The sequence below is a fragment of the Pseudoxanthomonas taiwanensis genome, from assembly GCF_010093135.1.
Taxonomy (GTDB): Bacteria; Pseudomonadota; Gammaproteobacteria; order Xanthomonadales; family Xanthomonadaceae; genus Pseudoxanthomonas; species Pseudoxanthomonas taiwanensis.
Map to the genome: position 1 here is coordinate 1 of NZ_PDWK01000018.1, position 48,042 is coordinate 48,042.

The window sequence follows — 48,042 nt, forward strand, 5'->3', positions numbered from 1 at the left end:
TCAAGCAGCGCGGCCTTACGAAGGTCGAGGCGCTGTTTCAGCTGGCGATGGCGGCGAGCAACCTCGTCCGCCTGCCGAAGCTGATCGCCGCGGGGGCCGCGTGATGGCGGCCCCGGCGGGGAAGGTGTGCCTGGAAGTCCGAAAGCGGGCTTGTTTCAGAGCGCGGGACGCGCTTGCGGAGCGCTTGAGCAGCGGGAAATCCGCGCTGCCGACCGAGTCGGGGGCTTCGCCGGGTCGAATTTCAACAGGCTGCTAGCGGGCCGGCATCTGCTCCTTCACGGTCATCCAGGCGCCGGCGCCCCCCGCCGCCGGCACGGGGTGATCCGGACCGGCGCCGTCGGGGAGGTACAGGTCGCCGGCCAGGCGCTCCCCGCCGGAGGTGAACTCCACCTCCTCGACGCGGACCTCGGCCGCGGCGGGCAGGGCGAAGGCAAGGGCCAGGATGCCGCCAAACGGGCTTTCATCGGCATGTTCCTCCTTCTGTCGTGGGGGGCGGGAAGAAGGTGGAAAGCGGGGACCGGGCCTGCCCGGCCGGGCAACGGGGGCGCCGGCAGCGCGGCGCGCATCCGCCGGGGCGGGGCAGGGAACCGGCGCGGAGCCGAATCTAGCGCCGGCCGGGTGGCCGTGGCCTTGACCGGAGTTGCGTTTTCACGTGGCGTGCCGGCGGGACTCAGCCGGGCAGGATGAAGGCGGCCACCACCTTGCGGCCCTCGCTGGCCAGGACGTTGTAGGTGCGCGCAGCAGCGGGGTTGTCCATGACCTCGATGCCGACGCCGCGGGTCAGGCAGGCGGCCAGCACCGCCGGCGGCGGGAACACCTGGGTGGCGCCGGTGCCGAGCAGCACCACGTCCGGCTCCAGGGCCAGCAGCGGTTCCAGCGCGGCCGGGGACAGTGCGGCCACCGATGCCACCGGCCAGTCCTCGACCAGGGCCGAAGGCGCCAGGAAGAAGCTGGCGGCCAGCACCCGGTCGTTGACCCGGGCGCTGCGGCCGTCGGCGGCACGCAGCACGTACTGGTAGTCGGGGATTTCCTGGTTCAGGAACATGGGCGTGTTCAGGCCCGGGGCAGGACGATCCCGGGCTTCTCCCGCGACGGACGGTACAGGGTGGCGGTGTGGCCGATGCGCTGGACCAGGGCCGCGCCGGTCTGCGCGGCCAGCTCGGCGATCATGGCGTCGCGCGCCTCGCGGTCCTCGGCGGCGACCTTCACCTTGACCAGCTCGTGGCGTTCCAGCACCGCGTCCAGCTCGGCCAGCAGGGCGGGGGTGACGCCCTTGCCGCCCACCTGCATCAGGGCCTTGAGCCCGTGCGCCTGGCTGCGCAGGAAGCGGGTCTGGGCGGCGGTGAGGACGGCGGACATGGGGACAAACCGGGGGAAGGGGGGCGGATCAGGGTATCATGGCCTTCCATGTCCCCGCGGGCCCGGCCCGCTCTTCCGCATGTCCCGCAGCTCACGCAGCAAGAGCAGCCCCCGCTGGCCCCGCGAGCATTTCGCCGACCCCTACGTGAAAAAGGCCCAGGCCGAGGGCATGCGCTCGCGCGCGGCCTACAAGCTGGAGGAACTGATCGAGCGCGACCGCCTGCTCCGGCCGGGCATGGTCGTGGTCGACCTGGGCGCGGCCCCCGGTGGCTGGTCCCAGTACGTGCGCCAGGCCCTGGGCGACACCGGCCGGGTCATCGCCCTGGACATCCTGGAGATGCCGCCGCTGGCCGGGGTCGAGTTCCTTCATGGGGATTTCAGGGAGGATGCCGTCTTATCCGAACTGGAATCGCGCCTGGGCGGCCAGCCCGTGGACCTTGTGCTCTCGGACATGGCCCCCAATATGAGTGGCGTGGACGCGGTGGACCAGCCGCGGGCCATGTACCTGGCGGAGCTGGCGATGGACTTCGCCGACACCCACCTGCGCCCCGATGGCGCCTTCCTGATCAAGCTGTTCCAGGGGGTGGGGTTCGACGAATACGTGCGCGAGCTGCGCCGGCGCTACCAGAAGGTGGCGATCCGGAAGCCGGCGGCCTCGCGCAAGCGTTCGCCGGAAGTCTATGCCCTCGGCCAGGGCAAGCTGGCCCAGATGAAGTAAGCTGGCCCAGGCCAGTCCCCCCCACACGCAGTACCCGCGGAGCGTCACACCGGAGCCATGAGGATGAACGACTTGACCAAGAATCTGCTGCTCTGGGTGGTCGTCGCCGTCGTACTGATGGTGGTGTTCCAGAGCTTCTCGCCGCGTGGCGCGGGCAGCGTGGCCGCCGGCGAGTCCCCCAGCTACACCCGCTTCGTGCAGGAGGTGGACGCCGGGCGCATCCGCTCGGTGGTGTTCACCGACGAGAGCACCTTCAGCACCAACGTGATCCGGTACCGGCGCACCGACGGGACCGAGGGCCAGGTGGTCGGCCCCACCGACCAGAAGCTGCTGGACCAGCTGATCAGCAAGAACATCGACGTGGTCCGCGAGAAGCCGCAGACCGGCCCTGGCTTCTGGACCATCTTCCTGCAGTTCTCGCCGATCCTGCTGCTGATCGGCTTCTGGATCTTCATGATGCGGCAGATGCAGGGCGGCGCGGGCGGCGCCAAGGGCGCCATGTCCTTCGGCAAGTCGCGCGCCAAGCTGCAGGGCGGGGACCAGGTCAAGGTCACCTTCGCCGACGTGGCCGGCTGCGACGAGGCCAAGGAGGAGGTCGCCGAGCTGGTGGAGTTCCTGCGCGATCCGACCAAGTTCCAGCGCCTGGGCGGCAAGATCCCGCGCGGCGTGCTGATGGTCGGCCCGCCGGGCACCGGCAAGACGCTGCTGGCCAAGGCCATCGCCGGCGAGGCCAAGGTGCCGTTCTTCTCCATTTCCGGCTCGGACTTCGTGGAGATGTTCGTGGGCGTGGGCGCCAGCCGCGTGCGTGACATGTTCGAGCAGGCCAAGAAGCACGCCCCCTGCATCATCTTCATCGACGAGATCGACGCGGTCGGCCGGCACCGCGGCGCCGGCCTGGGCGGCGGCCACGACGAGCGCGAGCAGACCCTCAACCAGCTGCTGGTGGAGATGGACGGCTTCGAGGGCGGCGAGGGCGTGATCGTCATCGCCGCGACCAACCGCCCGGACGTGCTCGACCCGGCGCTGCTGCGCCCGGGGCGCTTCGACCGCCAGGTGGTGGTCGGCCTGCCGGACGTGAAGGGCCGCGAGCAGATCCTCAAGGTGCACATGCGCAAGCTGGCCCTGGCCGACGACGTCGAGCCGATGGTCATCGCCCGCGGCACCCCGGGCTTCTCCGGCGCCGACCTGGCCAACCTGTGCAACGAGGCGGCGCTGTTCGCCGCGCGCGAGAACGCCAAGGAAGTGCGCATGGAGCACTTCGACCGCGCCCGCGACAAGATCCTCATGGGCGCCGAGCGCCGCTCGATGGCCATGAGCGAGGAGGAGAAGCGGCTGACCGCCTACCACGAGGCCGGCCACGCCATCGTCGGCCGCCTGATGCCCGAGCACGACCCGGTCTACAAGGTCACCATCATCCCGCGCGGCCGCGCCCTGGGCGTGACCATGTACCTGCCCGAGGGCGACCGCTACTCGATGAGCCGCGCGGCCATCGAGTCGCAGCTGTGCTCGCTGTACGGCGGCCGCGTGGCCGAGGAGCTGATCTTCGGCGAGGACAAGGTCACCACCGGCGCCTCCAACGACATCGAGCGCGCGACCAAGCTGGCGCGCAACATGGTCACCAAGTGGGGTCTGTCGGAGGAGATGGGCCCGATCGCCTACGGCGAGCAGGAGGACGAGGTGTTCCTCGGCCGCTCGGTGACCCAGCACAAGAACGTCTCCGACGAGACCGCGCGCAAGATCGACGAGGTCGTGCGCTCGATCCTGGAGAAGGCCTATGCGCGCACCCGGCAGATCCTGACCGAGAACATCGACAAGCTGCACGCCATGTCGGCGGCGCTGCTGCAGTACGAGACCATCGACGGGCCGCAGATCGACGCCATCATGGAAGGCCGCGAGCCGCCCCCGCCGGCCGGCTGGGGCCGCACGCCGGGCGCCGGCGACGGCGGCGACAGCAAGGGCGGCGGCGAACGCCCGGTGCCGTCGGTGGGCGGGCCGGTCGCCACCCAGCCCTGAGCGGAGCCCCAGGTGTCCGCTCCCGGGTCCGGGCCGCGCCGCAGCTACTACGTCCGCAACCCGTGGCGTCCATGGGTGGCGGGCGGCATGGCCGGCGCCTCCACCATCCTGACCACCACCACGCTGTTCTACGCGCTGGGCCGGCTGCCGCTGGCCCTGGTCGGGATCAGCGTGGGGCTGGCGGCCGCCGCCGCCGGCCTGGCCCTGTACGCGCGGCACCGCGCCGCGCGCTTCGACGCCGAGCACCTGGGCCGCTGAGCGGCCCGCCGGGGGAACTGCCGTGTTCGACATCTCGCCGCAACTGGATTGCGCCGGGCGCGTGCTGGTCCTGGACCGCACCCGCGTCATGGGCATCGTCAACGTCACTCCGGACTCCTTTTCCGACGGCGGCCTGCACGCCAGCGTGGACGCGGCCGTGGCCCACGGCCTGCGCCTGGCCGAGGAGGGCGCGGACATCCTCGACGTGGGCGGGGAGTCCACCCGCCCCGGCGCGGCCGAGGTGCCGGTGGAGGAGGAGCTGCGCCGGGTGGTGCCGGTCATCGAGCGCCTGGCGCGCCAGACCTCCGTGCCGATCAGCGTGGACACCTGCAAGCCGGAGGTGATGCGCGCGGCGGTGGAGGCGGGCGCCGGCATGATCAACGACGTGTGTGCGCTGCGCCGCGAGGGCGCGCTGGACACCGCCGCAGCGCTGGGCGTGCCGGTGGTGCTGATGCACATGCGGGGCGAGCCGCGCACCATGCAGGACGACCCGCGCTACGACGACGTGGTCGCCGAGGTGCACCGCTTCCTGGCCGAGCGGGTGTTCGCCGCCGAGCTGGCCGGCATTCCGAAGAAGCGCCTGGTGGTGGACCCGGGTTTCGGCTTCGGCAAGACCACCGCGCACAACCTGGCCCTGCTGGCGCAGCTGGAGCGCTTCACCGGGCTGGGCGTGCCGGTGCTGGCCGGGCTGTCGCGCAAGCGCAGCATCGGCGAGCTGACCGGGCGCGAGGTGCCGGCCGAACGCGTGGCCGGCTCGGTGGCCGCGCACCTGGTCGCCGCCCAGCGCGGTGCGCGCATCGTGCGCGTGCACGACGTGGCCGCCACGGTGGACGCGCTGAGGGTGTGGGAGGCGGTGGCCGCGGTGCCGGCGCCGCGGCGCGCCGCCGCACCGGGGATCGCCTGGCCGGAGGACTGACCGGCCGTCCTGCGGCTGCGCGGCCCGGCGGGCAGACGGTAAGCTGCGCGCTCCTGCCGGAGAGGGGAGCGCATGACCGCCAGCACGCCACTGCTTGCCACCTTCGTCGCCTACCTGCTGCTGATGGTGGGCATCGGCCTGTGGGCCTGGTTCCGCACCCACAGCTTCGACGACTACATCCTCGGCGGGCGTTCCCTGGGCAGCGTGGTCACCGCACTGTCGGCCGGCGCCTCGGACATGAGCGGCTGGCTGCTGATGGGCCTGCCCGGCGCGCTGTACCTGTCCGGCCTGGCCGAGGCCTGGATCGCCATCGGCCTGACCCTCGGCGCCTGGCTGAACTGGCGCTTCGTCGCCGGGCCGCTGCGCCTGTACACCGAGCGCACCCACAACGCGCTGACCCTGCCGGACTACTTCACCCACCGCTTCGAGGACCGCAGCCGGGTGCTGCGCATCCTCTCGGCGCTGGTGATCCTGGTGTTCTTCGCCGTGTACTGCGCCTCCGGCATCGTCGCCGGCGCGCGCCTGTTCGAGAGCGTGTTCGGCCTGCCCTACGCCCAGGCGCTGTGGTGGGGTGCGGCGGCGACCATCGCCTACACCTTCCTCGGCGGCTTCCTGGCGGTGAGCTGGACCGACGCGGTGCAGGCCACGCTGATGATCTTCGCCCTGCTGCTGACCCCGGTGGTGGCGTTGCTGCAGCTGGGCGGCCCGGCGCAGGCGCTGGCCCTGGTGGAGCAGGTGGACCTGGCGCGACTGCAGTGGATCGGCGCCGGCGGCCTGGTCGCAGTGGTGTCGGCCGCGGCCTGGGGCCTGGGCTACTTCGGCCAGCCGCACATCCTGGCCCGCTTCATGGCCGCGCAGGACCTGGCCACGCTGCCGCGCGCGCGCCGCATCGGCATGGCTTGGATGGTGCTGTGCCTGGCCGGCGCGATCGCGGTCGGCCTGGCCGGCCTGGCGTACTTCACCCGCTTCCCGGAGCAGGGCGCCCTGGTCCACGGCAACCCGGAACGGGTGTTTATCGCCCTGGCTGGCGCGCTGTTCAACCCCTGGGTGGCCGGCGTGCTGCTGTCGGCGATCCTGGCGGCGATCATGAGCACCCTGTCCTGCCAGCTGCTGGTCTGTTCCAGCGCCCTGACCGAGGACTTCTACCGCGGCCTGTTGCGCCCGCACGCCGGCCAGCGCGAGCTGGTCTGGGTGGGCCGGACGGCGGTGCTGGTGGTGGCACTGCTGGCGATCTGGCTGGCGCGCGACCCGGACAGCCGCGTGCTGGGCCTGGTCAGCTACGCCTGGGCCGGGTTCGGCGCGGCCTTCGGCCCGGTGGTGCTGTTCTCGCTGTGCTGGGGGCGGATGACCCGCAACGGCGCCCTCGCCGGCATGCTGGCCGGTGCCCTGACCGTGATCCTGTGGAAGCACACCGGCAGCGCCCTGTACGAGATGGTGCCCGGCTTCCTGGCCGCCAGCCTGGCCATCGTCGTGGCCAGCCTGGCCGACCGCGCGCCGTCGGTGCAGGTCCAGGCCACCCATGCCCAGGTCCGCGCCAGCCTGCGCGAGCACGGCTACTGAGGCGGCGATGGCGGAGGACTCACGCCCGTCGGCGATCGCCATCATGGGCCCGACCGCGTCGGGCAAGACCGCCTTCGCCGTGGAGCTGGCCCGGGCGCTGGGCGGGGAGATCGTCAGCGTGGACTCGGCCCTGGTCTACCGCGGCCTGGACATCGGCGCGGCCAAGCCGGACGCGGCCGAGCGCGCCGGCGTGCCGCACCACCTGCTGGACGTGCGCGAGCCATGGGAGCCGTACTCGGCCGCCGAGTTCGCCGCCGACGCGCGCGCGGCCATCGACGCCATCCTGGCCCGGGGCCGCCTGCCGGTGCTGGCCGGCGGCACCGGCCTGTACTTCCACGCCCTGCTGCATGGCCTGGCGCCGATGCCCGAGGCCGACCCGGAGCTGCGCCGGCGCATCGCCGACGAGGCGCGGGAGCGCGGCTGGCCGGCCCTGCACGCCGAACTGGCCCGCGTCGACCCGGAGGCGGCCGCGCGCATCCGCCCGGGCGACGCCCAGCGCATCCAGCGCGCGCTGGAGGTGTACCGGCTCAGCGGCCGGCCGATCAGCGCCTGGCAGCGCGACCCGCCGCCGCCGCGGCCGCCGCTGCGGGTGCTCAAGCTGGTGCTGGCCCCGCGCGAGCGCGCCGAGCTGCACGCGCGCATCGCCACCCGCTTCGACCGCATGCTGGAGGCCGGCTTCCTCGACGAGGTGCGCCGGCTGCGCGCGCTGCCGCAGCTGCGCGACCACCCGCGGCCGCTGGACCTGCCGGCGCTGCGCGCGGTGGGCTACCGCCAGGCCTGGGAGCACCTGGACGGGCGGTACGACGCGGCCGGGTTCCGTGACCGGGCGGTCTTCGCCACCCGTCAGCTGGCCAAGCGCCAGCTGACCTGGCTGCGCGGGCAGCTGGACGCCCGCTGGTTCGACCCGCAACGTGAACGGGACGGGCTTTGCGACGCGGTGGGCCGTTTCCTGCCGGCGCAGGCGGTGCGGGCGCGCCGGCTTGTGTAACATGCCTTCACGGGCCCGGGGGGAGGCCCGCCAGGACCAGAACAATAAATAATACAGAACAAGAAAGGGGACCTACCTATGTCCAAGGGGCAATCGCTGCAGGATCCGTTCCTGAACGCTCTGCGACGCGAGCGCGTGCCGGTGTCGGTGTACCTGGTCAACGGCATCAAGCTGCAGGGTACGATCGAGTCCTTCGACCAGTTCGTGGTGCTGTTGCGCAGCACCGTGAGCCAGATGGTCTACAAGCACGCCATCTCCACCGTCGTGCCGTCGCGTAATGTCCGGGTCGGACCCGGCGGCGGTTACGTCCAGCACGCCGACCAGGCCGAGCCGGCCGGCGAGACCCGCGCGGAGGGCGAGCGCAACACCGAGGAGTCCTGATTGTTCGAACGTTCCCGCAAGGGTGAACATGCGTTGCTGATCCAGCCCCACGCGGGCGGGGCCGTTGCGGAGGACGTGCTCGAGGAATTCGCCGACCTGGCCCGCTCGGCCGGCGCCAGCATCGCCGCCACCATCACCGCGCGCATCGACCGGCCCAACCCGGCCACGCTGATCGGCAGCGGCAAGCTGGAGGAGGTGAAGGCCGCCGCCGAGGCCACCGGCGCAGACCTGGTGCTGGTCAACCACGCGCTGACGCCGGTGCAGGAGCGCAACCTGGAGAAGGCACTGCAGCGCCGGGTGGTGGACCGCACCGGCCTGATCCTGGACATCTTCGCCCAGCGCGCGCGCAGCCACGAGGGCAAGCTGCAGGTCGAGCTGGCCCAGCTCAAGCACATGGCCACCCGCCTGGTGCGCGGCTGGACCCACCTGGAGCGCCAGCGCGGCGGCTCCATCGGCCTGCGCGGCCCCGGCGAGACCCAGCTGGAAACCGACCGCCGCCTGCTGCAGAAGCGGGTGGAGCAGCTGCAGCGGCGGCTGGAGAAGGTCGAGGTGCAGCACGCGCAGATGCGCCGCGCCCGCGTGCGCAGCGAGCTGCCGCGGGTGGCCCTGGTCGGCTACACCAACGCCGGCAAGTCCACCCTGTTCAACGCCCTCACCGGCGCCGACGCCTACGCCGCCGACCAGCTGTTCGCCACCCTGGACCCGACCGTGCGCCGGGTCGCCCTGCCCGGCGGCACCATCGTCCTGGCCGACACCGTGGGCTTCGTGCGCGACCTGCCGCACGAGCTGGTGGCGGCGTTCCGCTCGACCCTGGCCGAGGCGCGCGAGGCCGACCTGCTGCTGCACGTGGTCGATGCCGCCGATCCGCACCGCGAGGAACGCATCGCCCAGGTGGACGCGGTCCTGGCCGAGATCGGCGCCGGCGGGATCCCGCAGCTGCTGGTGATGAACAAGATCGACCGCATCGAGGGTGCGGTGCCGCGCCACGACCACGACGGCGGCGCGCCCGGCGAGCCGGGCCACCGCGAGCGGGTGTGGCTGTCGGCGCGCGACGGCCGCGGCATGGAGCTGCTGCAGGGCGCGCTGGCGCGGCGCCTGGACCTGCAGCGCGTGGCCGGCGAGCTGCGCCTGCCGCCGCAGGCCGGGCGCCTGCGCGCGCGCCTGCACCAGCTGGGCGCGGTGCGCGCCGAGGAGGCCGACGAGCACGGCTGGCGCCTGCGCCTGGACCTGCCGCGCGGCGAGGCCGAGCGCTTGGCCGCGCGTGCCGACGGCGAGCCGCTGCGCGCGCTGCTGCCGCCGCGCCAGGCCGAAGAAGTGGAATGAGCCCGCGGCCGGGGCGCTGGCTCCGGTCTTGCTAGAATCGGGCAGCCCCCGGGCGGCTCCGGGCCGCGCCGGATCCCATCACTACGGAGCATTCATGGTCTGGAACACGCCAGGCAAGGGCGGGGACTCCCCCGACAACAACCGCCAGTCGCCTTGGCCGCCGCGGCGCCCGTCGCGCGGCGGGGGCGGCTTCGACGACGTCCTGGGCAGGCTGCGTGGCGCCTTCGGTGGCGGCGGCACCGGCCGCTGGATCGTGCTGGCCGTGGGCCTGCTGGTGCTGCTGAGCAGCTTCCAGCTGGTCGGCGAGCAGCAGCGCAGCGTGGTCCTGCGCTTCGGCCAGTTCGCCCGGGTCATGCAGCCGGGCCCGAACCTGAAGTGGCCGTGGCCGATCGAGCGCGTGATCACGGTCAATGCCACCCAGATCAAGACCTTCAGCAACACCGTGCCGGTGCTGACCCGCGACGAGAACATCGTCAACGTGGCCATGAACGTGCAGTACCGCGTGGGCGACCCGCGCCTGTACCTGTTCGGCTCGCGCGACGCCGACCGGGTGCTGGAGCAGGTGGCGCAGAGCGTGGTGCGCGAACAGGTCGGCCGCTCGACCCTGGACACCGTGCTCGGCGCCCGCGGCCCGCTGTCGGTCAGCGCCGCCGAGCAGCTTCAGGCCTCCCTGGACGCCTACCGCACCGGTCTGGTGGTCACCGAGCTGAACCTGCAGGACGCGCGCCCGCCGGAGGAGGTCAAGCCGGCCTTCGACGAGGTCAACAGTGCCCAGCAGATCAAGGACCAGCTGATCAACGAGGCCCGTGCCTACGCCGCCAAGGTGGTGCCGGAGGCGCGCGGCGAGGCGGCGCGCCGGCGCACCGTGGCCGAGGGCTACAAGGCCGCCAAGATCGCCCAGGCGCAGGGTGACGTGGCCCGCTTCACCCTGCTGCGCGAGCAGTACCGCGCCGCGCCGGAGGTCACCCGCAAGCGCCTGTGGCTGGAGACCGTCCAGGAGGTGCTGGCGCAGAACCGCAAGGTGGTCGGCGGCGACGGCCGCCAGCTGATCTACGTGCCCATGCCTTCCGGCAGCGGCATGCCGGCGCCCGGGCAGCAGGCCGCGCCGGTGGTGCCGGCCGAGGCCCTGCTGCCGGGCATCGAAAGCAACCCCGAACCGCTGCGCGACGGCACGCGTAATCCGCAGCGCACCGGCCGTGACGAGGTGAGGCGATGAAGTACCCGTTCTGGATCGCCCTGGCGGTGGCCGCCGGGCTGGGCCTGCGGGGCTCGGTCTTCGTGGTGCGCGAGGACCAGGTCGGCCTGGTGCTGAACCTGGGCCGGGTCAGCCGCACCGACATCGGCCCGGGCCTGCACTTCAAGTGGCCGCTGGTGGAGACGGCGCGCGTGTTCGACCGCCGCTTCGCCCTGATCGACTTCTCGCCCGAGCGCTACCTGACCTCCGAGCGCAAGGACGTGGCGGTGGACTTCGTGGCCATCGGCTACATCGACGACGTGCGTGCGTTCTACCGCGCCACCGGCGGCGACGAGTCGGCCGCGGCCGACCGTCTGGCGCCGATCATCAAGGACTCGCTGCGCAACGAGATCAACGCCCGCACCCTGACCCAGCTGGTCTCCGGCGACCGCAGCGACGTGATCGCCAGGCAGCTGGAGGGCATCAACCGCGGCGCCTCCACCCTGGGCATGCGCATCGTCGACATCCGCCTGAAGCAGATCGACCTGCCCACCGACTCGGACGTGATCAAGCAGGTCTACGACCGCATGCGCGCCGAGCGCAAGCAGGTGGCCAGTGCGCTGCGCGCCGAGGGCGAGGAGCAGGCCCGCTCGATCCGCGCCCAGGCCGACCGCGACCAGTCGGTGATCGTGGCCGAGGCCGAGCGCGACGCCCAGCGCCTGCGCGGCGAGGGCGACGCCGAGGCCGCGCGCCTGTACGCCGAGGCCGCCGCCGCCGATCCGGGCTTCTACCACTTCTACCGCAGCCTGGAGGCCTACCGCGCGGCCTTCGCCGACGGCCAGGGCGTGATCGTGCTGGACCGCAACGATCCGTTCCTGCAGTACCTGAAGAACGACCGCTGATGCCGGCCGAGCTGGTCTCGGCCCTCTGCCTGGTCGCGGTGCTGGAGGGCCTGGTCCTGTTCGTGGCGCCGCAGGCCTGGCGCCAGGCGATGGCGCAGCTGCTCGCGCTGCCGCCCTCGCGCCTGCGCCGCATCGGCGGCGTGGTGCTGGCCGCCGGCCTGGCGGCGCTGTGGTGGACCCGCAACGGCTGAACCCGGCCGCGCCGGCCCGGCGCGGCCGTCCTACGGCCAGTCGAGCCGGCCGCTCACCACACTGACCACCTGGCCGCCGGCCCAGACTTCGCCGGCGGCATCCACGTACATGTCCAGGCGCGCGTCGTGGCCCACCTCGCGGCCTTGACTGACGCGGTAGCGCCCGCCGGCGCCGGGCAGGGCGTCGCGCAGCGCCAGCCATGCCGCCAGGGTGGCGTTGGCCGCGCCGGAGGCAGCGTCCTCGAACACGGCCGGGCCGCCGACGAAGGCGCGCGCGGCCACCTGGTAGTCGCCGCCGCGGCAGCGGGCGAAGGCCAGCACGCCCATGCTGGAGGTGGACCGGGCCAGCCCGGCGATGGCCTGCCAGTCCGGGCGGGCGTTGCGCAGCGCCGCCTCGTCCTTGGCCTCGGCCACCCACCAGCGCCGGCCGCCGTCCATCAGCGCCGGCGGCAGCGCGCCCGGCGGCAGCCAGTCCAGCGCCTCCAGCAGGCGCGAGCTGCGCGCGTCGGCCACCTCCACCAGCCGCGCGCGCGGGGTGCGGATGGCGATACGGCGGGTGCCGTCCACCTGCTCCACGCGCAGCGGCAGCAGTCCGGCCACGCCTTCCTGGCGCAGCAGGCCGTCGGCGTCGGGTGCGGCCAGTCCCGCCTCCAGCACCGCGTGCGCGGTGCCCACGCTCGGATGGCCGGCGAAGGGCACCTCGCGCCTGGGGCTGAACATGCGGATGGCATAGCTGGCGCCCGGTTGCGTGGGCGGGAACACGAAGGTGGTCTCCGGCAGCCGCGTCCAGCGGGCGATGGCCTGCATCGCGGCCTCGTCCAGGCCGGTGGCGTCCAGCACCACGGCCAGCGGGTTGCCGGCGCCGGGCCGGTCGGCGAACACGTCCACCAGGACGTAGGGGCGCGGGGCCATGGGCGGTCTCCTGAAGGCGGACACCCGAGGTTACCAGTCGACCGTGCCGCGGATCACCGCGTGCACCGGTCCACCGACCCAGACCTCGCCCGCGCCGTCCACCTCCAGCTGCAGCACCGCGTCGCGGCCCAGCTCGCGGCCCTGGCTGGCGCGGTAGCGGCCGTCGCGGCCGGGCAGGCGCCCGGCCTGGTGCAGGGCGGCGGCGCTGGACGCATTGACGCTGCCGGTGGCCGGGTCCTCGGCGATGCCGGCGCCAGGTGCGAAGGCGCGCACCACCAGGTCGGCCGCACCGTCGCCCGGCGCGAACACCGCCAGCTTGCCCTGGCCGGGCAGGGCGGCGATCGCGCCCAGGTCCGGGCGCAGGCCGCGCACTGCGGCGGCGTCGGCCAGTTCCAGCAGCCACCAGTCCGGGCCGTTGTTCCACAGCGCCGGGGGCAGGGCGCCGCGACGGGCGCCGAGCACCTCCGGCGCCAGCAGCCAGTCCGGCGCGGCCGTCTCGCGGCGCTGCGCGCGCGGGCTGCGCACGGTGGGCACGATCCGCCCGTCCTGGCGGGCGATCCGCACCGGCAGCAGGCCGGCCGCGCATCCCTGCACCAGGCCGCCGCCGCCCCCGCGGGCCAGTCCCGCCTCCAGCGCCGCCCAGGCCGCGCCCACGCTGGGGTGGCCGGCGAAGGGCAGCTCCATGCGCAGGGTGAAGATGCGGATGCGGTAGTCGGCCTCCGGCGCGGTCGGCGGCAGGAAGAAGACCGTCTCCGAAAGGTTGCTCCAGGCGGCGAAGGCCTGCATGCGCGCCGTGTCCAGGTCCGCGGCGTCCAGCACCACGGCCAGCGGGGTGCCTGCGCCGGCGTACGGCGCGAACACGTCGAGCTGGAGGAAACGGCGGACGGTCATGGCGGTCTCCGGAGGACGGGCAGCGCGCAGGGTAAGCGCCGCCGCGCCGCGGCGCGAGTGCCGCGCGCGCGGGTCACGGGTTGCGGGTGCACGTGCGCCACGGCGGCGCGGGAAAAGCGCTTAGAATCGGCAGCTCAGTGCCCGCTGCCCGGGTGAATCCAACGCACTCCATGTCCGCAGCCGCATCCGCGCCCGAATCCGCTTCCGGCGGATGGATCGTCCTCAAGTTCGGCGGCACCTCGGTGTCGCGTCGCCACCGCTGGGACACGATCGGCCGGCTGGCGAAACGGCGCGCGGAGGAGACCGGCGGGCGCGTGCTGGTGGTGGTCTCGGCGCTGTCCGGGGTGACCAACGAGCTGGCCGCCATCGCCGACGGCGCGGCCGACGCCGCCGGCCGCGTGGAGGCGCTGGAGCGGCGCCACCGCGACTTCGCCGCCGAGCTCGGGCTGGACGCCGAGGCCGTGCTCGGCCGGCGCCTGGCGGCGCTGCGCGGCCTGCTGGAGGACCCGCGCGCGGCCGCGCGCCCGCTGGACTGGCAGGCCGAGGTGCTGGCCCAGGGCGAGCTGCTGTCCTCGACCCTGGGCGTGGCCTACCTGCAGGCGCAGGGCCTGGACTTCGCCTGGATGGACGCGCGCGACTGGCTCGCCGCGCTGCCGCGCCAGCCCAACCAGAGCGAGTGGTCGCAGCGGCTGTCGGTGACCTGCCAGGCCCAGGCCGATGACGGCTGGCGCGCGCGCTTCGCCGCCCAGCCCGGGCGCATGCTGCTGACCCAGGGCTTCATCGCCCGCCACGCCGACGGCGGCACGGCGATCCTCGGCCGCGGCGGCTCGGACACCTCGGCCGCGTACTTCGGCGCGCTGCTGGGCGCGGTGCGGGTGGAGATCTGGACCGACGTGCCGGGCATGTTCAGCGCCAACCCGCGCGAGGTGCCGGACGCGCGCCTGCTGACCCGGCTGGACTACTACGAGGCGCAGGAGATCGCCACCACCGGCGCCAAGGTGCTGCATCCGCGCTCGATCAAGCCCTGCCGCGACTCGGGCGTGCCCATGGCCATCCTCGACACCGAGCGGCCCGAACTGCCGGGCACCAGCATCGACGGCAGCGCCGAGCCGGTGCCGGGCGTGAAGGCCATCAGCCGCCGCAACGGCATCGTGCTGGTGTCGATGGAAGGCATCGGCATGTGGCAGCAGGTGGGCTTCCTGGCCGACGTGTTCGAGCGCTTCAGGCGCCACGGCCTGTCGGTGGACTTGATCGGCACCGCGGAGACCAACGTCACCGTGTCGCTGGACCCGAGCGAGAACCTGGTCAACACCGACGTGCTGGCCGCACTGTCGGCCGACCTGGCCGAGATCTGCCGGGTCAAGGTGATCGCGCCGTGCGCCGCCATCACCCTGGTGGGCCGCGGCATGCGCTCGCTGCTGCACAAGCTCTCGGACGTGTGGGCGGCGTTCGGCCGCGAGCGCGTGCACATGATCTCGCAGTCGTCCAACGACCTGAACCTGACCTTCGTGATCGACGAGGCCGACGCCGACGGCCTGCTCCCCGAGCTGCACGCCGCGCTGATCGACAGCGGCGCCATGCCGGTGGCGGAGGCGGCGGTGTTCGGCCCGCGCTGGCGCGAGCTGGAGGGCCGCTTCCGCCCGCGCCCGGTGCCGTGGTGGCACGCCCCGGCCATGCGTGCACGCCTGCGCGAGCTGGCCGCCGCCGGCACCCCGCGCTACGTCTACCACCTGCCCACGGTGCGCGAGCGTGCGCGCCAGCTCAAGGCGGTGGCGGCGGTGGACCGGCGCTTCTATGCGATCAAGGCCAACCCGCACCCGGCCATCCTGCGCACCGTGGTGGAGGAGGGCTTCGGCCTGGAATGCGTGTCCCTGGCCGAGCTGCGCCACGTGTTCGCGGTGCTGCCGGAACTGGATCCGGGACGGGTGCTGTTCACCCCCAGCTTCGCCCCGCGCCAGGAGTACGCCGAGGCCTTCGCCCTGGGCGTCAACGTCACCCTGGACAACGTCGAGGCGCTGCAGCGCTGGCCGGAGATCTTCCGCGGCCGCCGCGTCTGGCTGCGCATCGACCTGGGCCACGGCGCCGGCCACCACCAGAAGGTGGTCACCGGCGGCAAGGCCTCCAAGTTCGGCCTGTCGCTGGCGCGCGTGGACGAGTTCGTGGACGCGGCGCGCGCGCTGGGCATGGTCATCACCGGGCTGCACGCGCACATGGGCAGCGGCGTGGACGATCCGGGCCACTGGCGCCTGATGGGCGACGAGCTGGCCGGCTTCGCCCGCCGCATCGGCACCGTGGCCATCCTGGACATCGGTGGTGGCCTGCCGATCGCCTACAGCGACGACGAGGAGCCGTTCGACCTGGACGCCTGGGCCGCCAGCCTGGCCGAGGTGCGCGCGGTGCATCCGGCCTTCGACCTGGTGGTCGAGCCGGGCCGCTTCCTGGTGGCCGAGTGCGGCGTGCTGCTGGCGCGCGCCACCCAGGTGGTCGAGAAGGACGGCGTGCGCCGCGTGGGCCTGGACGCCGGCATGAACGCGCTGGTCCGCCCGGCCCTGTACGACGCCTGGCACGACATCGCCAACCTGGACCGCCTGGACGAGCCGGCCGACGCCGTGTTCGACGTGGTCGGCCCGATCTGCGAGTCCTCCGACGTGTTCGGCAGGCGCCGGCACCTGCCGGCTGCCACCGCACCGGACGACCTGATGCTGATCGCCGACGCGGGCGCCTACGGCCACGCCATGGCCAGCACCTACAACCTGCGCGCGCTGCCGGCCGAGGACGTGATCGATGGTCCCGCGGACTGAGCGGCCGCCGGCCTCGGCGCCGGCCGGTGCGGCCACGGCCCCGCCCGGGCCGGCGCCGTGGTTGCCTTCCATCGTGCCCGGCGCCACCCTCGTGGCCGTGCCGGTCGGCACTTGGCTCGCGCCGCTTTCCGCTTTCGTGCTGTGCCGGCGCCACCTGCGCCGCCGCGGCGGTTCCACCACGGACTTTGCATGACCACTTTCGACCGCGACGCCATCCAGACCTTCCGCTTCGTCCGCTGCGGCCTTGATCCGGCCACCGGCGTGGCCGAGCTGGCCTATGCCTTCGGCGACGGTCCGGAGCTGGTGGAGACCGTGACCTTCCCCGGCGCGCCGTTCGCCCTGGAGGGCGCGCGCGCCGAGGCGGCCACGCGCGCGCTGCGCCTGCTGCACCTGGTCGCCGGCGTGAGCTACTACAAGGCCGCGGTGCCGCCTGTCATCCGCATCGACGGCTATGCCATCGACGCGGCCACCGCCGCGCTGATGGACCAGGTCTACCTCAACGGCCTGGGCGAATTCGCCTACCGCAACGGTCTGGACCTGCGCGGCCGCATCCGCTTCCCGGCCGAGGCCGCGGCGCCCGCGCCCGCGCCCGCGCTGGGCCTGGACGGGCCGGCGCTGGTGGCCATCGGCGGCGGCAAGGACTCGCTGGTGACCATCGAGGCGCTGCGCGCGGCCGGGGTGGCGCAGACCGTGGCCTGGATCGGCGGCTCGCAGCTGATCCGCGCCTGCGCCGAGCGCACCGGCCTGCCCATGCTCAACATCGGTCGCGCGCTGGCCCCGGCCCTGTTCGAGATCAACCGCCAGGGCGCGTACAACGGCCACATCCCGGTGACCGCGATCAACTCGGCCATCCTCGTGCTGGCGGCGGTGCTCACCGGCCACGGCCAGGTGGTGTTCTCCAACGAGCGCTCGGCCAGCTACGGCAGCCTCATCCCGGGCACCGGCGAGGTCAACCACCAGTGGTCCAAGGGCTGGGCCTTCGAGCAGGCCTTCGGCACGCACGTGGAGCGCACGGTGGCCGCGGACCTGCACTACTACTCGCTGCTGCGGCCGCTGTCGGAGCTGGCGGTGGCGCGCCAGTTCGCCAGGAACGACCGCTACGACGCGTACTTCTCCAGCTGCAACCGCAACTTCCACATCCTCGGCGAGAAACCGGCGCAGCGCTGGTGCGGGCTGTGCCCGAAATGCCACTTCGTGTTCCTGGCCTTGGCGCCGTTCATGCCCAAGCCGCGCCTGGTGGCCATCTTCGGCCGCAACCTGCTGGACGATCCGGGGCTGGCCCCGGGCTTCGACGCACTGCTGGAGTACCAGGACCATAAGCCGTTCGAGTGCGTGGGCGAGGGCCGCGAATCGCGCGCGGCCATGGCTCTGCTGGCCGGGCGCGCCGAGTGGCGGGAGGACGCGCTGGTCAGGCGTTTCGCGCACGAGATCCGGCCCCAGCTGGATCCGGCCGAGCTGGAGGTGGCGCCGCTGCTGGCCGCGAGCGGCGAGCACCGGGTGCCGGCGCCGGTATGGGAGCGCGTGGGTGCGTATTTCGCAGCTTGAGGGCCGGCGCGTCGCACTGTGGGGCTGGGGCCGCGAGGGCCGCGCGGCCTGGCGCGCCATCCGCGCGCGCCTGCCGCACCAGCCGTTGACCCTGTTCTGCAGCGCGGCAGAGGCCGAAAGCGCCGCGGCGCTGGGCGACCCGCTGCTGCTGCCGCGCACCACCGTGGATGGCGGCGCGCTGGCCGGCTTCGAGGTCGTGGTCAAGTCGCCGGGGATCAGCCCCTACCGGCCCGAGGCGCTGGCCGCGGCCTCCCGCGGCACCGTGTTCATCGGCGGCACCACGCTGTGGTTCGCCGAGCATCCGCAGGCGCGCACCGTGTGCGTGACCGGCACCAAGGGCAAGAGCACCACCACCGCGCTGGTGGTGCACCTGCTGCGCACGGCAGGACACCGCACCGCGCTGGCTGGCAACATCGGCCTGCCGCTGCTGGAGCTGCTGGACCCGCAGCCGGCGCCGGAGTTCTGGGCCATCGAGCTGTCCAGCTACCAGACCGGCGACGTGGCCGCCAGCGGCACGCGGCCGGAGGTGGCGGTGGTGCTCAACCTGTTCCCCGAACACCTGGACTGGCACGGCAGCCACGAACGCTACATGGCCGACAAGCTCCGCCTGGTGACCCAGGCGCGGCCGCGTACCGCGGTGCTCAACGCCGCCGATCCGCGCCTGGCCGCGCTGGAACTGCCGGATTCGCGCATCGTCTGGTTCAACCGCGAGGACGGCTGGCACCTGCGCGGCGAAGTGCTTTACCGCGGCGACGTGCGGGTGTTCGACACCGGCGGCGCACCGCTGCCGGGCCCCCACAACCGCGGCAACCTGTGCGCGGTGCTGGCCGCGCTGGAGGCCCTGGGCCTGGACGCGGCGCCGCTGGCGCCGGCGGTGCAGGATTTCCGCCCGCTGCCGCACCGCCTGCAGTGGCTGGGCGAGCGCGAGGGCATCGGCTACGTCAACGATTCGATCAGCACCACCCCGCACGCCAGCCTGGCCGCATTGGACTGCCACCGCGGCCGGCCGGTGGCGATCCTGGTCGGCGGCCATGACCGCGGGCTGGACTGGAGCGCCTTCGCCGAGCGCATGCGCACCGAGCCGCCGAAGGCGGTGGTGACCATGGGTGCCAACGGCCCGCGCATCCACGCCCTGCTGGCGCCGCTGGCCGCGGCGGGCGGCTTCGCCCTGGAGCAGGCCGACGGCCTGGCCGACGCGGTGGCGCGCGCGCGCCGGCTGCTGGGCGGGGAGGGCGTGGTGCTGCTGTCGCCGGGTGCGCCCAGCTTCGGCGCCTATCGCGACTACACCGAGCGCGGCCGCCACTTCGCCGCGCTGGCCGGCTTCGACCCGGACGGCATCAGCGCCATCCCGGGTCTGGGCATCGCCTGAACCGCGACAACGGCCCCGCGCACCCGGCGCCGTCTCACCTCCCGCAGGAGCCGCGTATGCGGCGACCCCGCCGCGTGCATCCGGCGCCTGCGTTCGATCGCCGGGTCCCGGGTGCTTCCGGCGCAGGCGCGCCTGCCGCCCTCAGTGCGTGCGCTCGACCGCGTAGCGGGCCAGGCCGCGCAGGGCGGCCACCGCCTCGCTCTCCGGCAGGATGGACAGGGCGGCCTCGGCGGCGCGGGCGTAGTCCATCGCGCGCTGGCGGCTGTACTCCAGGCCGCCGGTGGCGTGGATCGCGGCCAGCACCTCGGCCATGGCCGAGGTGTCGCCCTCCTGCACGATCCGGCGCAGGCGCTCCCGTGTGGCCGCATCCGAACGGTCCATGGCGCGGATCAGGGGCAGGGTGGCCTTGCCCTCGGCCAGGTCGTCGCCCAGGTTCTTGCCCAGCTCGGCGGCGTCGGCGGTGTAATCGAGCACGTCGTCGGCGATCTGGAAGGCGTAGCCCAGGTTCATGCCGTAGTCGTACAGGGCCTGCTGCACCGCCTCGTCGGCGCCGGAGGCCAGCGCGCCCAGGCGCGTGCCGGCGGCGAACAGCACCGCGGTCTTGCGCTCGATCACGCGCAGGTAGGCCGCCTCGTCGGTGTCCGGGTTGCGCACGTGCAGCAGCTGCAGCACCTCGCCCTCGGCGATGCGGTTGGTGGTGTCGGCCAGGATCCGCATCACCTCCATGCGGTCCAGTTCCACCATGAGCTGGAAGCTGCGCGAGTAGAGGAAATCGCCCACCAGCACGCTGGCCGCGTTGCCCCAGATGGCGTTGGCGGTGCTGCGGCCGCGGCGCAGGTCGGACTCGTCCACCACGTCGTCGTGCAGCAGGGTGGAGGTGTGGATGAACTCGATGATCGCCGCCAGCTGGTGGTGGTCCGGGCCCGCGCCGCCGGTGGCCTGGCCGGCCAGCACCACGAGCATCGGCCGCAGGCGCTTGCCGCCGGCGTTGATGATGTGTTCGGCGATCTGGTTGATCAGCACCACGTCCGAGGCCAGGCGGCGGCGGATCAGCGCGTCGACCGCGGCCATGTCGGCCGCCGCCAGCGCCTGGATCCGGGGCAGCGGAGCGTGGGTGAGGGTGAGGGAATCATCTGCCATTGTGGGGCCCGGGCAAAGTTCCTGAATTATAAGGGCACGGGCCCTGTCCGTCCCGGCCGCGGCTCGGAAAACACCTACCGCGCGGCGCGGATTCCGGCGCTGGCCGGTTGCGGGCGTCTATACTGGAATCCTGCTGCCCGGGATCCGCCGGGCTCCACCAGACGGAAACAGGACTATGGCGCGCGGCATCAACAAGGTCATCCTCATCGGCAACCTCGGCGACGATCCCGAGGTCAAGTACACCCAGTCCGGAATGGCGGTGACCACGATCCGCCTGGCCACCACCAGCGTGCGCAAGGACCGCGACGGCAACACCCAGGAGCGCACCGAGTGGCACCGGGTGAAGCTGTTCGGCAAGCTCGGCGAGATCGCCGGCGAGTACCTGCGCAAGGGCTCGCAGTGCTACATCGAGGGCAGCATCCGCTACGACAAGTTCACCGGCCAGGACGGGCAGGAGCGCTACATCACCGAGATCATCGCCGACGAGATGCAGATGCTCGGCGGCCGTGGCGGCGGTGGTGGCGAGGGCTTCGGCGAGCGCCCGCAGCGCAGCGCGCCGCCGCGCCGCGAGTTCGCCCCGCGCAACGCCCCGGCCCCGGCCGCGGCGCCGCCGGCCTCCAGTGGCGGCTTCGACGACTTCGCCGACGACGACATTCCCTTCTGACCGCCGGGCGTCCGCGCGGCGGGCGTCCACGTGCCATCCCGGGCCCGGCCCCGCAAGGGGCCGGGCCTTTTTTGCGCCTGCGGGCCAATATCCGCGTCGCCGTCCAGGTCGCCGCTGACGCGGCCCCCCTGCAGGGAGGAAACGTGCGCGGTGCGCCCTACACACGCCGCTGATGCCGGGCGCGGGAAAGTCGGCAGGGCGGCAGTCCCGCCGCGCGGGAGCGATGCCCTGTGGACGTGACGCGATGAGCCTGGCCGACTACCGCCGCAAGCGCAGCTTCACCCGCACCGGTGAACCGGAACCGGGCAGGCCGGCGCCGCGCGGCCGCCGTCCGCTGTTCGTGGTGCAGCTGCACCACGCCAGCCGCCGCCACTACGACTTCCGCCTGCAGGTGGGCGATGCGCTGCGCAGCTGGGCCGTGCCCAAGGGACCCAGCTACGACCCGAAGGTCAAGCGCATGGCCGTGGAGGTCGAGGACCATCCGCTGGAATACGCCGATTTCGAGGGGCAGATCCCGCGGGGCGAATACGGCGGCGGCCACGTGGCCCGCTTCGACCAGGGCGTGTGGAGCACCGACGGCGATCCGGAGGCGCAGCTGGCCAAGGGCCATCTGCGCTTCGAGCTGTTCGGCCGCAAGCTCAAGGGCGGCTGGCACCTGGTGCGCTCGGGCAAGCCGGCGCGGCAGCCGCAGTGGCTGCTGTTCAAGGACGAGGACGCCTACGCCGGGCCGCTGGAGGCCGACGACCTGCTGGCCGGCGTCACCCCGCCGCCGGCGCAGGACCGGCGGCGCGCCGGCAGCGGCAAGGCCACGCGCAGGAGGAAGACGGAGGTGAAGGCACCGGCCACGCGCCGGCGCGACTGGGCGAAGGCCGCGCTGGCCCTGCCCGGCGCGCGCAAGGGCGCGGCGCCGGATGGCGCGTTCGCACCGCAGCTGGCGCGGCTGGTGCAGGCACCACCGGAGGGCGCGGACTGGCTGCACGAGCTTAAATGGGACGGTTACCGCCTGCTGGCGACCATCGCCGACGGGCAGGTGCGGCTGTGGTCGCGCAACGGCCTGGATTGGACCGGGCGCGTGCCCGAGGTGCGTGACGCACTGGGCGCGCTGGGGCTGCGCTCGGCGGTGCTGGACGGCGAGCTGGTCGCCGGCCGCGGTGCGCGCACCGACTTCAACCTGCTGCAGGCCGTGCTGTCCGGCGAACGGCAGGCCAGGCTGGTGCTGGTCCTGTTCGACCTGCTGCACCTGGACGGCGTGGATCTGGCCGGGGTGCCGCTGCGCGAACGCAAGGCGCTGCTGCGGCGCGTGCTGGACGCAGGCCACGGCGGCCACCTGGCCTACAGCAGCCATGCCGAGGGCGAGGGCGGTGAGGCCTTCCGCGTGGCCGGCATGCAGGGATTCGAAGGCATCGTCTCCAAGCGTGGCGACCGGCCGTACCGTCCTGGGCGCAGCGACGACTGGCGCAAGACCAAGCTGCTGGAAGGCGACGAGTTCGCGGTGGTGGGCTTCACCGCACCCAGGGGCACGCGCACCGGCTTCGGCTCGCTGCTGCTGGCCCGCCCCGACCCGGAGCACGGCTGGCGCTACGCCGGCAAGGTCGGCTCCGGCTTCAGCGAGGCGCAGCTGCGGGAGCTGGCCGGACGCCTGGGCAAGGGTTCGCGCGCGCCGAGCGTGTTCGTGGACGTGGACGATCCGGAGCTGCGGCGCGCGGCCTGGATCGAGCCGGAGCTGGTGGTGGAGGTGTTTTACCGCGGCATCGGCGCGCAGCAGGTGCTGCGGCAGCCGTCGCTGAAGGCGCTGCGCCCGGACAAGCGTGCCGCGGACCTGTCCGATCCGGATCGCGGGCCGCCGGGCCCGGGGAGCACCAGGATGGGCGGAACGAAGCGCGCCACGGCGGGGCGGGCGGCCAAGGTGGCAAGCCCTGGAAAGCGTGCCGGCGCCGTGAAGAAGGCCGGCGCGGCCAGGGCGAAGAAGGCGGGCGCGGACAAGACCGCCGCGCCGCGCACGCGCAGGCGCGCGGCCGGGGCGGGCGCGCCGCCGGAGCTGTCCAGCCCCGGCAAGGTGCTCTATCCCGGCGACGGCTACACCAAGGCCGACGTGTGGAACTACTACCAGACGGTGATGGACCAGCTGCTGCCGCAGATCGCCGGCCGGCCGCTGTCGGTCATCCGCTGCCCGGGCGGCATCGCCCGCGCCTGCTTCTTCCAGAAGCACCGCACGGCCGGGCTGGAACGGGTGGCCACGGTGCGGCTGAAGGAGGAAAGCGGCGGCTCGGGCGATTACCTGGTGGTCGAGGATGCGGCCGGGCTGATGGAGCTGGTGCAGTTCAACACCCTGGAGTTCCATCCGTGGGGTGCGCACGCGGACGCACCGGATACGGCCGACCGGGTGGTGTTCGACCTGGACCCTGGGCCGGACGTGCCCTTCGCCGAGGTCAAGCGCGCGGCGCAGGACCTGCGCCGGCTGCTGGCGCGGCTGGAGCTGGAGTCGTTCCTGCGCGTGTCCGGCGGCAAGGGCCTGCACGTGGTGGTGCCGCTCAATCCGGGCTGCGACTGGGCGCTGACCCGGCGCTTCGCGCGCGGCTTCGCCGAGGCGCTGACCCAGGCCGAACCGGACCGCTTCCTGGCCGTGGCCAGCAAGCGCCTGCGCAACCGCCGCATCTTCATCGACTGCCTGCGCAACGGCCGGGGCGCCACCGCGGTGGCCTCGTACTCGCTGCGCGCACGGCCGCGCGCGCCGGTGGCCATGCCGATCGGCTGGAACGAGCTGGCGCGGCTCGCCAGGCCGGACGCCTTCACCCTCGCCAGCGTGCCGGAGAAGCTGCGCCGCCGCCGGCGTGATCCGTGGGAGGGCATGGACCGGATCCGCCAGGACCTGGCGCGCTGGGCCGACGCCGGCGCGTGACGGCATCCGGCGGCACGCGGCGCGCAAGGCGCGTGGCGGGTATGGTCTAAGATTCCCGCGCTCCCCGGCGCCGACCGGGCGTTCAGGTCCGGGTGCGCCGCCACAGGTCATGCTGGAGCCCGCTTTGCGGGCGCCGGGACGCAGTGCCTGGCCCGCCCCCACCATCTTTCAGTCTTTCAGAAGGACTCCTGATCCGTGTCTACCTGGCTCGTTACCGGCGGCGCCGGTTTCATCGGCGGCAACTTCGTGCTCGAGGCCGTGGCCCGCGGCGTTCGCGTGGTCAACCTCGACAAGCTCACCTACGCCGGCAACCTCGACACCCTGGCCTCGCTGGAGGGCAACCCCGACCACGTGTTCGTGCAGGGCGACATCGGCGACCAGGCGCTGGTGCGCCGGCTGCTGGAGGAGCACCGCCCGGACGCGGTGGTGAACTTCGCTGCCGAGAGTCACGTGGACCGCTCCATCGACGGGCCGGCCGCCTTCATCCATACCAACGTGGTCGGCACCCTGGGCCTGCTGGAGGCGGTGCGCGACCACTGGAAGGGCCTTCAGGGCGAGGCGAGGGACGCCTTCCGTTTCCTGCACGTGTCCACCGACGAGGTGTACGGCTCGCTGGGCGAGACCGGCAAGTTCACCGAGACCACGCCGTACGCGCCCAACTCGCCGTACTCGGCCAGCAAGGCGGCCTCGGACCACCTGGTGCGGGCCTTCCACCACACCTACGGTCTGCCCACGCTCACCACCAACTGCTCCAACAACTACGGGCCGTACCACTTCCCGGAGAAGCTGATCCCGCTGGTGATCCAGCGCGCCCTGGCCGGCCAGCCGCTGCCGGTGTACGGCGACGGCCAGCAGGTGCGCGACTGGCTGTACGTGTCCGACCACTGCGAGGCCATCCGCACCGTCCTGGCCAAGGGCCGGGTGGGGCAGACCTACAACGTCGGCGGCAACGCCGAGCGCCGCAACATCGAGGTGGTGCGCACCATCTGCCGCCTGCTGGACGAGCGCCGGCCGCGTCCGGACGGCAGCCCGCACGAGAGCCTGATCACCTTCGTCGCCGACCGGCCCGGGCACGATCGCCGCTACGCCATCGACGCGTCCAAGATCCGCAACGAGCTGGGCTGGGAGCCGCGCTACACCTTCGAGGAAGGCATCGCGGCCACCGTGGACTGGTACCTGGCCAACCAGGACTGGGTGCAGCGGGTGCTGGACGGCAGCTACCGGCTCGAACGCATCGGCACCGCGGCCTGAGGGCGGGGGGAGGATTCCATGACGCAACGCAAGGGCATCATCCTGGCCGGCGGTTCCGGTACCCGCCTGTACCCGATCACGCGCGGGGTCAGCAAGCAGCTGCTGCCCGTGTACGACAAGCCGATGATCTACTACCCGCTCAGCGTGCTGATGCTGGCGGGCATCCGCGAGGTGCTGGTCATCAACACCCCGCACGAACAGGCCCTGTTCCAGGCCCTGCTGGGCGACGGTTCGCAGTGGGGCATCGACATCCGGTACGCGGTGCAGCCCAGCCCCGACGGGCTGGCCCAGGCCTACCTGATCGGCCGCGATTTCGTCGGCGGCAAGCCCAGCTGCCTGGTGCTGGGCGACAACATCTTCTACGGCCACGGCCTGACCGACCTGCTGCGCCGCGCCGACGCGCGCCAGGACGGGGCCACCGTGTTCGGCTACTGGGTGCGCGATCCGGAGCGCTACGGTGTGGCCGAATTCGACGCCCAGGGGCGGGTGGTCGGCATCGAGGAGAAGCCGGCGCAGCCGCGCTCCAACTACGCGGTCACCGGCCTGTACTTCTACGACGGCCGGGCCAGCGACTTCGCCGCCGAGCTCAAGCCCTCGGCGCGCGGCGAGCTGGAGATCACCGACCTCAACCGGCGCTACCTGGAGGAGGGCGCGCTGTACCTGGAGCAGCTGGGCCGCGGCTACGCCTGGCTGGACACCGGGACCCACCAGTCGCTGCACGACGCCTCCAACTTCATCCAGGCCATCCAGGACCGCCAGGGCCTGCAGGTGTGCTGCCCGGAGGAGATCGCCTACGGCAACGGCTGGATCGACGCGGCACAGCTGGAGAAGCTGGCCGCGCCGCTGGCCAAGAACGAGTACGGCCGCTACCTGATGAACCTGGCCAAGCGCGGCAGGGTGGTGAGATGAAGGTGATCGAGACGGATCTGCCCGGGTGCGTGGTGATCGAGCCGGCCGTGTACGGCGACGCCCGCGGCTTCTTCTACGAGGCCTGGAACGCCGAGCGCTTCCGCGCCCACGGCCTGCCGGACCGCTTCGTGCAGAGCAATGTGTCCTCGTCCACGCGCGGCGTGCTGCGCGGCCTGCACTACCAGTGGCCCAACCCGCAGGGCAAGCTGGTCAGCGTGCTGGAGGGCGAGGTGTACGACGTGGCGGTGGACATCCGCCGCGGCTCGCCGCACTTCGGACGCTGGACCGCGGTGGTGCTCACCGCCGCGAACAAGCGACACTTCTGGATCCCGGAGGGCTTCGCCCACGGCTTCCTGGTGCTGTCCGAGCGCGCACTGTTCAGCTACCTCTGCACCGCCCCCTACGACAAGGCCGCCGACGCCGGCGTGCGCTGGAACGACGCCGCCCTGGCGGTGGACTGGCCCGAGGCCGCGCCGCTGCTGTCGGACAAGGACGCCAACGCGCCGTTCCTGGAGCAGATCCCGGCCGAGCGGCTGCCGGTGTACCCGGCATGAGGCTGCTGGTCGTCGGCGCCAACGGCCAGGTCGGCCGCGAACTGCGGCGCAGTCTGGCCGAGCTGGGCCAGGTGCTGCCGGCCACCCGCGACGGCCGCCTGGACGACGGCACCGCCTGCGCGGTCGCCGACCTGGGCGATCCGGACGGGCTGGCGCGGCTGGTGCGTGACACCACCCCCGACACGGTGGTCAATGCCGCCGCCTACACCGCGGTGGACCAGGCCGAGGACGAACCGGACGTGGCCTGGCGGATCAACGCGCAGGCCCCCGGCGTGCTGGCCCGTGCCTGCGCCGGGGCCGGCATCCCGCTGGTGCACTATTCCACCGACTACGTGTTCGACGGCCGCGGCACGCGCCCGTACCGGGAGGACGATCCGACCGCGCCGCTGGGCGCGTACGGCGCCAGCAAGCGCGCCGGCGAGGAGGCGGCGCTGGCCGCCGGCGGGCGGCCGCTGGGGTTCCGCACCGCCTGGGTCTACGCCGCGCACGGGCACAACTTCCTGCGCACCATGCTGCGCCTGGGCGCCGAGCGCGAGGAGCTGCGGGTGGTGGCCGACCAGGTCGGCACGCCGACCCCGGCCGCGCTGATCGCCGACGTCCCCGCCGTGGCCCTGCGCCGTGCCCTGGCCGGGCCCGCGGTGGCCGGCCTGTGGCACCTGGTGGCGGCCGGGCAGACCAGCTGGCACGGTTTCGCCGAGGCGATCTTCGCCGAAGCGGTGGCCGCCGGCCTGCTGCCGCGCGCCCCGCGTGTGCTGCCGATCACCACCGCCGGGTACCCGACCCGGACCCGCCGCCCGGCCTATTCGTGCCTGGACACCACCCGCCTGCGGCGCGACTTCGGCGTGGAACTGCCGGACTGGCGCGAGGGCCTGCGCGGCGTGGTCACGGAGCTGGCCCGGGCCGGCTGAGCCGCCCGTTCCCGCGCGGGACGGGCCGTCCGGGCCTGCCCGCGGGCGCGGGCGGGCCCTCCGTCACTGGACTTGCCGCCCCCGGCCCGATAGCGTGTCGGCCTTCGCATCCGCAGGGAACCATGCATGGCCGGTCCAGCCACGCCCCAGTTGACCTTCCGCGCCGTCGTCCTCGCCATCGTCCTGGCGGTGGTGCTGTCGGCGGCCAACGCCTACCTCGGCCTGTTCGCGGGCCTGACCGTGGCCACCGCCATCCCGGCGGCGGTCGTCTCCATGGGCGTGCTGCGCCTGCTCGGCGGCGGCACCATCCTGGAGAACAACATCGTCCAGACCGGTGCCTCGGCCGGTTCCTCCATCGCCGCCGGCGTGATCTTCACCATCCCGGCGCTGGTGCTGATGGGCTACTGGCCCGACTTCGACTACTGGTGGGTGCTGGGCATCGCCGGCCTGGGCGGCCTGCTGGGCGTGCTGTTCTCGGTGCCGCTGCGGCGCACGATGATCGTCGAGGATCCGCTGCCTTTCCCCGAGGGCAAGGCCGCGGCCGAGGTGCTCAAGGCCGGCGAGAACCCCGGCCCGGGCCTGAAGATCCTGGGCCTGTCGGCGGCCATCGGTGGCGTGGTCAAGCTGGCCGCGGCCAACGGCCTGCGCCTGATCCCGGACAGCTGGGCGGTGGCCGGCTACTTCGCCAACAACCGGATCATCGGCTACCTCGGCACCGGCCTGTCGCCGGCGCTGCTGGGCGTGGGCTACATCGTCGGCCTGAACGTGGGCATCGTGGTGCTGTCCGGCGCCATCCTGTCCTGGCACATCGCCATCCCGCTGTACCACGCCGCGTTCCTGGACAGCGACCCGGCCCTGGCCGCCTCGGTTGCCGGCGCCTCGGCCACCGACGCGGCCTTCGCCATCTGGTCGGCCAAGATCCGCTTCCTGGGCGTGGGCGCCATGCTGGTCGGCGGCGTGTGGACCCTGTTCTCGCTGCGCAAGTCGCTGGTGGCCGGCATCAGGAGCGGCCTGGCCGCCGCGCGCAAGGGCGCGGCGCAGGGCGCGGCCATCGCCGAGACCGACCGCGACCTGCCGATGAAGTGGATGCTGGTGGCGCTGGTGGCCTTCGTCGTGCCGCTGTGGCTGCTGTACCACGCCATCGTCGGCTTCTGGGTGGCCAGCCTGGCCATGACCCTGATCATGATCGTGGCCGGCTTCCTGTTCGTGTCGGTGTCCGGCTACCTGGCCGGCCTGGTGGGCTCGTCCAACAACCCGGTCTCGGGCATCACCATCGCCACCATCCTGTTCGCCTCGGTGGTGCTGCTGGTGCTGCTGGGCGCCGACGGCCAGAACCAGGTCGGCGGCGCGCCGCTGGGCGCGGTGGCGGCGATCATGATCGGCGCGGTGGTGTGCTGCGCCGCCGCCGTGGGTGGCGACAACCTGCAGGACCTGAAGACCGGCTACCTGGTCGGCGCCACCCCGTGGAAGCAGCAGCTGATGCTGGGCATCGGCGCCTTCTCCTGCGCGCTGATCATGGCCCCGGTGCTGAACCTGCTGCAGGAGGCCTACGGCATCGGCTCCAAGACCCTGCCGGCGCCGCAGGCCAACCTGATGGCCTCGGTGGCCAAGGGCCTGTTCGGCGGCGAGCTGCCGTGGACCATGATCGCCATCGGCGGCGTGATCGGCGCGGTGGTCATCGCCATCGACGGCTGGCTGAAGAAGACCGGCAAGCGCTTCCGCGTGCCGGTGCTGGCCGCGGCCATCGGCATCTACCTGCCGCTGGAGCTGATGGTGCCGATCTTCCTCGGCGGCCTGCTGGCGCACCTGGTCGAACGCTTCCACCAGGTGTCCCCGGACGACCATGCCGCGCTGGACCGCGTGCACCGTCCGGGCGTGCTGTTCTCCGCCGGCCTGATCACCGGCGAGGCGCTGATGGGCATCGGCATCGCCCTGCCGATCGTGATCGCCCAGGACGCCGAGGTGCTGGCCCTGCCGGTGGACCTGGGGGCCGCCGGCCAGTGGGTCGGCCTGGCGGTGCTGGCCCTGGTCGGCTGGCTGCTGTACCGCACCGGCAAGCGCGGGGAGCAGGCGGCCTGAGCGCCGCCTCCGGCGGAAGGCCGTGACCTTCCGCCGTTGCGCCGGCCCGGCGGCGCCGCCTAGCATCCGGGACCGCCTCACACCAAGGAGTTCCGGATGTCCGCACGCATGCCCCTCGCCCTGGCCCTGGCCGGCCTGCTCGGCGCCGCCGCGGCCGGCGACGTCGAAGCCGCCCGCGGCTTCGACGTCCGCGACCTGCACAGGCTGGACCGCGTTTCCTCCCCGGTGCTGTCCCCGGACGGCGCGCGGGTGGTGTTCGTCAAGCGCGAGATCACCGAGGACTTCGCCAGGACCAGCACCGGCCTGTGGATGCGCGACCTGCGCACCCGCGACCTCCGCCCGCCGGTGCGGATCAGCCCGGAGGGCTGGAATGTCAGCGCGCCGGCGTTCTCGCCGGACGGCCAGTGGGTATACTTCCTCAGCGCCAGGTCCGGCACCCAGCAGGTGTACCGGATGCCCGCCACCGGTGGTACCCCGCAGCAGGTGACCCGCTATCCGCTGGACGTGGGCAGCTTCAAGCTCTCGCCCGACGGCAGCCGCCTGGCGGTGAGCATGGAGGTGTTCCCCGACTGCGGCGCGGACCTGGACTGCACGGTCAAGCGCCTGGACGGGCGCAAGCAGTCCCGCGCCAGTGGCGTGCTCTACGACAAGCTGTTCGTGCGCCACTGGGACACCTGGGAGGACGGCCGCCTCAACCAGCTGTTCATCGCCCCGGTGGCCACCGGCAAGGAGCAGGCCGCGCCCACGCTGGCGAGCGTGCCGGCGGGCGCGCCGGCGCCGGGCAACGTGCCGTCCAGGCCGTTCGGTGGCGACGACGAGTACACCTGGTCGCCGGATGGCCGGTCCATCGTCTTCGCCATGCGCCCGGCCGACCGCCAGGAGCCGTGGTCCACCAACTTCGACCTGTTCCGCTACCGCGCCGGCGCCCAGGCGGTGGAGAACCTCACCGTCTCCAACCCGGCCTGGGACACCGGCCCGGTGTTCAACGCCGACGGCAGCAAGCTGTACTACCGGGCGATGAAGCGCCCGGGTTTCGAGGCCGACCGCTTCGCCCTGATGGAGCTGGACCTGGCCACCGGCGCCACCCGCGAGATCGCCCCGGACTGGGACCGCAGCGCCGACGGCATCGTCCTGTCGGCCGACGGCCGCACGATCTACACCACCGCCCAGGACATGGGCGAGCACCCGCTGTTCGCCGTGGACATCGCCACCGGCAAGGTGGAGAAGGTCGTGGGCGGCGGCAGCATCTCGTCCTTCGCCATCGCCGGCGACACCCTGGTGTTCACCCGCAACAGCCTGCACAGCGGCGACCAGGTGTTCGTGGCGTCGCTGTCCAACCCGCAGGCCGAGCGCGCGCTCACCCCCAGCGCCGGCGAGGTGCTGCCGGAGGTGGCCTTCGGCCAGTTCGAGCAGTTCAGCTTCAAGGGCTGGAACGACGAGACCGTGTACGGCTACGTGGTCAAGCCGTGGAACTACGAGGAGGGCAAGCGCTACCCGGTGGCCTTCCTGATCCACGGCGGCCCGCAGGGCAGCTTCGGCAACAGCTGGAGCTACCGCTGGAACCCGCAGACCTACGCCGGCCAGGGCTACGCCGTGGTGATGATCGACTTCCACGGTTCCACCGGCTACGGCCAGGCCTTCACCGACTCCATCAGCGGCGACTGGGGCGGCAAGCCGCTGGTCGACCTGCAGAAGGGCTGGGAGGCGGCGCAGCAGAAGTACCCGTTCCTGGACGGCGAGCGCGCCTGCGCGCTGGGCGCCAGCTACGGCGGCTACATGATCAACTGGATCGCCGGCAACTGGAACGAGCCGTGGAAGTGCCTGGTCAACCACGACGGCGTGTTCGACACCCGGTCGATGGGCTACGTGACCGAGGAGCTGTGGTTCACCGAGTGGGAGAACGGCGGCACCCCGTACGACAAGCCGGAGAATTTCGAGAAGTTCAACCCGGTCAACCACGTGGCCAAGTGGCGCGTGCCGATGCTGGTGGTGCAGGGCGAGAAGGACTACCGCGTGCCGGTGGACCAGGGCCTGTCCACCTTCACCGCGCTGCAGCGCCGCGGCATCGAGTCGCAGCTGCTGTACTTCCCGGACGAGAACCACTGGGTGCTCAAGCCGGCCAACAGCGTGCTCTGGCACGACACCGTCAACGCCTGGTTGAAGAAGCACATCGGCCAGTGATCCCCCCCGATGGCCGGCATCCGCCGGCTATCGCCTTTCGAGGTTCCGCAGGAGTGACCAGATGGCGATCGAAGCCGCCGCCCCGTCCACCGCGCTGATCCAGAACGACATCGTCGTCTTCGGCCTGATCGCCGCCACGCTGGGCCTGATCTTCTGGCTGGCCAGCGGCCCGACACCATTCTGGAGGAAGTTCTTCGCCTGGGTGCCGGCGCTGCTGCTGTGCTACTTCGTTCCTGCCATCTACAACACGGTCGGCCTGATCGACGGCACCCAGGGCGCGGTCTACAACCCCATCGGCAGCCGCGTGCTGCTGCCGGTGGCCCTGGTCCTGCTGACCATGACCATCGACCTGAAGGGCGTGCTGAAGCTGGGTCCGCGCCTGCTGTTCGTGTTCTGCGCGGGCACCTTCGGCCTGTTCCTGGGCGCGATCGTGGCCTTCCAGCTGTTCAAGTGGTTCATGCCCTCGGTGGTGGCCGGCGAGGTGTGGAAGGGCATGGCCGCACTGGCCGGCAGCTGGATCGGCGGCGGCGCCAACATGGTGGCCATCCGCGAGGTGTACCAGGTGGACGCCACCCTGTTCGGCCAGTTCGCGGTGGTGGACGTGGCCATCGCCAACACCTGGATGGCCGTGCTGCTGTTCCTGGCCGGGCGCGCGGCCAGCATCGACGCGCGCAGCGGCGCCGACACCAGCGCCATCGACGAGATGAAGGCGCGCCTGGAGGCCTACGAGGCGGCCAACGCGCGCATTCCGACCCTGACCGACCTGATGGTGATCCTGGGCATCGGCTTCGGCATCGTCGGCGCGGCACACGCCGTGTCCGCCCCGGTGGCCGCCTGGTTCGCCGCGCACGTGCCCAATGCCGGCCAGTACAGCCTGGACTCGGCCTTCGTCTGGGTGGTGCTGCTGGCCACCTTCGCCGGCCTGGCGCTGAGCTTCACCCCGGCGCGCCGGCTGGAGAACGCGGGCATGGCCAAGGTCGGCAGCGCCTGCCTGTACTTCCTGATCGCCAGCATCGGCATGCAGATGGACTTCACCCGCCTGGCCGAGCGCCCGGGCCTGCTGGCCCTGGGCGTGGTGTGGATGGCCGTGCACGTGCTGGTGCTGTGGGGCGCGGCCAGACTGGTGCGCGCGCCGCTGTTCTATTTCGCCATCGGCTCGCAGGGCAACATCGGCGCCGCGGCTTCGGCACCGGTGGTGGCCGCGGCCTTCCATCCCACCCTCGCCCCGGTGGGCGGGCTGCTGGGCACGGTGGGTTACGCCACCGGCACGGTGATCGCCTACTGGCTCGGCCAGATCCTGAGGGTGATGGCGGGGCAGTAGGCCGCCGCAGCCGCAGCCCGAAGGAAACGCCGCTGCCGGAGCGCGTACGTGGTGCCCCGGCCGGCCGGGGCCGACGTCCAGACGGGGTGCTTCGGTGCCTGCCGCGGGCACGCTGGCATGCGCCAGACGCCTTCGGCGCCGGCGCCCCCGCCGCGACCGGAGGCCAGCGGACCACCTCCTGTAGGAGCCGCGTACGCGGCGACCCGTCCGGGGCGGCATTCAACGCCACGCCTCTGGTGCCGGCCCTGGACATGCCCCGTGCCCCAGGCACTTCGGCGCCGGCGCACCCGCCGCGACCGGGAGGTGGCCTCAGCAGCAGCGGAACCCCGACCTGCCGCCGTAGCGCGCCGCCTGGCGCTCGCGGAAGAAGGTCGGGTAGTCCATCGGTTCCTGGTCCGGGTGCTTTTCCAGCATGTGCCGGACGTAGTTGTCGTAGTCGGGGATGCCGCAGCACAGGCGGGCGGCCTGCACCAGCCGGCGCCACACGCGCCGGTGGGTGGTGTAGTACTGCGCGGGAACGAGGGCGGTACCCATGGCGTCGCCTCCCTACAGGCCGGCCTGCGCCGCCTGCTGCTCCGGGGTCAGGGGCACGTACGGCGTCTCGCAGTCACTGCGCTCCGGGCGCGCACGGGCGGCCAGGATGGAGCGCACCGAGTAGACCAGGATGGCGAACACCACCAGCAGGAACAGTACGGTCAGGCCGGTGTTGACGTAGGCGTTGGTCACGACCTGGTGCATCTGGTCCATGGTCCTGGCCGGGGCCAGCAACTGGCCGGCGGCGATGCCGTCCTGGAACTTGCGCGCCTGGGCCAGAAAGCCCTGCGCCGGGTTGCCGTCGAAGATCTTGATCAGGCCCGCGGCGGTGGTGCACACCAGCAGCCAGGCGGCCGGCAGCGCGGTGACCCAGGCGTAGCGGTCGCGCTTGAGCTTGAACAGCACCACGGTGCCCAGCATCAGGGCGATGCCGGCAAGCATCTGGTTGGAAATGCCGAACAGCGGCCACAGGGTCTGGATGCCGCCGAACGGGTCCACCACGCCGGTGTAGAGCAGGTAGCCCCAGAGCGCCACGCAGCCGGCGGTGGCGATGATGTTGGCCGCCCACGACTCGGTACGGCGCAGCGCCGGCACGAAGGTGCCCAGCAGGTCCTGCAGCATGAAGCGGCCGGCGCGGGTGCCGGCGTCCACCGCCGTGAGGATGAACAGCGCCTCGAACAGGATGGCGAAGTGGTACCAGAACGCCATGGTGTCCTCGCCGGGCAGCAGCGAGTGCAGGATCTGGGCGATGCCCACCGCCAGGGTCGGCGCGCCGCCGGCGCGGGCGAGGATGGTGCTTTCGCCGATGTCGCGCGCGGTGGCCTCCAGCACGTCGGGAGAGATGCTGAAGCCCCAGTGGCTGATGGTGGCCGCGACCGAGGCGGTGTCGCTGCCGACCAGCCCGGCCGGGCTGTTCATGGCGAAGTACACGCCCGGCTCGATGATGCTGGCCGCGACCAGCGCCATCACCGCCACGAATGACTCCATCAGCATGCCGCCGTAGCCGATGTAGCGCATGTGCGACTCGTTGGCCAGCAGCTTGGGCGTGGTGCCGGAGCTGATCAGGGCGTGGAAGCCGGACACCGCGCCGCAGGCGATGGTGATGAACAGGAACGGGAAGATGCCGCCCTTCCACACCGGGCCGTCGCCGCTGGCGGCGAACCGGGTCAGCGCCGGCATGCGCAGGTCGGGCATCACGATCAGGATGCCGATGGCCAGGGCGAGGATGGTGCCGATCTTGAGGAAGGTGGACAGGTAATCGCGGGGCGCCAGCAGCAGCCACACCGGCAGCACCGAGGCCACGAAGCCGTAGCCGATCAGCATCCAGGTGATCTGCGTGGCGCTGAAGGTGAAGGCCGGGCCCCACACCGGGTCGGCGGCGACCCTGCCGCCCAGCCAGATCGCCACCAGCAGCAGCACCAGGCCGGCCACGGAGATCTCGCCGATGCGGCCGGGACGGACGTAGCGCATGTACAGGCCCATCAGGATGGCGATGGGCATGGTGGCGATGACGGTGAACATGCCCCAGGGGCTCTCGGCCAGCGCCTTGACCACCACCATGGCCAGCACCGCCAGGATGATGATCATGATCAGGAAAGCGCCGAACAGGGCGATGGTGCCGGGCACCGGGCCCATCTCCTCGCGCACCAGCTCGCCCAGCGAGCGGCCGTCCCGGCGGCTGGAGATGAACAGGACCATGAAGTCCTGCACCGCGCCGGCCAGGACCACGCCGGCCACGAGCCACAGCAGGCCGGGCAGGTAGCCCATCTGCGCGGCCAGCACCGGGCCGACCAGCGGGCCGGCACCGGCGATGGCCGCGAAGTGGTGGCCGAACAGCACGTGGCGGTGGGTGGGCACGTAGTCCAGGCCGTCGTTGTGCACCACCGCGGGCGTGGCCCGGGTCGGATCCAGGCGCATCACCTTGTTGGCGATGAACAGCGCGTAGTAGCGGTAGGCCACCAGGTAGATGGACACGGCGGCCACCACGATCCACAGCGCGTTGACGTGTTCGCCGCGGCGCAGCGCCAGCGTGCCGAGGCAGAACGCGCCCAGCAGCGCCAGCGCCGCCCACGCGGCCTTGGACAATGCCTTCATGGAGGATCTCCGACGGGGGATGATCAAGAATCGTCCTCCGCGGCGGCCGGGTCAATCGCCGGGCCGTGCGGCAGGCCTGCGACTTTGGTCGTGTCCGTCGCGGCTGCTGCGATGCAGCAGGCACCGCTTGCGCAGGCGCGCCGGGTACGGGTTAGCCTCATGCCGGCCAGACAGGGAGCATCCCCCATGAATGCGATCGTCCTGCTGTTGCTCGGGCTCGGCGCGATGATGCTGGGCTACCTGTTCTACTCGAAGTTCATCGCCGAGAAGATCTACCGGCTGGAGGCCGACTATCCGACCCCGGCCCACACCATGCGCGACGGCGTGGACTACGTGCCCACCAACCGCTTCGTGCTCTGGGGGCACCACTTCACCTCGGTGGCCGGCGCGGCGCCTATCGTCGGACCGGCGATCGCGATGATCTGGGGCTGGGGGGCCAGCGTTCCTGTGGGTGACGCTGGGCACGGTGTTCTTCGCCGGCGTGCACGACTTCGGCGCGCTGTGGGCGAGCGTGCGCAACAGGGGGCAGTCGATGGGCATGCTCAGTGGCAGCTACATCGGCCGCCGCGGGCGCAACCTGTTCCTGGTGGTGATCTTCCTGCTGCTGCTGATGGTCAACGCGGCCTTCGCGGTGGTGATCGCCAATCTGCTGGTGTCCACGCCGACATCGGTGATCCCGGTGTGGGGCGCGATCCTGGTGGCGCTGGTGATCGGCCAGCTGATCTACCGCTGGAAGGTGGGCCTGCTGTGGCCCTCGATCGGCGGCGTGATCGTGCTGTACGCCCTGGTCCTGGTCGGCAACAGCTACCCGGTCGTGCTGCCCGATCCCGTCCTCGGCATGAGTCCGCGCTCGGCCTGGATCGTGCTGCTGTTCCTGTACGCGGGCATCGCCTCGATCCTGCCGGTGTGGGTGCTGCTGCAGCCGCGCGACTACATCAACGGCCTGCAGCTGTTCGTCGGCCTGGGCATCCTCTACCTGGCGGTGCTGCTGGCCTCGCCGACCATCGTCGCGCTGGCCTTCAACGACGCGCTGCCGGAAGGTACGCCGTCGATTGCTCTGACGACAGTCGGATCGCCAGCGTCGTGCCGCTGAACGATCGGCACGCAGCCACTGCGGAGCAGCGCCACGATCTCTTCTGGATAGAGCGTGCAACTCACGTCATTGGGGTCCAGCATCCATGTGGCGCCCGGTGCTGACTCGAAGAGTTCTCGTCCCACCACGGCGACTACCCTTGCCGCGCCTCGTGCTGCGGCATGTGCTTTGACGTCGTCGCTGAAGACCGGAATCACAGTGATTCCGTCCGGCCGCGTGAAGCAGATCAGTCGCACTTTTCCGCTGTCGTCCGAGAGCGGGAGGTGGACGTACAGGACGGCCGTGAGCAGCGCCTGGAAGAACGCAGGCTCCTCCATGGGATTCTCGATCGCTCGCGCCTGCAGGCGCGCCAGCTGCTCAGGGGTCGTCATGCCCTAAGTATTACGCAGGCCGACCCTGCATGCACCCGGCGGGCTAAAGCCCGCCGGATGTCGAAGGGTTCAGACTAGCTCGCTGGAACTCCGCGAATGTCGCCGTCGCGATGCAGCCAGCGATAGAGCGCTGGCAGCACGATGAGCGTCAGGAGGGTTGACGACACGATCCCGCCGATCACGACGGTGGCGAGTGGACGTTGAACCTCCGAGCCGGCCCCGACATTCAGGGCCATGGGCACGAACCCGAGCGAGGCCACGAGAGCTGTCATCAGGACGGGCCGCAGGCGACCGATCGCACCGTTTAAGATTGCGTTGTCCAGCGGATCGCCCTGCTCCCGCAGCTTGCGGATGAACGCGATCATAACCAGGCCGTTGAGTACGGCCACGCCCGACAGTGCGATGAAGCCCACCCCCGCCGAGATCGAAAGCGGGATGCCACGCAGCGCCAACGCGACGACGCCGCCCGTGAGCGCGAGCGGCACTCCGCTGAACACGATCGCCGCGTCCTTCGCTGATCCAAACGCCATGAACAGCAGGCCGAAGATGATCACCAAGGTCACGGGAACGACGATTGCCAGCCGGCGGCTGGCCGAGATCAGCTGCTCGAACGTGCCGCCGTAGTCCACCCAGTAGCCCGTGGGCAGCTTGACGTCGGCACGGACGCGTTCCTGCAGCTCCTTGACGAAGCTGCCGAGGTCCCGGTCACGCACGTTGGCCGTCACCACGATCCGTCGCTTTCCGTTCTCGCGATTGATCTGGTTCGGTCCGGGCTTGGTGTCGATCTGTGCAACCTCACGCAATGGCACGGTCTTGGGGGTGCCGGCAGCCCAGCGCGCATCCAGTGCGGACTCGTCCGGCTCGGCCTCGCGAAGCGGGATCGGCAGATCGAGCAGCGCGGCCGGATCCTGGCGCAGCTCCTCGGGCAGGCGAACGACGATTTCGAAGCGACGATCGCCCTCGAAGAGGTGACCGGCGACCTCGCCGCCAATGGCCGTCGCCACGGTCTCCTGCACATCCCCCGGGTTGAGCCCGTAGCGCGCCAGCGCAGCGCGATCGGGCGTCACTGTCAGCAGCGGAAGGCCTGTGACTTGTTCGGCCCTCACGTCGGCGGCGCCATCAATCGAGGCGAGCACCTGCTGGATCTGCGCACCCGTGCGAACCAGTTGCTCGAGATCATCGCCATAGATCTTGACCGCCACATCGGCGCGCACGCCCGAGATGAGCTCGTTCGTCCGCAGCTGAATGGGCTGGCTGATCTCGTAGTTGCTGCCGGGGATCGCCTCGAGCGCCTCTTCCAGCTCTTCTATGAGCTCCTGCTTGGGCTTTCGCGGGTCCGGCCATTCCTCACGCGGCTTGAGGATCACGAATGTATCGCCTATGGACGGCGGCATGGGGTCGCTCGCCACTTCCGCGGTGCCAAGTTTGGAGAAGACGCGCTTGACCTCCGGAAAGCCGGCCAGCGTTCGCTCCAGCGATTCCTGCATTCCGATCGCCTGCGTCAGGCTGGTGCCGGGGATGCGGATGGGCTGGATGACGATGTCCCCCTCGTCCAGGTTCGGGATGAACTCCGAGCCCAGGCGGGTCGCCAGCAGGCCCGAGAGCACCACCAGCGCGGCCGCGCCGGCCATCACCGCCATACGGCGTCGGAGTGCCCACGCCAGGATCGGCTCATAGCGGCGCCGGACCCAGGCCACGAGCCGGTTCTCCTTTTCCTCGACCTTGCCATTCAGGAAGACGGCGATCGCGGCGGGAACGAAGGTGAGCGACAGGATCATCGCGCCGGTCAGCGCGAGGACCACCGTGATCGCCATCGGATGGAAGAGCTTCCCCTCGATCCCGCTCAAGGCAAAGATCGGCAGGTACACCGCTCCGATGATGCCGAGGCCAAACAGACTCGGCCGGATCACCTCCGCCGTGGCGGAGGCCGTGACATCAAAGCGTTCCTCGTCGGTCATCTTCCGGCCGAGGCTGTGCTGCATCTCCCCGAACCGGCGCAGGCAGTTCTCGATGATGATCACCGCGCCATCGACAATGAGGCCGAAATCCAGCGCGCCCAGGCTCATGAGGTTGCCCGACACGCCGCCCCGCACCATTCCCATGATGGTGAACAGCATCGCCAGCGGGATGACAGCTGCGGTGATCAGGGCCGCCCGGATGTTGCCGAGCAGCAGGAACAGCACGACGACGACGAGCAACGCACCTTCGATCAGGTTCTTGGAGACCGTATGGATGGTGCGGTCGACCAGGGCCGTGCGGTCGTAGACCGGCTCGGCGCGCACGCCCTCCGGCAGGCTGGCATTGGCCGCCTCCAGACGGGCACCCACCGCCTGCGAGACCTCGCGGCTGTTGGCGCCGACCAGCATCACGACGGTGCCGAGGACCACCTCGTGCCCGTTCTGGGTCGCGGCGCCCGAGCGCAGCTCGCGCCCCTCGGCCACCGTGGCGATATCGCCTACCCGGATCGGGACGCCACCGCGCCGGTCGAGCACGATGCTGCGGATGGCATCGAGGTCCCCGACCTGCCCGGGCACGCGGACGAGGAACTGCTGGCCGTTGCGCTCGATGTAGCCGGCGCCCACGTTCTGGTTGTTGGCCGAGATCGCCGAAACGACGTCCCGCAGCGTCAGATTGAGCGCGACCAGCTGGGCCGGGTCCGGGGTGATGTGGATCTGGCGCTCATACCCACCGATCGTGTTGACTTCGGCGACCCCGGGTGTGTTGCGCAGCTGCGGGCGGATGACCCAGTCCTGCAGCGTTCGAAGGTCAGTCGTGGTGTAGGGCGTGCCGTCTTTCTTCAGCGCCTTGGCATCGGCCTCCACGGTGTACATGAAGATCTCGCCCATGCCCGTTGCGATGGGGCCCATCTCGGGTTCCATCCCCCCGGGCAGCTGCGAACGCACCTGCTGGAGTCGCTCGGCCACCTGCTGGCGGGCAAAGAAGATGTCGGTACCGTCCTTGAACACGACCGTGACCTGCGAAAGCCCATAGCGCGACAGCGATCGCGTGTAGTCGAGCCCCGGCAGGCCCGCGAGTGCCGTCTCGATAGGAAACGTAATGCGTTGCTCGGTCTCGAGCGGTGAGTAACCTTCTGCCTGCGTGTTGATCTGGACCTGGACGTTGGTCACGTCCGGAGTGACGTCGATCGGCAGCTTCGTGAAGCTCCAGACGCCAAGCCCCACGAGGGCGAGAGTCAGGAGCAGCATCAGCCACCGATGCGTGATCGCGAATCGGATGATTTTCTCGAGCATGGTGGCGGCCCTAATGCTCTTCGGCGGTGGACTTTTCCATGTCCGCCTTGATCAGGTAGCTCTGCTGGACGACGACCTGCTCGCCGGGCTTCAACCCGGCCAGGATCTCCACGGTGTCGGCGTCGCGCCGCCCCGTTTTCACCGGTCGCCTGTGGTAGGTCTCGCCCTTCTGCACATAGACGACCTCCTCGCCGTTGGACGTCTGCAGTGCACTGAGTGGCACGACGAGATTGGCGCGCGCCTGGTCCACGATTACGCGAGCCTTGACTGCCGACCCTGGACGCCAGAGGCCGTCCAGGTTGCGCAGGCGCGCGCGGGCGACCGTGCTCTGACTCGCTGTCGCCGTGCTGGGCAGGATCCGTTCGATCTGGGTCTCAGAGGTGACCCCATCGCTCATGCGCGTCACGATGACCGGGCTGCCGACGCGCAGACGCTGGGCGTCGCGCCCGAAGACATGCAGGTCGACCCACAGGTCCGAGAGATTCGCGATCTCGTACAGGGCCGCACCCTCGCCTGCCACAGTCCCCACCGATGCATCGCGGGACAACACCACACCCGAGATGGGGGCAGTGACCGTGTAGGTGGTCAGGCTCAGGTTGCTCTCGATCGTCGCCAGCGGCTGGCCGGCGCGGACCTGGTCGCCGACGTTGGCGTGTAGCGCGCGCACCAGTCCGGGGAAGCGCGCCATGACCCGCGCGATTGCTCCGTCGACCGGGGTCAGGAGCCCCTGCACTTCATGGTCGTCCGAGATCTCGCCCGGCCCGGCAGGGCTCACGCGCACGCCCGCCGCCGCAGCGGCCTGCGTGCCGATCTTGGTGCTCGTCGGCAGCTCGCCGTGCTCGCCCTCCTCACCTTCCTCGCCCGCCTCGCCTCCCGTCGGAGATGACGCGTTGCATGCTGCCAGCAGCGCGGCCAACGACAGGGCTGCAATCCAATGAAGTTTCACGGGGTGTCTCCTTGTTCAATGGACGGGCCGGCCGAAACGAACGGCTGCCCGGTCAGGCGCTGGATCTCGAGCAGTGCCGAGTGGGCCTCGAGTGCAGCTTCGAGTTGGTCGCGGAGGGCGGCCGTGCGCTCGGCTTGCAGCTGCGCCCACTCCAGATAGCTCGCCGCGCCTGCGCGGTAGGCGCGCTCGGCAGCCGCCTCGGCGCGCGAGAGCCTCGGGATCACGTCGCTCCCCAAGCGGCGCACTTCGAGCTGTGCGGTGAGAAACCGTCCATGCGCTTCGGCGAGGGTGGAATACAGCGACAGGCTCTTGACCTCGCGCTCGAGGCCGAGCAGTGCCAGCTCCGCTTCCGCAGCCCGAATTTCCGGCTGCGCCCTCACCTTGGTGCCCAGCGGCATCGATACGCTGACGACCAACCCGAAGTCGTCGGTCGCCTGCAAACGCCGGACGCCGACCTGCCAGTCCAGGTCGGGAGTGGCAGCGGTTCGCGCGAGCTGGAGGCGAGCCTCTCGAATGCGCTGCTCGCCGGCGAACTGGGCAAGCTCGGGTGTCTTGGCGAGCCAGGAGGCGAGCTCGTCGAACGAGGCGATCTTCGGCAGCGCCAACGGGTTGATGGGCACGACGTCGAAGCTCGGTGCGCGCTCGCCCCAGAGGGTCGCCAGATGCTGTCGGGCCGCCCGTGCCTGCTGCACCGCGCGCGCCTGATCGAGTTCCGCACGCGCGAGCGCGGCCTCTGCAGTCAGCACGACCGATTCCGGCGATGCCCCGGCCTGAAGGCGTTGCCGAGCGCCGGCCACCGCGCGTTTCCGCTGCGCGATATCCAGGCGCGCGATCTCCGCGCGCTTCTCGGCCGCTACGACCGCCAGGTAGCGGCGAGCCACCTCGGCGAGCAGGTCCAGGCGACGGGCTTCACGCTCCACCGCAAGTACATCGATGCGGCTCTGCGCCAGCGCGCGGCGGGCGTCGAGCTTGCCGCCCCGCTCCAGCACAGAGGCCAGGCTCAAGGTGATCTCGGCGCCCTGCAGGCCGCTGGCCTCGCCGGTGCCGAGTACGTTCTCGGCTTCGATGCCAACGACCAGAGGCGGCTTGAAGGCCGCGCGGTCCAGCTCGGTCGTCAGAACATCCCGGCGTCCGCCAAAGAGCCTGAGTTCCGGATGGGTCTGCTCGACACGGCGGAACGCGTCGTCGAGGGTCAAACTTTCCGCCGCATGGGCAGCGGATGCAGCCAGCACGGCCGCACACAAGGCGGCGCGAGCCGCCAGTCGAATCGACATGATGGAAATTCCGAATGCAGGTTGAGGGTCTGGCGGTGCTGGGTGGCACTCAACTGACGATCGGGGGTCGAAACGGTGCCGGCCATCGCCCAGCCGTTGGGGGCTGTGCAATATCGAGTCGGGGCACAGCTTGGGCCGGAATCATCTGCGGGACTGCGATCTCGGCCGTCGCCATCGCGGCGATGTGACCGCAGCAATGCGCGATATGGTGGACGAGCTGGAGCGCATCGGAGTCGTCCGTCGCTGCGGCGAGGCTCGAGCGTCCATCCAGCGAGCCGGAGGAGATCGCTTCGGCGTGCCGGGTGGACATCAGCTCGTGCAGCTCGCCCATGGCACCAATGACCAGCTGGACGAGCAGGCCCAGGACAAGGCCGGCCGTCATCAGCCACCTCACCCAGAAAGCCGGCACTCGTCTCGAACGGATCACTCGGGGGTACCTCCTGCGTTGTGGCGAGCCTCGCGCGCCTCGCGGAGGATCTCGACCGCTTCCTTGACCACGTAGAGGCCGATCAGCGTTCCGATCACAAAGTCCGGGTACGGTGACCCCAGCCACAGCACCAGCACGCCCGCGAGTATAACGCCCACGTTGGCGACCACGTCGGCGCGGGTGAAGATCCAGGTCGCCCGCAGATGCGCTTCAGCCGACTTGAGCGGCGCGAGCATGCGAAGGACCGCCATGTTGACGATGAGGGAAAGGATGGCGGTGCCGATCATCCAGCCACTGTCAGGCTCGGCGCCGTAGATCACCCGTCGCCCCACCTCGAACAGCACGCCGAGACCCAGGAGCAGCAGAGCGACGCCGCTAAGCATGGCGGCATTGGCCTTGAAGCTCGCGGCGCGGCCGATGGCGACCAGTCCAATGGCGTAGGCGGTTGCGTCGGACAGCATGTCGGCCGCATCGGCGAGCAGGCCCGTGGATTCACCGATCCAGCCCGCGATGCCGCCGACGACGGCCATCGTGGCGTTGAGGATGAGTGCGATCGTCAGGATCTTGCGCTCCTGAGCATTTTTCGCTTCGTGGTGGCAGCCGCAGTCACTCATCGGTGGGGCTCCAGAAACGGACGGAGTTCATCGGCAACCGGCATCGAGCGCAGCGCACCCACGCGTGCACCACCGGTATTGCCGCGGGGCATCCATAGCCAGGTAAACAGCAAGGACGCGGGAATTCGAACGAGCTGACCGGCCGCCTCGCGCCAGTCACGGGCGCTGATCGCCCATCTCAGGAATGCGATGTGACTGCAGACGTGCCGGATCGTGTGCGTCTGCCCCAGCACGTGGGCCCGCTCGAACGCCGTGTACGCGCCTTTCAAATCACCTGCGTATAGCGCCGAATACCCTGCCGACAGGTGCTGGGCGAAGGCCAAAATCCCAGCGGCAGTTTCGCGATGACGGGCGTGCTGCCGGAATGGCCAGGTGAGCTGGCCCCGATGGTCGAGTGGAAGCTTCTCTTCGCGCAGCCCCACGTCGCCCGCCCGCAGGGCTTCCGGTCGGCCCAGGTACGTTCCACACAAGCGGTCCCAGATCATGAAGAACTCGCCAAAGTTCACCTGGGCATTTTCGTACTCGCGCTTGTGATGCCATCGATGCACTTCGGCCACCCCAAGCCAACGTCGCAGGGGGCCGACGCGATAGTCGAGGTTCGCGTGCTGGAACGCGAGCTGGACGCTGAGCAGGGCGAGCCATGCACTCAGCACGTGAGGCGGCGCGCCGAGCAGCACCGCGACCGCCAGGCCAGGGCCCGCCATCAGCAACGCACTCAGCGGATGACGCCGCTCGCCGTTGAGCCAGTAGAGACGTTCGGCACCGTGGTGTACCGCATGCAGCCGCCACGCCCAGGCGTACCGATGGCTCAGTCGGTGCATCGTATAGAGGCCTGCATCCACAATCAGCCCGGCCAGCAGCAGCTGCATCGCGCCAGGCCACTGGTGGGGCCACCCGCCGTCGATAGGCAGGAACTGGCGCAGCGCATGGAGAAGCACGCCGGCCAGCGCAAGCAGACCGAAGTTGACGACGCCATGCACCACATCAGCATTCAGGTCGCCATGGTCCCTCTGCCACTCGGGCTCGTAAGGGGAGAGCCTTTCCAGCAAGGCCACGGCCGTGACACCAACGGATGCGATCAAGGCAAGCGCGGGCCACGCGGGCAGGGCGCTGCTGGCCACGGCCACGGCCGCGACTGCCGCCGGCAGCATGACCACGGGATAGCTCCCATAACGAATCACCACCTGGCGAAGTGCTGCACTCATGCATTACCTCTCGGACGTTCGTGCGCGGAAGGCATGGCCTTTGCGCCACGCGCATTGGCGACGAAGCCGAGGACGGCGATCGCCGCGACGGCGATCTGGGCGAGGATCGACTGCCACGTCGGGTAAAGGCCCAGCCACTCGATCTGTGGCACGGCAGCCAAGGCCTGGCTGATCCAGCCGGCTTCCTGCAGCGCCGCCACGCCCTTGCCCACAAGCACCACGGCAAGGACGGCGATCAGGATCGAGCTGAAGCGGAAGAACTGGCCGATCGGCAAGCGCGTTCCCAGTCGCAGCAGCGCGAATGCGATGACGGCCAGGACGGCCAGGCCCAAGCCCAGCCCGGCGAGGATCGCGGAGCTGTCCTGTTCGTTCCACATCGCGGCGTAGAACAGGATGGTCTCGAAGACCTCGCGGTACACGGCGACGAACGACAGCACGAACAGGAAGGTCGCGGAACGACGTGTGAGCGCTGCGGACATCTTTTCCTGCAGGTACTGCTGCCAGCGGCCGGCCATGCTCTTCTGGTGCATCCAGATCCCGACGCTGAGCAGGGCGATCGCCGCGAACAGTGCCGACAGCCCTTCGGTGGCCTCCCGCTCCGCGCCACTGATGCTGACTGCATACGTCGCGATAGCCCACGTTACGCCGCCCGCCAGCAGCGCACCGATCCATCCGGCATGCACGTACGGCAGCACATCCCTGCGCTCGGCCTTGCGTAGGAAGGCGATCATGCCGATGACGATCAACAGCGCCTCAACCCCTTCGCGCAAGAGGATGGTGAAGCTGCCCAGGAACGCTGCGGTGGTGCTATTGCTCCGGTCGGCAAGCGCCGACTCGCTGCGGTCCAGCAGCTGTCCGACCGCTGCGGCCTGAGCTTCGACGGCGGAGGTCGGTGCGCCCTCGCCGATCCTGGCGCGAAGGGTTGCCATGGCGGACTCGATCTGTCGCAGAAGCTTGCGGTCCCGCGATCCGAGCTGCGGCTCGACAGGCTCGACACCGTCGAGATACGCGGACAAGGCCAGTGCCGACGCCTGCCCCCGGTCACCCGACCGGTAGGCCGCAACGCTCTGCTGCAGGCGCTGACGGGCCAGCGCTAGAGATGCATTGCTGTTGACTGGCGAGGAGGCGGCCACGGCACTCGGCTCACCACGCAGATAGGCGATGATCGCGCGCGCCCTGTCCGCTCCCAGCGTCTTCGAAAGGTCAGCTTCAGTGGCACCCGATAACGCAGCCAGGTCGGGAAATACGCGACGCACCTGATCGTCGTCTGCCCAGATCGCCGCACCCTGTTCCCGGGCCGCCGCGTCGTACGCCAGTCCGCCGGTGTAGTAGGCCAAGGCCCATCGATCATCGTTTGACAGATGGGCGTAGCTCATCATCGCGGTGCCCGGCAGTCCTTGCGAAATGACCTGGTAGAGCGACAGCGGGCTGCGGTGCTTTGCACGGTCGGCGTCGGTGAAGGCGATCGGGGGCGGATCCATGCCGGCGGCAGCGGGACCATCGCCTCGGCCGGTCGCGCCATGGCACGCGGTGCACTGCTGGGCGTACAGGGCCGCGCCCCGCGCCAGATCGGGGACAGCCGCGGGCGCGGCCTCGATCTTGTAGACGGTCAGGAGCTCGGACGCCAAGGCCCCTGCGCTGCGGGCGATCTGCTCTGCGTCAGCGCGCTCGGCCACCAGCCCTTCCAGTTGCTTGGCCTTCGCAAGGCGCGCCGCGTGCCCCGCGCCCGGCGGTAATGCGGCCAGCTTCGCGCTGACGGATGCGGTGAACTCCCGCATCTCCGCGTATTCGCCCGCGTCGACCACCTCACCGTTCTGGATCGCCGCGGGGTAGTCGACCGCGATGTAGTCGAGCAGCTGCCATGCCTGCCGCGCCTCGGCCGCCGGGTCGGCCGCGCGTGCCGAACAAGCGGACGCCAGCCCCACCACGGCAAGGAGGGCGGACAGTACGCAGCGCCAGGCAATCGGGGACATCGACTTTTCACGCTTCGACGGAGCTGGTATCGTAGAGTCCGTAGCGACTACAGAGTCAAGGGATCCGAGCGTGAAGATCAGCGAAGCCTCCCAGGCAAGCGGCTGCCACCTGGAAACGATCCGGTACTACGAGCGGATCGGCCTCATGCCGTCGCCAACCCGGACGGGCAGCGGGTACCGGTCGTATTCGGAGCAGGACGTGGAACGTCTGCGCTTCATTACCCGGGGTCGGGATCTGGGCTTCAGCCTGGACGAGATCCGAAGCCTGATGCGGCTGGACCAGGACGGCGACCTGGCGTGCGAGGACGTCACCCGCCTCGCGCAGCAGCACCTGATCGACGTCCAGGAACGCATTCGCGACCTGCAGCGCGTGGCGCGCGAGCTGGAGCGCACCATCCGCAGCTGCGGTGGCGGCGTTAGGGCCCAGTGCGCCATCCTCAACGCCCTCAAGCACTCTCCTGCCCCGGGCGAGGCGGCGTGATGCGCATCGCCCTGGCCCAGTACGACTTCCCGGTCGGAGACATCACCGGCAACGTCAGGCGCATCCAGACGCTCATCGAGCAGGCGCGCGACGCACACGGGGCTGACCTGATCGTCTTCCCCGAACTCTGCGTCAGCGGCTATTCGCCGGAGGACCTGCTGTTTCGCCCCCAGTTCCTCGCGGAGTGCGACACGGCCGTGCGGGCCATTGCGCATTCGACGCAGGGCATCGTCGCGGTCGTCGGTTGGCCAGAGGCGGCGGGAAGCGTGGTCTACAACGCTGGGGCCTGATGTCGGACGAGCATTTCTCGGTCGACGGCACGCTGCTGCAGGCGTGGGCCTCGCACAAGAGCTTCCGTCCCAAGGATGGGACGCCGAAGGACCCACCGGGTGGTGGGCATCGCAACGCCCAGCCTGATTTCAAGGGTCAGAAGCGTCGCAACGAAACGCACGAATCGGCCAGCGATCCGGACGCCAGGCTTTACCGCAAGGGCAATACCGGGGCGCAGCTGAGCTACCAGGCCCATGTGCTCATGGAGCATCGCAGCGGCCTGGTGCGTGCAGCGTGTGTCA

At 71.2% G+C, this 48,042-nt stretch carries 39 protein-coding genes and 4 pseudogenes; 28 read left to right on the forward strand and 15 right to left on the reverse strand.

Annotated features, from left to right (window positions below):
- Nucleotides 1-670: 670 nt before the first annotated feature.
- Nucleotides 671-1,045 carry an Mth938-like domain-containing protein gene (locus tag CR938_RS05135; RefSeq protein ID WP_162123970.1) on the reverse strand — a complete coding sequence of 125 codons (375 nt, stop codon included), beginning with the start codon at nucleotides 1,043-1,045 and terminating at the stop codon, nucleotides 671-673.
- An 8-nt stretch (nucleotides 1,046-1,053) separates the two neighbouring features.
- Nucleotides 1,054-1,359, reverse strand: coding sequence for a ribosome assembly RNA-binding protein YhbY (gene yhbY / locus CR938_RS05140; protein ID WP_162123971.1), 306 nt, complete (start codon nucleotides 1,357-1,359; stop codon nucleotides 1,054-1,056).
- Between the two features lie 79 nt (nucleotides 1,360-1,438).
- Between yhbY and rlmE the strand changes: the two genes are divergently transcribed.
- The 11 genes from rlmE to CR938_RS05195 all read left to right on the forward strand — a co-directional run bounded on the left by rlmE (nucleotide 1,439) and on the right by CR938_RS05195 (nucleotide 11,783).
- Nucleotides 1,439-2,077, forward strand: a complete 639-nt coding sequence (gene rlmE / locus CR938_RS05145) for a 23S rRNA (uridine(2552)-2'-O)-methyltransferase RlmE (RefSeq protein WP_162123972.1) — start codon at nucleotides 1,439-1,441, stop codon at nucleotides 2,075-2,077.
- Between the two features lie 63 nt (nucleotides 2,078-2,140).
- The gene (gene ftsH, locus CR938_RS05150; RefSeq protein ID WP_162123973.1) at nucleotides 2,141-4,090 is read left to right on the forward strand and encodes an ATP-dependent zinc metalloprotease FtsH; all 1,950 of its coding nucleotides are present in this window, start codon (nucleotides 2,141-2,143) and stop codon (nucleotides 4,088-4,090) included.
- Between the two features lie 12 nt (nucleotides 4,091-4,102).
- Nucleotides 4,103-4,348 (forward strand): hypothetical protein, encoded by a 246-nt coding sequence (locus CR938_RS05155; RefSeq protein ID WP_162123974.1) that lies wholly within the window; start codon nucleotides 4,103-4,105, stop codon nucleotides 4,346-4,348.
- A 22-nt stretch (nucleotides 4,349-4,370) separates the two neighbouring features.
- Nucleotides 4,371-5,264 (forward strand): dihydropteroate synthase, encoded by an 894-nt coding sequence (gene folP, locus CR938_RS05160; protein ID WP_162123975.1) that lies wholly within the window; start codon nucleotides 4,371-4,373, stop codon nucleotides 5,262-5,264.
- 72 nt (nucleotides 5,265-5,336) lie between these two features.
- Nucleotides 5,337-6,824 carry a sodium/proline symporter PutP gene (putP, locus tag CR938_RS05165; RefSeq protein ID WP_162123976.1) on the forward strand — a complete coding sequence of 496 codons (1,488 nt, stop codon included), beginning with the start codon at nucleotides 5,337-5,339 and terminating at the stop codon, nucleotides 6,822-6,824.
- Nucleotides 6,825-6,831: 7 nt separating this feature from the next.
- On the forward strand, nucleotides 6,832-7,812 hold the full coding sequence (miaA, locus tag CR938_RS05170) for a tRNA (adenosine(37)-N6)-dimethylallyltransferase MiaA (RefSeq protein WP_162123977.1): 981 nt from the start codon (nucleotides 6,832-6,834) through the stop codon (nucleotides 7,810-7,812).
- A 78-nt stretch (nucleotides 7,813-7,890) separates the two neighbouring features.
- Nucleotides 7,891-8,193, forward strand: coding sequence for an RNA chaperone Hfq (gene hfq / locus CR938_RS05175; protein ID WP_162123978.1), 303 nt, complete (start codon nucleotides 7,891-7,893; stop codon nucleotides 8,191-8,193).
- Nucleotides 8,194-9,516 carry a ribosome rescue GTPase HflX gene (gene hflX / locus CR938_RS05180; protein WP_162123979.1) on the forward strand — a complete coding sequence of 441 codons (1,323 nt, stop codon included), beginning with the start codon at nucleotides 8,194-8,196 and terminating at the stop codon, nucleotides 9,514-9,516.
- A 94-nt stretch (nucleotides 9,517-9,610) separates the two neighbouring features.
- Nucleotides 9,611-10,732, forward strand: coding sequence for an FtsH protease activity modulator HflK (hflK, locus tag CR938_RS05185; RefSeq protein ID WP_162123980.1), 1,122 nt, complete (start codon nucleotides 9,611-9,613; stop codon nucleotides 10,730-10,732).
- On the forward strand, nucleotides 10,729-11,592 hold the full coding sequence (gene hflC / locus CR938_RS05190; RefSeq protein ID WP_162123981.1) for a protease modulator HflC: 864 nt from the start codon (nucleotides 10,729-10,731) through the stop codon (nucleotides 11,590-11,592). Before hflK ends, hflC begins: the two co-directional genes overlap by 4 nt.
- Nucleotides 11,592-11,783 (forward strand): DUF2065 domain-containing protein, encoded by a 192-nt coding sequence (locus tag CR938_RS05195; protein ID WP_162123982.1) that lies wholly within the window; start codon nucleotides 11,592-11,594, stop codon nucleotides 11,781-11,783. Before hflC ends, CR938_RS05195 begins: the two co-directional genes overlap by 1 nt.
- A gap of 30 nt (nucleotides 11,784-11,813) precedes the next feature.
- On the opposite strand, the gene CR938_RS05200 is transcribed toward CR938_RS05195, so the two are convergent.
- A complete protein-coding gene (locus CR938_RS05200; RefSeq protein WP_162123983.1) occupies nucleotides 11,814-12,695 on the reverse strand; it encodes a PhzF family phenazine biosynthesis protein in 882 nt (293 codons plus the stop codon).
- Nucleotides 12,696-12,725: 30 nt separating this feature from the next.
- The gene (locus tag CR938_RS05205; RefSeq protein WP_162123984.1) at nucleotides 12,726-13,586 is read right to left on the reverse strand and encodes a PhzF family phenazine biosynthesis protein; all 861 of its coding nucleotides are present in this window, start codon (nucleotides 13,584-13,586) and stop codon (nucleotides 12,726-12,728) included.
- Between the two features lie 170 nt (nucleotides 13,587-13,756).
- On the opposite strand from CR938_RS05205, the gene CR938_RS05210 reads away from it, so the two are divergent.
- From CR938_RS05210 to murD, 3 genes are all read left to right on the forward strand, one after another.
- Entirely contained in the window at nucleotides 13,757-16,387 is a 2,631-nt protein-coding gene (locus CR938_RS05210) for a bifunctional aspartate kinase/diaminopimelate decarboxylase (RefSeq protein ID WP_162123985.1), read from the forward strand.
- Nucleotides 16,388-16,576: 189 nt separating this feature from the next.
- A complete protein-coding gene (gene murL / locus CR938_RS05215; RefSeq protein ID WP_162123986.1) occupies nucleotides 16,577-17,932 on the forward strand; it encodes a UDP-N-acetyl-alpha-D-muramoyl-L-alanyl-L-glutamate epimerase in 1,356 nt (451 codons plus the stop codon).
- Nucleotides 17,913-19,301 carry a UDP-N-acetylmuramoyl-L-alanine--D-glutamate ligase gene (gene murD, locus CR938_RS05220; RefSeq protein WP_162123987.1) on the forward strand — a complete coding sequence of 463 codons (1,389 nt, stop codon included), beginning with the start codon at nucleotides 17,913-17,915 and terminating at the stop codon, nucleotides 19,299-19,301. The genes murL and murD overlap by 20 nt, the downstream gene beginning before the upstream one ends.
- A 141-nt stretch (nucleotides 19,302-19,442) precedes the next feature.
- Here murD and CR938_RS05225 read toward each other — a convergent pair whose 3' ends face one another.
- The gene (locus CR938_RS05225) at nucleotides 19,443-20,441 is read right to left on the reverse strand and encodes a polyprenyl synthetase family protein (protein WP_162123988.1); all 999 of its coding nucleotides are present in this window, start codon (nucleotides 20,439-20,441) and stop codon (nucleotides 19,443-19,445) included.
- 175 nt (nucleotides 20,442-20,616) lie between these two features.
- Here CR938_RS05225 and ssb point away from each other — a divergent pair, with 175 nt between their 5' ends.
- The 9 genes from ssb (at nucleotide 20,617) to CR938_RS05270 (ending at nucleotide 33,207) form a co-directional block, all read left to right on the forward strand.
- Nucleotides 20,617-21,105: a single-stranded DNA-binding protein gene (gene ssb / locus CR938_RS05230; RefSeq protein ID WP_162123989.1), complete on the forward strand. Its 489-nt coding sequence runs from the start codon at nucleotides 20,617-20,619 to the stop codon at nucleotides 21,103-21,105.
- A gap of 244 nt (nucleotides 21,106-21,349) precedes the next feature.
- Nucleotides 21,350-24,004, forward strand: coding sequence for a DNA ligase D (gene ligD / locus CR938_RS05235; RefSeq protein ID WP_162123990.1), 2,655 nt, complete (start codon nucleotides 21,350-21,352; stop codon nucleotides 24,002-24,004).
- Nucleotides 24,005-24,199: 195 nt separating this feature from the next.
- Nucleotides 24,200-25,255: a dTDP-glucose 4,6-dehydratase gene (gene rfbB / locus CR938_RS05240; RefSeq protein WP_162123991.1), complete on the forward strand. Its 1,056-nt coding sequence runs from the start codon at nucleotides 24,200-24,202 to the stop codon at nucleotides 25,253-25,255.
- Between the two features lie 18 nt (nucleotides 25,256-25,273).
- Nucleotides 25,274-26,164, forward strand: coding sequence for a glucose-1-phosphate thymidylyltransferase RfbA (gene rfbA / locus CR938_RS05245; RefSeq protein WP_162123992.1), 891 nt, complete (start codon nucleotides 25,274-25,276; stop codon nucleotides 26,162-26,164).
- Nucleotides 26,161-26,718 (forward strand): dTDP-4-dehydrorhamnose 3,5-epimerase, encoded by a 558-nt coding sequence (rfbC, locus tag CR938_RS05250; RefSeq protein WP_162123993.1) that lies wholly within the window; start codon nucleotides 26,161-26,163, stop codon nucleotides 26,716-26,718. The genes rfbA and rfbC overlap by 4 nt, the downstream gene beginning before the upstream one ends.
- Nucleotides 26,715-27,626 (forward strand): dTDP-4-dehydrorhamnose reductase, encoded by a 912-nt coding sequence (gene rfbD / locus CR938_RS05255; RefSeq protein WP_162123994.1) that lies wholly within the window; start codon nucleotides 26,715-26,717, stop codon nucleotides 27,624-27,626. The genes rfbC and rfbD overlap by 4 nt, the downstream gene beginning before the upstream one ends.
- 126 nt (nucleotides 27,627-27,752) lie before the next feature.
- Complete coding sequence (locus CR938_RS05260) at nucleotides 27,753-29,705, forward strand: OPT family oligopeptide transporter (RefSeq protein ID WP_162123995.1); 1,953 nt, start codon at nucleotides 27,753-27,755, stop codon at nucleotides 29,703-29,705.
- Between the two features lie 108 nt (nucleotides 29,706-29,813).
- A complete protein-coding gene (locus tag CR938_RS05265; protein WP_246190986.1) occupies nucleotides 29,814-31,886 on the forward strand; it encodes a S9 family peptidase in 2,073 nt (690 codons plus the stop codon).
- Between the two features lie 61 nt (nucleotides 31,887-31,947).
- The gene (locus CR938_RS05270; protein WP_162123997.1) at nucleotides 31,948-33,207 is read left to right on the forward strand and encodes a DUF819 family protein; all 1,260 of its coding nucleotides are present in this window, start codon (nucleotides 31,948-31,950) and stop codon (nucleotides 33,205-33,207) included.
- Nucleotides 33,208-33,516: 309 nt separating this feature from the next.
- Here CR938_RS05270 and CR938_RS05275 read toward each other — a convergent pair whose 3' ends face one another.
- Both CR938_RS05275 and CR938_RS05280 read right to left on the reverse strand, forming a co-directional pair.
- Nucleotides 33,517-33,741, reverse strand: a complete 225-nt coding sequence (locus CR938_RS05275; RefSeq protein ID WP_162123998.1) for a YbdD/YjiX family protein — start codon at nucleotides 33,739-33,741, stop codon at nucleotides 33,517-33,519.
- A gap of 12 nt (nucleotides 33,742-33,753) precedes the next feature.
- Entirely contained in the window at nucleotides 33,754-35,835 is a 2,082-nt protein-coding gene (locus CR938_RS05280) for a carbon starvation CstA family protein (protein WP_162123999.1), read from the reverse strand.
- Nucleotides 35,836-36,021: 186 nt separating this feature from the next.
- On the opposite strand from CR938_RS05280, the pseudogene CR938_RS14940 reads away from it, so the two are divergent.
- Nucleotides 36,022-36,255, forward strand: a pseudogene (locus CR938_RS14940) (carbon starvation CstA family protein); the annotation flags it as partial.
- A 25-nt stretch (nucleotides 36,256-36,280) separates the two neighbouring features.
- The gene (locus CR938_RS05285) at nucleotides 36,281-36,928 is read left to right on the forward strand and encodes a carbon starvation CstA family protein (protein WP_281350233.1); all 648 of its coding nucleotides are present in this window, start codon (nucleotides 36,281-36,283) and stop codon (nucleotides 36,926-36,928) included.
- 47 nt (nucleotides 36,929-36,975) lie between these two features.
- On the opposite strand, the pseudogene CR938_RS14945 reads toward CR938_RS05285, so the two are convergent.
- The 8 genes and pseudogenes from CR938_RS14945 to CR938_RS05325 form a co-directional block, all read right to left on the reverse strand.
- Nucleotides 36,976-37,299 (reverse strand): annotated as a pseudogene (locus tag CR938_RS14945) (SseB family protein); the annotation flags it as partial.
- Between the two features lie 74 nt (nucleotides 37,300-37,373).
- Nucleotides 37,374-40,550 (reverse strand): efflux RND transporter permease subunit, encoded by a 3,177-nt coding sequence (locus tag CR938_RS05295; protein WP_162124001.1) that lies wholly within the window; start codon nucleotides 40,548-40,550, stop codon nucleotides 37,374-37,376.
- A 10-nt stretch (nucleotides 40,551-40,560) separates the two neighbouring features.
- The gene (locus tag CR938_RS05300) at nucleotides 40,561-41,496 is read right to left on the reverse strand and encodes an efflux RND transporter periplasmic adaptor subunit (RefSeq protein ID WP_123770474.1); all 936 of its coding nucleotides are present in this window, start codon (nucleotides 41,494-41,496) and stop codon (nucleotides 40,561-40,563) included.
- Nucleotides 41,493-42,770, reverse strand: coding sequence for a TolC family protein (locus tag CR938_RS05305; protein ID WP_123770929.1), 1,278 nt, complete (start codon nucleotides 42,768-42,770; stop codon nucleotides 41,493-41,495). The genes CR938_RS05300 and CR938_RS05305 overlap by 4 nt, the downstream gene beginning before the upstream one ends.
- 49 nt (nucleotides 42,771-42,819) lie before the next feature.
- Nucleotides 42,820-43,164, reverse strand: a complete 345-nt coding sequence (locus CR938_RS05310) for a hypothetical protein (protein WP_123770475.1) — start codon at nucleotides 43,162-43,164, stop codon at nucleotides 42,820-42,822.
- Nucleotides 43,165-43,193: 29 nt separating this feature from the next.
- Nucleotides 43,194-43,811 (reverse strand): cation diffusion facilitator family transporter, encoded by a 618-nt coding sequence (locus CR938_RS05315; protein WP_162124002.1) that lies wholly within the window; start codon nucleotides 43,809-43,811, stop codon nucleotides 43,194-43,196.
- Complete coding sequence (locus tag CR938_RS05320; RefSeq protein ID WP_162124003.1) at nucleotides 43,808-45,016, reverse strand: DUF3703 domain-containing protein; 1,209 nt, start codon at nucleotides 45,014-45,016, stop codon at nucleotides 43,808-43,810. Before CR938_RS05320 ends, CR938_RS05315 begins: the two co-directional genes overlap by 4 nt.
- On the reverse strand, nucleotides 45,013-46,989 hold the full coding sequence (locus tag CR938_RS05325; protein ID WP_162124004.1) for a cytochrome c/FTR1 family iron permease: 1,977 nt from the start codon (nucleotides 46,987-46,989) through the stop codon (nucleotides 45,013-45,015). The genes CR938_RS05320 and CR938_RS05325 overlap by 4 nt, the downstream gene beginning before the upstream one ends.
- Before the next feature lie 70 nt (nucleotides 46,990-47,059).
- On the opposite strand from CR938_RS05325, the gene CR938_RS05330 reads away from it, so the two are divergent.
- The 3 genes and pseudogenes from CR938_RS05330 to CR938_RS05340 form a co-directional block, all read left to right on the forward strand.
- Complete coding sequence (locus CR938_RS05330; RefSeq protein WP_123770479.1) at nucleotides 47,060-47,470, forward strand: MerR family transcriptional regulator; 411 nt, start codon at nucleotides 47,060-47,062, stop codon at nucleotides 47,468-47,470.
- Nucleotides 47,470-47,757, forward strand: a pseudogene (locus tag CR938_RS05335) (nitrilase-related carbon-nitrogen hydrolase); the annotation flags it as partial. The gene CR938_RS05330 and the pseudogene CR938_RS05335, both read left to right, overlap by 1 nt.
- A pseudogene (locus CR938_RS05340) lies at nucleotides 47,748-48,042 on the forward strand (IS5/IS1182 family transposase); the annotation flags it as partial. The pseudogenes CR938_RS05335 and CR938_RS05340, both read left to right, overlap by 10 nt.

Excerpts from the sequence above, each read along its gene's own strand:
- CR938_RS05135 (WP_162123970.1), bottom strand. The coding sequence starts at position 1,045 with ATGTTCCTGAACCAGGAAATCCCCGACTACCAGTACGTGCTGCGTGCC.
- yhbY (WP_162123971.1), bottom strand. The coding sequence starts at position 1,359 with ATGTCCGCCGTCCTCACCGCCGCCCAGACCCGCTTCCTGCGCAGCCAG.
- rlmE (WP_162123972.1), top strand. The coding sequence starts at position 1,439 with ATGTCCCGCAGCTCACGCAGCAAGAGCAGCCCCCGCTGGCCCCGCGAG.
- ftsH (WP_162123973.1), top strand. The coding sequence starts at position 2,141 with ATGAACGACTTGACCAAGAATCTGCTGCTCTGGGTGGTCGTCGCCGTC.
- putP (WP_162123976.1), top strand. The coding sequence starts at position 5,337 with ATGACCGCCAGCACGCCACTGCTTGCCACCTTCGTCGCCTACCTGCTG.
- miaA (WP_162123977.1), top strand. The coding sequence starts at position 6,832 with ATGGCGGAGGACTCACGCCCGTCGGCGATCGCCATCATGGGCCCGACC.
- hfq (WP_162123978.1), top strand. The coding sequence starts at position 7,891 with ATGTCCAAGGGGCAATCGCTGCAGGATCCGTTCCTGAACGCTCTGCGA.
- hflK (WP_162123980.1), top strand. The coding sequence starts at position 9,611 with ATGGTCTGGAACACGCCAGGCAAGGGCGGGGACTCCCCCGACAACAAC.
- hflC (WP_162123981.1), top strand. The coding sequence starts at position 10,729 with ATGAAGTACCCGTTCTGGATCGCCCTGGCGGTGGCCGCCGGGCTGGGC.
- CR938_RS05195 (WP_162123982.1), top strand. The coding sequence starts at position 11,592 with ATGCCGGCCGAGCTGGTCTCGGCCCTCTGCCTGGTCGCGGTGCTGGAG.
- CR938_RS05200 (WP_162123983.1), bottom strand. The coding sequence starts at position 12,695 with ATGGCCCCGCGCCCCTACGTCCTGGTGGACGTGTTCGCCGACCGGCCC.
- CR938_RS05205 (WP_162123984.1), bottom strand. The coding sequence starts at position 13,586 with ATGACCGTCCGCCGTTTCCTCCAGCTCGACGTGTTCGCGCCGTACGCC.
- CR938_RS05210 (WP_162123985.1), top strand. The coding sequence starts at position 13,757 with ATGTCCGCAGCCGCATCCGCGCCCGAATCCGCTTCCGGCGGATGGATC.
- murL (WP_162123986.1), top strand. The coding sequence starts at position 16,577 with ATGACCACTTTCGACCGCGACGCCATCCAGACCTTCCGCTTCGTCCGC.
- CR938_RS05225 (WP_162123988.1), bottom strand. The coding sequence starts at position 20,441 with ATGGCAGATGATTCCCTCACCCTCACCCACGCTCCGCTGCCCCGGATC.
- ssb (WP_162123989.1), top strand. The coding sequence starts at position 20,617 with ATGGCGCGCGGCATCAACAAGGTCATCCTCATCGGCAACCTCGGCGAC.
- ligD (WP_162123990.1), top strand. The coding sequence starts at position 21,350 with ATGAGCCTGGCCGACTACCGCCGCAAGCGCAGCTTCACCCGCACCGGT.
- rfbA (WP_162123992.1), top strand. The coding sequence starts at position 25,274 with ATGACGCAACGCAAGGGCATCATCCTGGCCGGCGGTTCCGGTACCCGC.
- rfbC (WP_162123993.1), top strand. The coding sequence starts at position 26,161 with ATGAAGGTGATCGAGACGGATCTGCCCGGGTGCGTGGTGATCGAGCCG.
- rfbD (WP_162123994.1), top strand. The coding sequence starts at position 26,715 with ATGAGGCTGCTGGTCGTCGGCGCCAACGGCCAGGTCGGCCGCGAACTG.
- CR938_RS05260 (WP_162123995.1), top strand. The coding sequence starts at position 27,753 with ATGGCCGGTCCAGCCACGCCCCAGTTGACCTTCCGCGCCGTCGTCCTC.
- CR938_RS05265 (WP_246190986.1), top strand. The coding sequence starts at position 29,814 with ATGCCCCTCGCCCTGGCCCTGGCCGGCCTGCTCGGCGCCGCCGCGGCC.
- CR938_RS05270 (WP_162123997.1), top strand. The coding sequence starts at position 31,948 with ATGGCGATCGAAGCCGCCGCCCCGTCCACCGCGCTGATCCAGAACGAC.
- CR938_RS05275 (WP_162123998.1), bottom strand. The coding sequence starts at position 33,741 with ATGGGTACCGCCCTCGTTCCCGCGCAGTACTACACCACCCACCGGCGC.
- CR938_RS05280 (WP_162123999.1), bottom strand. The coding sequence starts at position 35,835 with ATGAAGGCATTGTCCAAGGCCGCGTGGGCGGCGCTGGCGCTGCTGGGC.
- CR938_RS05295 (WP_162124001.1), bottom strand. The coding sequence starts at position 40,550 with ATGCTCGAGAAAATCATCCGATTCGCGATCACGCATCGGTGGCTGATG.
- CR938_RS05305 (WP_123770929.1), bottom strand. The coding sequence starts at position 42,770 with ATGTCGATTCGACTGGCGGCTCGCGCCGCCTTGTGTGCGGCCGTGCTG.
- CR938_RS05315 (WP_162124002.1), bottom strand. The coding sequence starts at position 43,811 with ATGAGTGACTGCGGCTGCCACCACGAAGCGAAAAATGCTCAGGAGCGC.
- CR938_RS05320 (WP_162124003.1), bottom strand. The coding sequence starts at position 45,016 with ATGAGTGCAGCACTTCGCCAGGTGGTGATTCGTTATGGGAGCTATCCC.
- CR938_RS05325 (WP_162124004.1), bottom strand. The coding sequence starts at position 46,989 with ATGTCCCCGATTGCCTGGCGCTGCGTACTGTCCGCCCTCCTTGCCGTG.